We start from the raw sequence: 56296 nt of genomic DNA, 5'->3' as shown, positions 1-56296 counted from the left end.
GACGACGTAAGCGGGTTATTCCCGAAGCGCCTATCAGCCTGCTTTTTAGGTCTTTATTGGCCGGTAAACCGCAACCTTATACTCGAGCGGTTCACCTAACGATCAATAAGGATGTTCCATGCCTCAACGTCTCTTACTGGCGGCCTTGTTCCTGGCCGTCGCCGGTTGTGCCAGCCCTCCTCCTGCGTCCGTTCACACCCATGATCCCGCCAGCTCGACCCTGCAAGGCGATGCCTCGCGGCCGGCACAGGCGCAGTGGATTCGCACCGAGTTGTACTTTTCGGTGGGTTCAATTGATGGCAAGGAAGGTGCGGTGAGCACGGCGCGCTGGCGTGAGTTTCTTGATCAGGAAGTCACGTCGCGGTTTCCTGATGGTTTCAGTGTGTTCGATGCTTATGGGCAGTGGCGGGATAAGGGCGCGAAAGAACCTGAGCGTTTGAGCACCAAGGTGATTGTGATCTTGCATGAGAACAGCGCGAAGAATGTGGCCAACATCGAAGCGATTCGTCTGGCTTACAAGCGTATTACGGGGGACTTGTCGGTGCTGCGGTTGTCGCAGCCGGCGGAGGTGTCCTTCTAGAAGCCCCTCACCCTAGCCCTCCCGAAACGTCGGACCGCCCAAAGGGAGAGGGAACCGATCCGGGGATATTGAAGAAGTACGCCGACCTGAACGTGCTTCACTGAATCCATAATCGACTCAGTCTGTCAGGTCGATGTATCACGCAAGACACCTCGGTCGGCCCCCTCTCCCTCCGGGAGAGGGCTGGGGTGAGGGATCGCTTTTAAACGGCTCAACCCGGCCAATAGCACGGCACCAACCAGCAACACTCCAATCCCAAAAAACGCCCCAACCCCCACCACCGTCACGCTGGAATACAGCATGTACAGGCACAACCCGAAGAACAGCAACGGCAACAGCGGATACAACGGCACCTTGACCGGCCTCGCCACCTCGGGAAAACGCCCCCGCAGAATAATCAGCGCCACGCTGCTCAAACTCAAAAACAACCAATACACCGGAGTCAGGTACTCAACCATGGTGTTGAAACCGCTCTGGGTAAAACTGCCAAACAGCACCAGCAGCAACGCCACCGCACCTTCCGCCAGCAACGCTTTGCGCGGCACACCATGCCGATCGTCCCAAGCACCGAAACTGCGCAGTTGCGGCACGTCGCGCGCGGCAGCGTAGGTGGTACGCGCCCCGACCAGCAAGGTCGAGTTGATGGTCGCTATCGCGGCGATGCCGACCATCAGCAAAATCAGCATGACACCCGGCGCACCGAATGCGCGGTTCAATAACTCTACGGCCGGAGCATTGCTGGCAGCCAACCCTGCGAATCCCAGGCCCTCGACAAACGCCCAGTTCAACCCGAGATAGATCGCCATCAACACGCTCAGCGCACCGAGCATGGCAATGAAAATCCCCCGCCGGCCATCACGCACTTCTGCCGACAACGTCGCCGCGTCGCTCCAGCCGCCGAACGCCAGAAAGACAAAAATCATCGCCGCCGAGAAGCCGGCCATGCCAGTGTCTTGCGCAATGGGCGGGACACTCGGCGCAGGTGGTTCGATGCCTTGCCAGGCCAAAAAAACACCGGCACTGGCGATGCTCAAAAAGCCCAGCGCCAACAGCCCCACCAACAAGGTCTGGGTAATAAAACCAACGTGCTTGCCAGTGAGATTAAGCAGCACCAACGCGGCAATCACCGCCCCGGCAAACAGCCCCGAACCGTACTGTCCCAACGGCACCACCGCATCGACGTAATCGGCAAACATGAACGCCGACAACGCTATCCACCCGGTGTGCATCACCGAAAACCGCGACCAGGCGAACAAGAATCCCATACGCTCGCCATACGCCGTGCGCAGAAAATGATAGTCACCACCCGGGTGCGGAAACGCTGTGGCCATCTCGGCAAAACACAGCGCGCCGATCATTGATGCGACGCCACCCAGCACCCACACCAGATAGAAATATTGCGGTCCGACATTGAGCGCCACGGTCGGCGCGGTTTTCAGGATGTCGGTGGTGATCACCATGCCCAGCGTGATCAGCAACGCGTGAAAAACCGGCAGATGCCGCCCCGGCCCCGCGTCAGAAACCATAGGTAGCGCGGGCGTAGTAGTAGGCGCCGTTGGTGCCGATTGGCGAGAGCACGTCGTACGGCAGGTTGCCGCCGTAGTTGATCGCCGAACCGGAACGTTCCGGGTAGTTGTCGGTGAGGTTATTGCCGCCTACGGCAATGTTGAATTTCGGCGTAAATTTGTAAGCCACTTCGGCGTCCAGTTGCCACACCGCGCCATAGGTTTGCTCGGGCTGCGAGTCGCCGAAATCGAACACCCGGGTGGTCTCGCCCTGGCGCGTCAAGCGACCGAGCAAGCCCCAGTGTTCACTGGCCCAGTTGGCGGAAAAGATGAAGCGATCCTTCGGCGCAGCATCAGTCAGGGTGTTGGTTTCTTCAACGCCAACGAGGGCGTCGTTGCCGATGCCCAACGCCGTCAATTGCGACGGCGTGCCTTTGGTGCTGGTGACTTTGGTGTGGTTGTAGGTGTACGCGGTGGTCAGGCCCAATTGCCCTTCGTAGAACGGCTGATGGTAGTTGAGCACCAGTTCGGCGCCGTGGGTGCTGGTGTCGGCGGCGTTGGTGAAGAAGTTGACGTCGTGCACGCCAGCAACGCCGAAGTTGTCGTTGATGTAGTTTTCCAGGGCATCGCTGCCAATGCGTTGCGACAGGGTGATGCGGTCTTTGACGTCGATGCGGAACACGTCCAGGGATGCATCGAAGCGTTCATTCAACTGAAAGGTCAGGCCGAGGCTGAAGTTCTTCGAGGTTTCCGGATCGAGCTTCTCGGCGCCGAGTGCGCGGGCGATCGGGTCGTTGACCGAGAGCACGCGGATGTCGGTCAGCGTGCCGCCATCGCCGAAGTTGCTGGTGGTGTTCTGGAAGCCGCTTTGGGCCAGCGACGGCGCGCGGAAGTTGTTCGACACCGCACCGCGCAGGGCCCATTGCTCGGTGAGTTTGTAGCGACCACTGAGCTTGCCGGTCAGTTTGCTGCCGGCATCGTCGTAATGCTCCCAGCGGGTGGCGGCGTCGACGAAGAAGCGCTCGGTGAGATCGCCGGACAACTCGACGTAAGTACCGAACACGTTGCGATCCAGATCCGACTCTTCGCTCGGGCGCAGGCCATTGGCGCCGTCCGCTCCGGAGCCGATATACGAGGCCTCGTCACCGGCGTAGGTCAGGTAATTTTCGTAGCGGTATTCACCGCCCACCGCCAATACAAAGGAGCGCTCGCCGAGGCGCAGTTCGCGGCTGAAGTCGAGGTTGGTGGTGGTCTGGCGCAGCTCGTAATCGCCGGTGTCGAACTTCGTCGGCGAGTCTTCGCCGAGACTGACGTTAAGCGTGCGCCGGGTCGAGCCATCGAAGCGGTTGCGGCCGTGGGTAACGCTGCTGTCGAAGTCCCACTCGTCACCGAGCAGGCCTTTGAACCCGGCGGTGGCGGAGACGTCTTTGTTGTCACCGAGCGATTGCGGCAAGTAGCCGTTGGGGTAGAACTGCGGCTGTTCATACGGATAACGATAGAACTCAGCGCCGGTGGTATGGCGCTGGTTATAGGTGCCGAAGCTGTAGGCTTTGCCGCCGGCCAGCGGCAGTTCACTGTTGAACCAGAGGTTGACGTCACGCGCAACGCCGTCGCCCATCACATAGTTGCGCTGACCGGGGCTGTCGGCAAAACCGTCGAAACCGGAGCGGTTGGTCGGATTGCGATCTTTGTATTCGGTGCCGCCGCGGATAAACCCGCCCTCTTCGCCCAGGCGCGTGCCGATCTTCGCCGTGGTCACGCTGTTCTGGCCGTCGGTGGTGGTCTTGTCGATGGCGTCCTGATGGGTGTGATAGGCGCCATAACTGGTAGACACCTCGCCGCCTTCCGGCGCGTCATCCAGGATGATATTGATTACCCCGGCAATCGCGTCGGAGCCGTACTGCGCACCGGCGCCGTCGCGCAGCACTTCGATGCGTTTGATCGCGCTGAGCGGGATCGAGTTGAAATCCACGGGTGCGGTACCGCGCCCGATCTTCGACGAGTCGTTGACCACCGCTGACGTATGGCGACGCTTGCCGTTGACCAGTACCAGCACCTGATCCGGGCTCATGCCACGCAGTTGCGCCGCGCGCACGTGGTCGGCGCCACCGGAGTTGGATTGGCGCGGCAGGCTGAAGGATGGCAATAACGTCTGCAACGCCGCGCCCAGTTCACCATCAGCGGCGCCGGCGGATTTCAGGTCTTCGGCGGTGAGCACGTCGACCGGCACCGGAGAGTCGAGCACGGTGCGCGAAGTACCCCGGGTGCCGGTGACCAACACGGTGCCGAGTCGCGATTCGCTGTCGGCGCTGGCGGAAGTTTCTTCTGCGTTGGCCGGAAGTTGCCAGATGGCGGACACGACAGCAGCCGCCAATAATGAACGGGAACGGTGATGCATATAACAGCTCCTTGAATCGCAGTTAATACCCGGCCGTTACCGACAATAAAGTTCGGCAAGCAATGCGCGGCAATGTCTGCTGTAGTTTTGGATTTCTGGAAGGCAGTGAAGGCTTGTTTACGGTGAGTTGCAGTTTCCCCAGCGTGAGACGTTTCCCCTTGAAAGCCGATGCTAGACGAGCTGCCGCAACTCGTAAAAGAACCAATAACGCTTAGGTTAGATCGCTCTAAAGGATTGTTCTTAGTTCAGCAGAAGTGTTGCTGAGCCAACACTTCAACCAACTAAAAACAATTTTTAGACTGAAATACGGTTCCCTGTAGGAGTGAGCCTGCTCGCGATAGCGGTATATCAATAAGAAAGTTGTCAACTGACACACCGCTATCGCGAGCAGGCTCACTCCTACAGTTTTGATCTGCATCAGACGCTACTTAGTCGAAGGCTTTCTCCAGCCAGGCATCCTCTGCAATATCCAGTTCATCACCACTGAATCGCTGTTCGGCAAACGGATCGGCGTGCAGGTGAAAGCCGTTCTGCTCCCAGAACCCCGGCTGTTCCTGTTCAACAAATTCCAGCCCGCGCAGCCACTTTGCGCTCTTCCAGAAATACCGCCCCGCCACCACCAACCGTAGCGGCCAGCCATGTTGCGCGGTCAGCGGCTGGCCAGCGTAATGGGTGGCCAGCAGACTGTCGGAGTGCAACAGATCATCCAGTCGCAAGTTGGTCTGGTAATCGTGATCGGCATGGGCCATGACGAACGCCGATGTCGGCTGGAGATCGAACGCCTGCAACAAATCCTGCAGATGCACCCCACTCCACTCAGTGTCGAACTTCGACCAGCGTGTCACGCAATGGATGTCGCAGCGAAGTTGCCGTTGCGGCAGTGCCTGCAGGTCGGCGTAACGTAATTCGATCGGTTGTGCGAGCGTGCCGAACACCCGCAGCGACCAGTTGGCAAGGTCATATTCCGGTACTTCGCCTTCGTGGAGAATTGGGAATCGCTCCGTCAGCACTTGGCCTGGGGGTAGTCGATTGCCGTACGCCGGATCCGTCGTCGGTGAACGGCTTTTGCGTATGCGTGCAGCTTTGTTGTGCATAGTCGCTCCAATTTCAAGGGTGCCCCCAATCTCCTGTAGGCCTTCGCCTGCTCGCGATAGCGGTGGATCAGCCGGCAACATTGTTGGATTCAAATCCGCTATCGCGAGCAGGCGAAGGCCTACAGGGGATCGTTGTCGGTAGGAAGATCTAGTTGGCCACCGGAATCCACGACGCCCTTGCAACATTCGCGGTATCACCAAAACTCGGTAGCTTCTGCGCCAGATCACGCACGTTTTTCACGTCCAGATCCAGCAACTGTTGACGGGTAATCAGCGTCGGCGGCACCAACACCTGATGCCCCGGACTCTCCCCGGCAATCAACATCGCCAGACTGCGCACGCTGATAGCCCCCGCCACTTGCGGATTGACCGCCGCCGTCGCCGCCCAGGCGCTGTCCGGCTCTTTCATGATCTGAATATCGGCGGTGGAAATGTCGGCGCTATAGATCTTCACCTTGCTCGTCAGCCCAGCCTCGTCGACAGCGATTTTCGCGCCTTTGGCAAACTCATCGAACGGCGCAAAAATCACGCTGATGCCCGGGTTGGCGCGAAGCACGGCGCTGGCCTGATCCGCCACCGAGTTGGCAATCGGTGGATTCAGCGTGCCAAAGCGCGCCTTCTCGACGATCCCCGGATTGGCTTTCTTGACCTGACTCCAGATCTCGTCGCGGCGCTCCATCGGCGTAAATCCACTGATGTACACGTAGCCGGCATCGAACTTTGTGCCGTTGTCCTTGACGGCTTGATCCAGCGCCAGACGCGCCAGCGCATGGTGATCCTGCTCGACCTGGGTTACTTGCGGGGTGTTCAGATCGACATCGAAAGCGACGACTTTGATGCCTTTGGCGATAGCCCGGTCAATCGGCGCTTTCAGTGTTTCGGCCAGGCCGAGCTGAACGATGATGCCGTCGACGCCCAGATCAATCGCCTGATCGATCATCTCGCCTTGACTCGCCGCCTGCTGCCGGGCATCGAATACGCGCAGGTTGGCACCCAGCGCTTCGGTCTGTTTTTCCACGCCACGCAAGTACGCCTCGGGGAAGTCCCCAGAGAACAAATAACCGACCAATGCAATCTGCACCTGACCTTTGTCGAACGGCGCCGGCGCGCCGGGCAAGGCTTTGGCCTGAGCGCTCAGCGCCAAGGCCGAGAGCAACGCGCCGGCGAGGCAATGACGGGCAAATTGTTTGATTGAACCGTGCATACAACTTCCTTGAATGAAGCGGCTCAACGCGCCCGATGCGCGAGGCCGAACGTGAACATCAGGGCCAGCACCAACACCAGTCCCTTGACGAAATCCTGCGCGTAGTAAGGCGCGTTAAGCATGGTCAGACCATTGAGCAGCGCCGCCACCAGCAGCGCACCGATCAGAGTGCCAAAGGCATTGGGCTTCTTCGCGCCGAGTACGGCAAAACCGATCAGCGCCGCGCCGAGAGCATCCAGCACCAGGCCATTGCCCGAACTGACGTCGCCGCGACCCAGCCGCGCGGCCAGCAACAATCCCCCCAGCGATGCAAGTAGCGCCGAGAGCACGTAAGCCAACAACTTGAAGCGCTGCACCGGCGCACCGGCCAGTCGCGCCGCTTGCTCGTTGCCGCCAATGGCATAGAACAAACGACCAATGCGCGTGCGTTCGAGAAACAGCCACACGGCTAAAGCGACCACAGCGGTAATCAGCACCGGAATCGGCACCACCTCCCACAACCGCCCGCGCCCCAGCGCAAGAAACGCGGCACTGAACGTACCTTCGGTTTCCTCGCCACTGGGCAAGGTCATGCCCACTGCAATCGAGCGTCCGCCCGTGGGAATCAACTGCACGCCGATCACTAGGAACATGCTGCCCAGCGTCGCGAGAATGTCCGGCACCCGCAGTTTGACGATCAGCCAGCCGTTGAGCAGCCCGACCAGCGCGCCACCCGCCAGACTGATCAACACCGCCGGCACCGCACCCCAGCCGAGCACGACCATCACGTAACTGGCGATCATCAGGCTCATCGCCGCCACGGCGCCAATCGACAGATCGAGGCCGCCGACGGCCATGGTCAGCGTCACGCCCAACGCCAGCAGTGCGACAATCGACACCGATTGCAGGATGCTGAACAGGTTGCCGACGCGCAGGAATGCCGGCTCGGCAACACTGAAAAACACCACGATCAGCGCCAGCAGCCACAACAGGCCGTAGCGGATCAGCACATGCAGCAGACGTTCGGCGCGGGCCGGCTCGGTCGATAACAGTGAACTTGAATCAGGCACTCGCTCTGCTCCTTGGCGTGGCTTGAGGGGAATGTTCGGTGACGTCGCTGCCGGCCAGTGCCGCGACCAGATCAGCACGATTGAGGCCGGCGCGCGGGTACTCGGCGACCACGGCGTGATCGCGTACCAGGAGGATGCGGTCGGCAATTTCCAGGGCTTCATCGACATCGGCGCAAATCACCAGCGTCGCCCGGCCCTTGGCGCTGTCGCGCAGCAGTTGGCCGATGTCGCGGCGGGCGCGCACGTCGACGCCTTGAAAGGGTTCATCGAGGATCAACACCCGCCCTTCGCCGAGCAGCCAGCGGCCGAGTACGACTTTCTGTTGATTGCCACCCGACAGTGCGCTCATCGGCACATCGATGCCGGCAGTCTTGATCCCCAGCGTTGCTACTTGCGCGTTGACCGCTGCTGCTTCAGCGCGGTTGCGGATGAAACCGCCGCGGGTGAAGCGTTCAAGAAACGGCAAAGTCAGGGTGCGACGCAAAGAGAAATCAGCTACCAGCGACTGACTGGCGCGATCTTCGGCCGCGAAGAACACCCCGCTTTGAATGGCATGGCGCGGTGAGTCCGCACGCCAGTCCGCGCCATCCAGTTGCACCCTGCCCGAGGCCGCTTTACGCAGGCCGAACAACACCTCGGCGATTTCACTTTTACCGGCGCCCAACAGGCCGGTCAGCACCACGACTTCATTCTCGTGCAGGCTCAGATCGAACGCGGCGGAGCGCGACAGGATTTGCATGGCGCTGAGCTTCATCACCTCGCGCCCGGCCAAGCGCGGCTGGTAAACATGTTCGGCCAGCGCCTGTCCCAGCATGGCACTCACCGCTTCGGATAATTGCCGCGCCGTGAACTCGCCCGCGAACTGGCCATCACGCAGCACAATGGCGCGATCCGCTACGCGTTGCAGATCGGAGAGTCGATGGGAGATGTACAGAATCGCCACTCCACGACTGCGCAAGGTGTCGATCAAACCAAACAAGCGCTGCGCCTCGGCATCGGCAAGCGCCGCCGTCGGCTCATCCAGAATCAGCAGGCGCGGTTGCAACGCCAACGCGCGAGCGAGCACCACCAATTGCCGTTCGGCCTGACCGAGATGTTCGATCGGCTGCTCCAGCGGCAAGGTCAAACCCAGCCCGGCGGCGATGCTCGCGGCGCGTTCCAGCAGGCGTTTGCGATTGAGCCAGAAGTCCGCGTCCGGCTTGCACAGTTCATCGAGCAGGAGGTTCTCCGCGACGCTCAACCCCGGCGCAATGCCTTCATTGATCTGCTGATGCACCGCGACAATGCCGAAGCGCCGCGCCGACAGCGGTGAACTGAAATGCCGTGGCGCGCCTTCCAGCCAGATCTCGCCCGCGTCGGCGGTCTGGCTGCCCGCGAGAATCTTCACCAGGGTCGACTTGCCCGCGCCATTGGCACCGAGCAGCGCCACCACTTCGGCGGGATAGATGTCCAGGCTGACCGCATCCAGCGCCCGGCTCGCGCCAAATATTTTGCTCAACTCTCGTACACGAATCAGCGGCTCACGGGCCACAGCGACCGGCACACTCATACAATTCCTTAGCGGCGATGCGCCAGCGAACGAACCAACCGATCGCCCAGGCTTTGCACGCCCTGAACGAGGATCACCAACACCACCACCGTGGCGACCATCACTTCATTGTTGAAACGCTGATAGCCGTAACGGATCGCCAGATCACCGAGTCCACCGCCGCCGATTACCCCGGCCATCGAGGAAAAGCCGATCAGCATCACCAGCGTCAGGGTGATTCCGGCCAGCAACGCCGGCAGCGCTTCGGGCAACAGCACTTTGAAGATCACATGGCCGATGTCACCGCCCATGGCGAGGATGGCTTCGATGCGGCCCTTGTCGACTTCGTCGAGAGCGTTTTCGACAATACGCGCGAAGAACGGAAAGGCGCCGATGGTGATCGGCACCACGGCGGCGGTGCTGCCCAGCGTTGTGCCGACCACCAGCCGCGTCAGAGGGATCAGGGCAATCAGCATCACCACGAATGGCAGCGAACGGCCGAGGTTGACCACGCCACCCAGCACGGCATTCAAGCGTGGCATCGGCAGCAGCCCGTCGCGGCGACTGATAAACAGCAACACGCCCAGCGGCAAGCCGATCAGTAGCGTGAACAGCCCTGCGAGCAGGACCATATACAGGGTTTCACCGGTGGCGTTGAACACCAGTTGCAGGATTTCATCCCAATTGACTGTGCGGTTCATGAGTGCGCCGCCCTTACGCCGTATTGCTTGAGAAAACTCAGGCCCGGCTCAGCGTGGCCCAGTGGCAAGCCACAGGTCGGCCGCAGCGAAGCGCCCAGCTGTGATTGCGCATCGGCCAGCAGCCGTGGCACCGGCCCGGCTTCGACCAGACGCCCGTTGGCCATGAACGCGGCGTGATCGCAGATCGACTTGACCACCTCCAGCTCATGGGTGATCAACACGATGGTCACGCCCAATTGCCGATTGATGTCGCGCAGCAATTGCAGGATCGATTCGGTGGTTTCCGGGTCGAGCGCACTGGTGGCCTCGTCCGAGAGCAAGTACGCCGGCTCAGCGGCCAAAGCGCGGGCAATCCCGACGCGCTGTTTCTGGCCGCCGGACAATTGCGAGGGAAAGGCCTGCGCCTTGTCACTCAAACCGACCAGCTCAAGCAGTTCGCGCACCCGCACATGGCGCCACGGCTTGCCGACATTGGCAATCTCCAGCGGCACCGCGATGTTGTCGAAAACGGTGCGCGAATGCAGCAGGTTGAAGCCTTGGAAAATCATGCCGATGCGCTGGCGCTGCTGGCGCAGTTCGCTGACCGATAGCGTCGTCAGATCGATGCCATCGAGCAAAATGCGTCCGCTGTCCGGACGTTCGAGCAGGTTGAGGCAACGCAGCAGCGTCGACTTGCCCGCCCCGCTACGCCCGAGAATCCCGTAGACCGCACCGTCGGGAATGCTCAGCGAGACCTGATCGAGTGCCGGTTGCGCGGCCGAAGGATAAGTCTTGCTCAACTGCTCGACGGCGATCATGGCTTGCCGCCCGCCACTGGAATCACCGAACCGGCGAAGTTGTCACTGATGTATTTGGCGACCTCGGGCGACGTCAGGTCCTTGGCCAGTTGCGCGATACGCGGGTCGTGTTCGAGCTTCGGCGTGGTCACCAGAATGTTGGCGTAAGGATTGTGATCGGCTTTCTCCAGACCCAAAGCGTCCTTGGCCGGCACCAGCCCGGCGTCGAGCGCGTAGTTGCCGTTGATCACGGCCAGATCGACGTCATCCAGCGAGCGTGGAATTTGCGGCGATTCGATCTCCAGGATCTTCAGATGTTTCGGGTTTTCGGCGATGTCCTTGGACGTCGCCTGATCCACCGCCGGGTCGTTGAAGCCGGCTTTGAGCTTGATCAGGCCGTTGTCCTGCAACAGGTACAGCGCGCGGCTCAGGTTGGTGACATTGTTGGGCACGGCGACGGTGCCTTTTACCGGCACGTCGGCGAAGCTTTTGTGCCGGTGCGAATAAATGCCCAAGGGTTCGATATGCACCGTGGCGGCCACCGCGAGCTTTTCGCCGAGGGCCTTTTCCTGGGATTTCAGGTACGGCAGATGCTGAAAGTAATTGGCGTCGACATCGCCGTGTACCAACAGCTCGTTGGAGTTCACACCGTTGGGGATCTCGATGACTTTGAGATTGAGTTGCGGATCGATTTTCTGGATGTACGCCAGAATCTGCGCGTGAGGCACCGGGTCGGCAGCCACGCGCAGCGGCTCCAGCGCCTGCGCACCGAACGACGTCACCAGCGCGCCGAGCACGGCCAGGGTCAAACCTGCTTTCTTGATCATGTGCGGAGTCCTTGAGCGAGTGATGAGTCAGGCGGTTTTACGAACGGGCGGTGGCGGCAGTAGCGCATCGGCGTAGAAGCGCTGCGCGACGTCGGGATGCGAGCGCAAACGACCTTTGAGGTAGTTCCAGCCGACATCGCGAAACAGTGGGTTGAGCGGATCACTTGCTGGCCCGCGTGCCTCGCGCAACAGTGCGGTGGGCAGCGGATACAGCGGCACCACGGCATCCAGTTGCGCACCGAGGAAGAACGCGACAGACAGGCGTTCGCTGCCCTCGGGTGGCGAAACCACGCGATGCACCGTGGCCCGCAGATAACCGTTGCTGGCCAGTTCGAGCAGTTCGCCGATGTTCACCACCAGGGTGTTCTCACGCGGCAACGCATCGATCCAGCGCCCCTCTTCGATCTCGACCTGCAGACCGGCCTGCTGGTCTTGCAGGAGGAAGCTGAGGAAACCGGAATCCTTGTGCGCGCCGACGCCCTGGTGACTCGACTCGCTGGACTGGCCGGGATAGCGCATCAATTTGATGTGTTCGTTGGGTTTGTCGCCGTAGAGCTGATCAAACGCATCGGCGCGCAGCGAGAGTGCCTGAGCGAACGCACGCAGCAGGCGCAACGACATCCGCGTCATCGCCTCTTGCCATTCCAGCAGCAAAGGTTTCAGTTCCGGCAGTGCCGCCGGCCATTGGTTGGGGCCTTGCAGCCGCGCCCAGAACGGGCTGTCCGCGTCTAATGGCAACACCTCGCGCTCGGCGCCCAGATCGAACTGTTCACGCAGATCGGGCTGGCCACGGGTGATCTCCGAGGCGGCCCGGTTGTAACCGCGAAAGTGCGGTGAATTGATCATGCCGACGGCGTTTTTCTCGCTGTCGGGCAAAGCGAAAAACTGGCGGGCGTGGGCCTGCACCTGCTTGAGCAAGTCACTGTCGATGCCGTGACCGGTCAGGTAGAAGAAGCCGACGTCGCGGGCGGCGTGGCGCAAGTTTTCGAGAAATTCGTAGCGCTGTTGCGCCGTGCCTTCGAACAGCGACAGGTCCAGCGTCGGTAATGCGGTGATATCGAGGGTATGCGGCATGATTCACTCCCGTGTGAATCAAACCTGAAAAACCTGTGATCGATTCAGCGTGTGCCGTCATGGCAATCGGGGGTCTATCGGTTTGATGCGTTTTGATTCGTCGTTGCGACAAAACTAAACGATCTTAAAAATGCAGAGCCAATATCTTTTTCGCATTACCTTAGGCTTGATTTCCCCTCACCCCAGCCCTCTCCCGAGGGAGAGGGAGCCGACCGGGTTGTCTTGCGTTATACATCGACCTGAAAAACCGGGTTGGATTCGATAAAAAACGTTCAGGTCGGCGTAGCGCTCAAGATCACATCGGTCAGTCCCCTCTCCCTCCGGGAGAGGGTTAGGGTGAGGGGCACAGACGACTCGGTATCAAGCCTCCTGCAACGCACGCGGCCGCTGACTGCGTTGTTCAGCACTGGCATCCGGCGCCGGTTGCAACTGGAAGTCGAACTTCAGCTCGGCATAACGCCCCGACACCGCGTCCTCGCGGAACATCACCTCCCCGACCAAGCCTTCACGGGTCGCATAGGCGAAGTCATCCCACAGGTATTGATCACCCGACAGATTGATTTGCGTCGTCAGGTGCCGATGCCCCGGTGCGCTGATAAAGAAATGCACATGGGCCGGACGCTGGCCATGGCGGCCGAGCTGGTTCAGGCATTCCTGGGTCGGCCCTTGTGGGTCGCAGCCATAACCGGAGGGCATGATACTGCGAGCGCGGTAACGGCCTTCGGCGTCGGTAATGATGCGGCGGCGCAAGTTGTATTCGGACTGGCTCGGGTCGAAAAACGAGTAGGTGCCCTTGGTGTTGGCGTGCCACAGGTCAACGGTGGCACCGGCCAAGGGCTGGCCGTGCAGATCGAACACCCGGCCTTCGAGGTGCATAACGGTGGCGACGCCCTCTTCGCTGCCGTCATCCATGCGGCACTCGCCTTCACACAACGGCGCGCCGGCCACGTACAGCGGGCCTTCGATGGTACGCGGTGTGCCGCCGGTCAAGCCAATCTGTGCGTCCTTGGCGTCCTGCAACAGGTCGAGGAAATGCTCGATGCCAAGGCCTGCGACCAGCAATCCCGCCTCCGAACGAGCACCCAATCGGTTGAGATAGTCGACCGCTTTCCAGAACTCACCATCAGTGATTTCCAGGTCTTCGATGATCTTGGCGCTGTCCTGCAAGATGCGCAGGACGATGGTTTTCAGCCGGGATTTACCGTCGTCGTTGGCAAAACCGGCGGCTTCCTTGAAGAATTTCTGCAGCTCGGCGGTATGGGCAATTTTCACGGTCATGGTGGTTACCTCATCTTGTTGTTTTGTGGTTTACGCGAATCTTCAGAACAGACCACCTTCCCCTGTGGGAGCTGGCTTGCCAGCGATTGCGGTGTGTCATCCAGCATTGATGGCGGCTGGTGTATTGCTATCGCTGGCAAGCCAGCTCCCACAGTGTTCAGGGATGGATTCGAAACCCTGGATCAGCGATCGTCCGTATGGATCGACGACGGATGCCGGCAGAGGCCATCGACCTCAATGTCCATGTAGGGAAACAGCGGCAAGCGCATCAGCGTGTCGTGCAGGGCCTCGACGCTCGGCACATCAAACACGCTGTAATTGGCGTAATGCCCGGCGATGCGCCACAGGTGTCGCCATACGCCGTCGCGTTGCAGCCGTTGCGCCAGTTCCTTTTCGTCCGCCTTGAGCCGGGTGGCCAATGACGGGTCCATATCGGCGGGCAATTTCACGGTCATTTTTACGTGGAACAACATGCTGGTTCTCCTGATTCAGTGGCGGCGAAAGCGCGCCAGACGCTCTTCATCCAGCGTCAGGCCCAGGCCTGGAGTTCGCGGGATATGCAGGTGGAAATCGCGGTACTGCGGCGCTTCGCTGACGATGTCTTCGGTCAGCAGCAACGGGCCGAACAGTTCGGTGTCCCAGGTCAGCTGCTTGAGCGTGAGGAAGGCGTGCGCCGAGGCCAGCGTGCCGATGGAGCCTTCGAGCATGGTGCCGCCGTACAGCGCGATGCCGGCGGCCTCGGCGATCTGCGCGGTTCTGAGCACGGCTCGCGGGCCACCGTTCTTGGCAATTTTCAGGGCGAACACACTGGCGGCACCGTCAGCGGCGAGGCTGAAGGCATCCTCAACGCTTTCGATCGATTCGTCGGCCATGATCGGTGCCGGGCTGCGCTGATTCAGGCGAATCTGCCCGGAACGGTTGACCCGCGAGATCGGTTGTTCAATCAGGTCGATGCCGTTGTCACCCAGTACCTGACAGCCGCGAATCGCCTGGGATTCATCCCAGTACTGGTTAACGTCGACCCGCACACTGGCGCGTTCGCCCAAGGCTTTTTTGATCGCCACCACGTGTTTGAGATCCTGCTCCAGCGGGTTGGCACCGATCTTCAATTTGAAGATGCGATGGCGACGCGCTTCGAGCATCTGCTCGGCTTCGGCGATGTCGCGGGCGGTGTCGCCGCTGGCCAGGGTCCAGGCCACTTCGAGGCTGTCCCGTACGCGGCCGCCGAGCAGTTCGCTGACCGGCAGACCGAGGCGCTTGCCTTGGGCATCGAGCAGTGCACTTTCGATGCCGGACTTGGCGAAGGTGTTGCCCTTGGCGATCTTGTCGAGACGCTGCATCGCCGCGTTGATGTTATTGGCTTCCATACCGACCAAGGCCGGAGCCAAATGCGCGTCGATATTGGCTTTGATGCTTTCCGGGCTTTCATAACCGTAAGCGAGGCCGCCGATGGTGGTGGCTTCACCGATGCCTTCGATACCGTCGCTGCAACGCAGGCGCAGGATCACCAGAGTCTGCTTTTGCATCGTATGCATCGCCAGTTTGTGCGGGCGGATGGTCGGCAGGTCGACGATGATCGTCGTCAGGCTTTCAATCAGAATTTGCTGCATGTCTGTGTCCCTTGAATAGTGCTCAACCGAGATCGCCGCCACCGACCGGCAAGGTCACGCCGGTGATGTACGAGGCGTCGTCAGAGGCGAGAAAGAGGATCGCGCCGACCTGTTCGTCGAGGCTGCCGTAGCGTTTCATCAGGCTGCTGTCGAGGGTTTGCGCGACGATTTCCTGATACCAGGCCTGCTCCTGCGCCGACTGTTCGCTGGTGTTGCGCGGGATGCGTCGCGGCGGAGCTTCGGTGCCGCCCGGCGCGGTGGCGTTGACACGAATTCCGCGCTCGGCGTTCTCGAACGCCAGGCACGCAGTCAGGGCATTGATACCGCCCTTGGCAGCGCCGTACGGCACGCGGTTGACGCTGCGGGTGGCTATTGAGGAAACGTTGACGATGGCGCCGCGACCTTGCTTGAGCATGTACGGCAGCGCGGCGTGGCAACACCACAGCGTCGGGAACAGCGAGCGACGCACTTCGGCTTCAATCTGCTCGACTTCGTAGTGCTCGAACGGTTTGGCCCAGATCGTGCCACCGACGTTATTGATCAGGATGTCGAGACGGCCGAAGGTGTTGATGGCTTCGGCCATGACCCGCGCGCAATCGGCGTATTGCTCAAGGTCGGCGGTCAACGCGAGAACGCCCTCGCCTTGCAGTTCGTGCACCAGTTCGGAACGGTCGACGGCGATCACTTGCGCGCCTTCGTCCAGCAGGCGCTCGCAGACACGGCGGCCGATACCCTGAGCCGCGCCGGTGACCAGCGCGACCTTGTTGGAGAATCTGTTGTTCATGACAACCTCGAAAATAGGGGTCAGGCAGCCGCTGCGGCGAATTTTTCGTAGTAGAAATTCGCGGGAGTGATGCCCTGTTCACGAATGTATTGGCTGACCGCTTCAACCATCGGCGGCGGGCCGCACAGGTACACATCGACGTCACCTTCATTGAGATGGCGCGGCTCGATGTGCTGGGTGACGTAGCCCTTGAGCGGATGCGCACTCTGCGGATTGGCCACGCAGGCGCCGAAACTGAAGTTCGGGATGCGGGCGGCGAAGGCTTCGAGACGATCGAGTTCGACCAGATCGAAATCGTTGGTCACGCCGTAGATCAAATGCACGGGATGATCGCTGCCCTGCTCGGCGATCTTTTCCAGCATCGCGGTGAACGGTGCCAGGCCGGTGCCGCCCGCCAACAACAGCAGCGGCCGCTTGATCTCGCGCAGGTAGAAACTGCCCAACGGCCCGGCCAGGTTCATGCTGTCGCCGGCCTTGGCCAACCCGGTGAGAAAGCTGCTCATCAAACCGCCAGGCACGTTACGGATCAGGAAGCTGACTTCGCCGTCCTTCTGCAACGAGCTGAAGGAATAGGCGCGGGTCTGCTCGCTGCCGGGCACTTGCAGATTGACGTACTGGCCCGGCAAAAACGCCAGTTTGCTTAGCGCCTCGCCCTTGATCGACAAGGCAATGGTGCTCTCGGATAATTGCCGGACAGCGCTGATCGACGCCTGGAAGTTCGCCTGTTCGGTCTTGCACACCTGCGAGCCGGCCGGTACGCGGACGACGCAATCGCTGGCGGCGCGCATCTGGCAGGTCAGCACATAACCTTGCGCGAGTTCATCGGCGCTCAAGGCGTCTTCAATGAAGTTGTCGCCCATGTCGTAACGCCCGGCCTCGGCGAAACATTTGCAGGTGCCGCAGGCGCCGTCGCGGCAGTCCAGCGGAATGTTGATGCCTTGGCGATACGCCGCATCGGCGACAGTTTCATGGCCACCCGCCTCGATGAAACGAGTGACGCCGTCTTCAAAATTAAGCGCAATCTGGAAATTCATGGTGCACCTCGCCGTGTCGACTAGATGTGGTAGATGTCGATGACCTGACGGACGTAATCGTTTTTCAGCACGACTTTCTTGGCCTTGATCAGCGGCTGTTCGCCACGCAGATCGAGGGTGTAGAAACTGCTGCCGAAGTAGCTGTCGGTGACCTGATAGCGAAAGCTCAGGGTGTGCCAGTTGAAGCGCACCTGGCACTGGTCTGCGCTGTGCTCGACGATTTCGATGTTGCTCAGGTTGTGCGAGGTGCGGGTGTCGGGAATGGTCGCGCTGGAGCGCTCGGTCTTGATCCGGAAAATGCGGTCTTCGAGGCCGCCACGGTTGCCGTACCAGATCAGCGAGATTTCGCTTTGCGGGTCCTCGGTGAGGGTGTCGTTGTCGTCCCAGGCCGGCATCCAGAAGGTCGCATCGGCGGCGTACAGTTCCAGCCATTGATCCCACTGGCCGTCATCGAGATAGCGCGCTTCGCGGAAGAGAAAATCGCGCACGGAGTCGTAGAGGTTGCTCATCACACGGCCTCCACGGGGATCAACTGTGGCTCGGCGGCAGCGGCCTTGAGCATGGTTTCCTGCCAGTACTTGTGTTGCAGCACAAACAGGCCTTCGTCTTCGGTACGCATGCCGGAGAGCAATGGTTTAAGGTCGATTTCTTCGGCGGCGGCGTCGGCGCCTTCGACCCAATGGGTGGCGCCACGGGACATGTCGTTCCAGCCGCGACCCGCGCCATAACCGGCCTGGCACGAGCGGAACTCTTCCAGGTCATCCGGCGTGGCCATGCCGCTGACGTTGAAGAAGTCTTCGTACTGACGAATACGTTTGGCGCGCGCCTCGGCGCTCTCGCCTTTGGGGGCGATGCAGTAGATGGTGATTTCAGTCTTGTCGACCGAGATCGGCCGGGCGATGCGGATCTGTGAGCTGAACTGATCCATCAAGTACACGTTGGGGTACAGGCACAGGTTGCGCGAGTTTTCGATCATCCAGTCGGCGCGGGCCTGGCCGAAATCACGGGCGAGTTCATCGCGGCGCTCGTAGGCCGGGCGGTCTTCAGGGTTGGCCCAGCGGGTCCAGAGCAGCAGATGACCGTGGTCGAAGGAGTAGAAACCGCCGCCCTTCTTCGCCCAACTGCCGGCGCTCATCGTTTTGATCGCTTCACCCGCTTCGCGCTGTTGACGCTGGTTCTGGGTGGCGGCGTAGTTCCAGTGCACCGAGCTGACGTGGTAGCCATCGGCGCCATTTTCAGCGGTGAGTTTCCAGTTGCCTTCGTAGATATAGGAACTTGAACCGCGCAGCACTTCCAGGCCTTCAGGCGACTGATCGACGATCATATCGATGATTTTTGCCGATTCGCCCAGATGCTCAGCGAGGGGTTTCACATCGGCATTCAGGCTGCCGAACAGAAAGCCGCGATAGGACTCGAAACGCGCAACCTTGGTCAGGTCATGGGAGCCTTCGCAGTTGAAGCCTTGCGGGTAACCGGCCTCGCTCGGGTCTTTGACCTTGAGCAGTTTGCCGCTGTTATTGAACGTCCAGCCGTGAAACGGGCAAGTGTAGCTGGAGCGGTTGCCGGACTTGTGCCGACACAACATGGCGCCGCGATGGCTGCAGGCATTGAGGAACGCATTGAGTACACCGTCCTTGTTGCGCGCGATAAAGATCGGCTGGCGCCCCATGGTGGTGGTGAGAAAATCGTTGTTGTTGGGGATCTGGCTTTCATGGGCGAGGTAAATCCAGTTACCTTCGAAGATGTGCGCCATCTCCAGTTCAAACAGACGCGGATCGGTGAACATCTCCCGCTTGCAGCGGTAGGCGCCCTTCTCCTTGTCTTCTTCAAGCATGGCATTGAGGTAGTCGATTCCCAGGGACATGGCCGGGGCCTCCATTGTTATTGTTCAGGCCAGGTCAGATTAGGGAGGCGATGCACGGGGCAATAGCCGAATCCTGCAGATCGCTATCCGTTTTGTGCAGGATGGCGCGGCAGATGATTCAGCATGTTTCGCGAGGGTTTAGTGCGGAGTGTCAGTGGCGGCGTTTGAAGGTCTGCGACGGCAGTTCGCCGAATTGCTGGCGATAGCTTTCGGAGAAGCGGCCCAGGTGCAGAAAGCCATAATCCAGCGCCAGTTCAGTGAGATTGCGCACCGGGCAGCTTGGGTCGCTGAGGCAGGCGTGAATGCGTGCCAGCTTGCGTTGACGGATGTATTGCATCGGCGTGACGCCGAGTTGGCGTTCGAACAAAGCATACAGCGAGCGCGGGCTCATGCTCGCCTGCGCGGCCAGATGTTCAGCGGGCAGATCCTGTTTCAGATTGCGCTCGATGTAATCGACGATGCGCTCGAAGCTGACGTTCGGCGTGCTCAGGCACTCACGGCTGACATTGGTGTTCATCAGCGAAATCAGTTTGCTGCCGATGATCTGCGCGTAATGCTCCTGCACCCGCAGTAACGGATCGCTGGCCTCGGCTTCCTGACAGATCATCGCCAGCAGGTTGGTGAAGCCTTCCAGCTCCTCCAGCCGATAGTGATTGCGCAGGAAACGGATACCGCTGGAGGGGTGCTGCCAACGCTGCTCGTCGCACACCGATTCGAGCACGCTGACCGGCACCTTGAGGATGAATTTTTCGCAATCATCCGAGTACGTCAGATCGACCGGATCATCCGGATTGATCAACAGCAACTCGCCCGGCACCAGATGCTGCTCGTGTTTGTGCCCGCGCCACAGGCAATTGCCGCGCAGCAAAACTTGTAAGTGGTAAACGGTCTCCAGTGCCACGGACGTCACGCGCACGCTGCCGCCATAGCTGATGCGGGCCAGATCGAGGTCGGCGAGTTTGCGATGGTTGAGGCAGGCTTGCGGGTGGGCGGTTCTGGACAGGCCGATGAAGTGCTGGCCGACGTGCTGGTTGACGTAGTCGGAGACGGCATAAGGGTCAGCGTGACGAAACACGCTGCTGCGATCGCTCAGCAGATGGCTGTCCATGGGGCATTGCTCGTTGTTGTCGTTATTTTGGGATCACAGGGTTTCAGGCATCACGACTCACAGTACGCCGGAGTGTCGAGGTGGGCAATTGGACGAAGGTTTGGGTGCTCGATAATCGAACGTTTTTTTGTGGATTACGGGGTGGTTTGAACTAGGCCTACACTTGCCAAAGAAATGCCCTACACGCAAAAAAATCCGACACAGAAAAATCCTACTTATGACAGTTTTAAAAAAACAAAAAAAGCCCGTTCCAGTCGAAACTGAAACGGGCTTCTCCCACCTCAACGGCCCTTACTTCAGGTCGTCAAAGTGGTCTCGCAGGAACTCGTAAAAGCGAAAGGCTTTAAACAATCTCCATACAAGGCTCAGCGTACGCAGCAAAAGCTTCATACGTTTTGGCCTCCAGGGCTGGGGGCCAAACCTCCAGCAAACTTACCGGATCATACTTGCCTTCAGCCTGCACGTTAAAGCAGCTAGTGAGGCGGCCGGTTGAAATCCCTCCGAAACATCATTCCGGCACGGGTGCAAAACCGTGTCAAAGGGCATGAAACCGTTTGGTCACCAGCCTGGCCTCACCGCTGCTCGAACAAGTGAGCGCCCGCATCATAACCTTCATTCAGAGGCTTTCAGGAAAAGTAATTTTCTGTTTTGTTAACCATTATTTCTGCCAGCTTTTTATGAAAATGAAATAGCGCAAACAACCAGTTTCTTACGAACTTTAACCTTGCAAGGGGGCACAAAGACTCCTACCATGAGCGAACGTTAAAGCAGCTAGTGAAGCAAAAAACCTCGGTCGCAAATCAAGGTTTACAAAAGAACCGCCCCGCAAAGGCGGTTTTTTTTCGTCTGCCTTTTCACTGCACCCGCCGATGAAAATCAGATCACAGCGCCCGCGCCCACGTCTGACTCACCAGATTCTTGCCAAAGCTGTGAACCGCTTCTTCCTCCACCAGTTCAAACCCCGCCTGCTGATAAATCTTGCGCGCAGCCGTCAGGTTGCTGGTCGTCCACAAGGTCATTTTCTGGTAGCCAATCTGTCGGGCAAATCGCATGCACTCCTCGACCAGACGACTGCCAATGCCCAAGCCCCGCGCGCTGGCGTCGACGTAGAGCATGCGCAGTTTGGCGGTCGTTTCATCCTGGCGGACGATAAACACAGAGCCAATAACCTTGCCGTCCTTTTCCGCAATCCAGCAGCGCTCGCTTGTCGGGTCGTAATCACGCAGGTACTTGGCGACCACCTCGGCCACCAGTGTTTCGAACTCCGAATTCCAGCCGTATTCGCGGCTATACAGCGCGGCTTGCTGTTGCATCACCGTGCCCATGTCACCGGGCTGCGGATCGCGTAACACGTAGTTCGAATCCTTGTTGCCTTGCAGCAGTGTCTGGATCAGCGTCATGGCGCCGATCAGACGTTTTTGCTGCGGTTCAGGTAATCGCTCGAGCATGGTGACGATCTGTTCACGGGAAGCCTTTTCCAACGGGATCAGAATTTCACGGCCCAGCTCGGTAAGGTGCAATTGCGCGGCGCGGGCGTCGGTCGGCGACGGGACTTTCTGGATCAGGCCACGCTTCTCGAAACCACTGATGATGCGACTCATGTAGCCGGCGTCCAGCCCAAGCATCTGGCGTAGATCGGCGCTGGTCAGGTCGCCACGCGAGGCCAGCTCATACAAAATGCGCAGCTCAGTCAGCGAGTAGTCGCTTTGCAGCAAATGCTCCTGCAATACGCCGATCTGATGGGTGTAAAAACGATTGAAGCCGCGCACAACATCGGCTTGCTCGAGGAGATGGCTGCTGGACATGGCAAACACTCAGATAATTGCTTAAAGCAACTATATATTTGCCAAAAGCAACCATGTCAACAGAAAGCTATCGGCATTTGGCCAACACCACCTGACAGGTGTCCGGCGTGCCCCCGGAGCGCCCGGCATAACGGATGCAGTTGTTCAACGATTTCTGCCGGGCCATGTTCAGGCTGGAGCCCCAGGCCAGACCGCCCTCGCCGACCGTCGGCAAGGCTTTGGCGTAGCAGGCATCGCCAACCCCCGAGGGTGGATAGTGTTTTCGGCTGGAGCAGCCTGCGCCAAGCGTCAGGCTAAGCCCGATCAGGGTGAGCATGCCCCAGAGCGAGCATCGGTTAATCATCGCATTCCACCTGCCGGCAAAGGGGTCGTGACCTGCAGAGTCTAGTCCCCTCACCTGCACAAATCTTCTAAACGTCGATGATCATTGCGCGGTATTTTATGGGGCCGCACCTTTCAATGGCGAACTCTGGAGCCTCCGTGGATAAACGCAACTGGATCGAGCTGTCCCAGGATGTCGACACCGGGATTGAATCGATTCGCGCTCACTTTGAGGGCCATGCCTACGATCCGCACTGGCATGACAGTTTCCTCGTCGGCGTCACCGAGCAAGGTGTGCAGCAGTTCAATTGCCGCCGCATGCGCCATCGCAGTACGCCAGGCAACGTGTTCTTGCTGGAGCCGGGGGAAATCCACGATGGGCAAGCGCCTACCGAGGAGGGTTTTACCTATTCGATGCTCTACCTCGATCCGCATTGGCTTGAGCGTGAAATGCACGCGCTGTTCGAAGATGCACCGTCCGACAGCCAGCCCGGTTTTGCCGATACGCTGAGTCAGGACCCGCGTCTGGCCACAGCGATCAGTCACGCTTTTCATGCGTTGCATGACGGCGATCTGCGCATTGTCCGCCAGACCGCCATCGATGGCTTGCTCGGCTCGCTCACGCGCCATCTCGCGTGGCGCAAACGCCAGGATTTCGATCCTCGCCTGCCGTTGGTGGCGCAACTGGCGCGGGATTATCTGCACGCGCACACCTATGAAGATATCGGTCTCGATGATCTGGCTCGTGTCTGCGGTGTGGATCGCTTTCGTTTGAGTCGTGCATTCAAAACAACCTTTGGCCTGGCCCCACACGCGTACCTGATCCAGTTGCGTCTGGCCAAGGCGCGTCAGTTGCTGGCTCGGGGGGAAACGCCGGCGCAGGTCGCCAGCGTGCTCGGTTTTGCCGACCAGAGTCATCTCGGTCGCTGGTTCCGTCGCGCCTACCAACTCACCCCCGCCGACTACCGCAAGCGCTGCTCAAACCTTCCAGACTGACGTACACCGACTGGCGATCATGGCTTCCTGTGTTTACTTCCAAGGAATCCGCCCATGGCGTCATTATTGCCCTTCCTGCTATTCGCTTTCGTTGCCTCGATTACGCCGGGGCCGACCAACATTCTGGTGTTGAGCCACAGTTCGCGCCAAGGCTTGCTTGCCACGCTGCCGATCATTTTTGGCGCCTGCGCGGCGGCAGCGCTGATTGTGTTGGTGGTCGGCCTCGGTGCCGGCGAAACCTTGCTGCGTTACCCGCGTGTGCAGCAAGCCATGGCCTGGGGCGGTGTGCTCTGGTTGAGCTGGCTGGCGTGGCAGATCTTTCGCAGCGCGCCGCCATCGCTGGACCCGGCTGAGACGCAGGCCGAAAGTTTCAGCGTGCTGGGCGCGGCCATGCTGCAACTGGTCAATCCCAAGGTTTGGATGATGGCCGTGGCGGTGGTCAGCGTATTTGTCGGCGGTGATGACAAGACCTTGCGGCTGCTGGTGCTGTCGCTGGCGTTTTTGCTGGTGTCATTGCCGTGCATGACGTCGTGGGCGTTGCTGGGTGTGGGCAGTGCGCGATTGATGGGATCGCCAAAGGCATTCAAGCGGATGAACGCAGTACTCGCGTTATTGTTACTGCTCTCGGCCTGGCTGACCGTCCTGAAATAACTCCACTGTAGGAGCTGCCGAAGGCTGCGATCTGTTGATCTTGATCTAAAAAAACAGAATCAAAAGATCGCAGCCTTCGGCAGCTCCTACATTGCTTCTCAGTGCCACTTCATCAGGGTGAGGTGGCCTGCCGATACTCACGCGGAGTAAACCCGGTCGAGGCCTTGAACTGGCGGGTGAAAGCGCTGTGATCGGTGTAGCCGCATTGCAGCGCCACGTCGGTAATTGGCAGGTCGGTATGCAACAACCGGTGCGCGTGTTCGAGCCGCACTTTCTGGATCATCTGCCGTGGTGTCAGGTGAAATACCCGTTTGCAATAACGCTCCAGTTGCGCCACAGAGATACCGGCGATGCGGGTCAATTCACCGAGGGTGACGCGGCGATTGAAATTCGCGCGAATATGCTCATCGACCGCCGCCAGCCGCTCGAATGCCGGGTGCGTTTCGCTGGCGGATTGCAGATCCACCGAGATTCCCGCCAGACCAATAATCACGCCGTCACGGTTGTACAGCGGCTGCTTGTGCGTCAGGCACCAGCCCGGTTCGCGACTGCCGTACAGATGCAGTTCCAGCTGATCCTCCAGCACAAAACCCTCCTCCAGCACTTTGCGATCCTGCTCGGTGTAACCCGGTCCGAGTTGTGCCGGGAACACCTGCGCACTGGTTTTGCCGAGCAACGGGCGCAAATCCTTCAAGCCACAGCGTTGCACCAGCGTGCGGTTGGCGAGCACGTAACGGGCCTGCACATCCTTGATGAAAATCGCCGCATTGGGGATCACATCGAGCATCGGCAACAACAGCGCCGCGCCGGCCAAGAGTTCCTCCAGTGTCTGCGGACGCTGGCCATTCATGCCTTGGGCCAGGATCGAAAACGCCTGCTGCATCAGAGATTCCCCTCGTAACGTGGATCGACCAAGTCCCCGCCATGCGGCGTTCGCGTGCAGATTGCAGCATCGTTCAAGGCGTGTCGAGGGCCGTGTTTCATCGGTGCCATTGTGCTGATTTCGTCATCGAACCCGCGGCAAAACATCAATCGCCACACCGTTGATGAGTTCAAAGTCTGGCCGTCCGAGTGACACAACTGCCTATCCAATAACTCACAAGAAGGCGATGCCATGTCAGGCCAAGGCAAGTTCAAAAAACAGCTTTCACTGATCGACCTCACATTTATCGGGCTGGGGGCGATCTTCGGTTCCGGCTGGTTGTTCGCGGCCAGTCATGTGTCCGCGATTGCCGGGCCGGCGGGGATTTTTTCCTGGCTGCTGGGCGGCTTCGCCGTGTTGTTGCTGGGCATCGTCTACTGTGAACTCGGCGCTGCACTGCCGCGTGCCGGTGGCGTGGTGCGTTATCCGGTGTACTCCCACGGGCCGTTGCTCGGCTACTTGATGGGTTTTATCACCCTGATTGCGTTTTCCAGTCTGGTGGCGATCGAAGTGGTTGCTTCGCGCCAATACGCGGCGGCGTGGTTTCCCGGCCTGACCAAGGCTGGCACTGGCGATCCGACGATTCTGGGCTGGATGGTGCAGTTAGGTCTGCTCTGCATTTTCTTCCTGCTCAACTACCGCAGCGTGAAGACCTTCGCCAAGGCCAATAATCTGGTCAGCGTATTCAAATTCATCGTGCCGTTGCTGGTGATCGGTGTGCTGTTCACCTTCTTCAAACCCGCCAACTTCGAGGTGCAAGGCTTCGCCCCGTTCGGCCTGTCGGGTGTGGAAATGGCGGTGTCGGCGGGCGGCGTGATTTTCGCTTACCTGGGGCTGACGCCAATCATCTCCGTGGCCAGTGAAGTGAAGAATCCGCAGCGCACTATTCCCATCGCGCTGATCCTCTCGGTGCTGCTGTCGACGTTGATTTATGTGCTGCTGCAAATGGCCTTTCTTGGCAGCATCCCGACCGAAATGCTCGCCAATGGCTGGGCCGGGATCAGCAAAGAGTTTTCCCTGCCGTACCGCGACATTGCACTGGCACTGGGTGTGGGTTGGCTGGCTTATCTGGTGGTCGCCGACGCAGTGATCTCGCCGAGCGGCTGCGGCAACATCTACATGAACGCCACCCCGCGCGTGATCTACGGTTGGGCGCAGACCGGCACCTTCTTCAAGGTCTTCACCCACATCGACGAAAAATCCGGCATCCCACGTCCGGCGCTGTGGCTGACCTTCGCCCTGTCGGTGTTCTGGACCCTGCCGTTTCCGTCGTGGGAGGCGCTGATCAACGTGGTCTCCGCTGCGCTGGTGTTGAGCTACGCCGTGGCCCCCGTGTCCGTGGCCGCGCTGCGCCGCAATGCGCCAGACATGCCACGGCCGTTCCGGGTCAAGTGCATGGGCGTGCTCGGGCCGGTGTCGTTCATCATCGCCGCGCTGATTGTCTACTGGTCGGGCTGGAACACCGTATCGTGGCTGCTTGGCCTGCAGATTCTGATGTTCGTCGTCTATCTCTTGTGCGGCCGTTTCGTGCCGACCGCCCACCTCAATCTGGCCCGCCAGGTGCGTAGTTCAGCGTGGCTGATCGCCTTCTACGCGGTGACCATCGTGCTGTCGAAACTCGGCACCTTTGGTGGCCTCGGCATCCTCGCTCATCCGTTCGACACGATCGTCGTCGCCGCATGCGCCACCGGCATTTATTACTGGGGCGCCGCGACCGGTGTGCCGGCGCATCTGCTGCGTCTGGAAGACGATGATGAGGAAAGCGAAATCGCCGCCCCCGACTCGACCGTGGCTGCGCGCCCTGCCGGCGCCTACTGAAATCACCTAAAGGAATCTATTCATGAAACGAGTACACGTCATTGATTCCCACACCGGCGGTGAGCCCACGCGTCTGGTGATGACAGGCTTCCCCGACCTGCCCGGCAACAGCATGGTGGAAAAACGCGATGCGCTGCGCACTCAGCATGACCAATGGCGCCGCGCCTGCCTGCTGGAGCCTCGTGGCAACGATGTGCTGGTCGGCGCGCTGTATTGCGAGCCGGTCTCGCCGGACGCCACGTGCGGGGTGATTTTCTTCAACAACGCCGGTTATCTGGGCATGTGCGGCCACGGCACCATCGGCCTGATCAATTCGTTGCAGTACTTGGGAAAAATCCAACCGGGCATCCACAAAATCGACACGCCAGTCGGCCCGGTCAGCGCCACGTTGCATGAGGACGGCTCGGTGACATTGGGCAACGTGCCCGCCTACCGCCATCGCAAACAGGTGCCGGTGGACGTGCCGGGATTCGGTCAGGTATTGGGCGACATCGCCTATGGCGGCAACTGGTTTTTCCTCGTCTCCGAGCACGGCCAGACATTGACGATGGACAACGTCGAACACCTCACGGCGTACACCTGGGCAATGCTCAAGGCCCTCGAAGATCAGGGCATTTACGGCGAGGACGGCGCCGTCATCGATCACATCGAACTGTTTGCAGACGACGCCGTTGCCGACAGCCGCAACTTCGTCATGTGCCCTGGCAAAGCCTACGACCGCTCTCCGTGCGGCACCGGCACTAGCGCCAAACTCGCCTGCCTCGCGGCCGACGACAAACTGCAACCCGGCGCCACCTGGGTGCAGGCAAGTATCACCGGCAGCCAGTTCGAAGGCCGCTTCGAATGGGACGGCGAGCGAGTGCGCCCGTTCATCACCGGCCGCGCTTACATGACCGCCGACAGCACCTTGCTGATCGACGAAGCAGACCCGTTCGCGTGGGGCATCTGAGCCACCGCGCAGACTTTTCACCTCAATTTGAACGATGTGCCAAGGAGTTAAAACAATGAGCGACAACATCTTCACCGGTTGCATGCCGGCCCTGATGACCCCGTGCACCGCCCAGCGCAAACCGGACTTCGACGCCTTGGTGGCCAAGGGTCGCGAACTGATCGATATCGGCATGAGCGCCGTGGTCTATTGCGGTTCCATGGGCGACTGGCCGCTGCTCACCGAGGCCGAGCGTCAAGAAGGCGTGGCGCGTCTGGTCGCGGCGGGCATCCCGACGATCGTGGGCACCGGCGCGGTGAATTCCCGTGAAGCGGTCTCCCATGCGGCGCACGCGGCGAAAGTCGGCGCGCAGGGTTTGATGGTGATTCCGCGTGTGCTGTCCCGTGGCGCTTCGGTCACGGCGCAAAAAGCCCATTTCGCCGCCATCCTGCAAGCCGCGCCGAATCTGCCGGCGGTGATCTACAACAGCCCTTACTACGGCTTCGCCACCCGCGCCGACCTGTTCTTCGAACTGCGCCGCGAGTACCCGAACCTGATCGGTTTCAAAGAATTCGGCGGTGGCGCCGACCTGCGTTACGCCGCTGAAAACATCACATCCAAGGACGATGACGTGACCTTGATGGTCGGCGTCGACACGCAAGTGGTGCACGGTTTTGTCAACTGCAACGCCACCGGCGCCATTACCGGCATCGGCAACGCCCTGCCCCGCGAAGTGCTGCAACTGGTGGCGCTGAGCAAGCAAGCGGCCAAGGGCGACGCCAAGGCCCGTCGTCAGGCCCGGGAACTGGAATCGGCGCTGGCGGTACTGTCGTCGTTCGATGAAGGCTGCGACCTGGTGCTGTATTACAAACACCTCATGGTGCTCAACGGCGACAAGGAATACACCCTGCACTTCAACGAAACCGATGCGTTGAGCGATTCGCAGCGGCGGTATGCCGAGAAGCAGTATTCGCTGTTCCGTCACTGGTACGAGAACTGGTCGGCGGAACAGAACTTCGCCTGACACCTCAGCCTCACCTGCCGCGATGCGTTTTGCTACGCGGCAGGCATTTCCCTTTTATCAGGAAGACACCATGACTTTGACGGGCCACATGCTGATCGGGCAGCACACGATTGCCGGCAATCGCAGCGCCATTTGCGGGATCAATCCGGCCACCGATGAAGCGCTGCAACCAGCGTATGCCGGTGGCTCGGCCGGGCATGTCGAACAAGCCTGCGCGTTGGCTTGGGCCGCATTCGATGTTTATCGCGAGACAACCCTGAATGTCCGCGCCGAGTTCCTTGAAAGCATTGCCGGGGAAATCGAAGCCCTCGGCGATGAGCTGATCGACCGTGCCCACGCGGAAACCGGCCTGCCGCACGCGCGACTGCTGGGCGAACGCGGGCGTACTTGCCAGCAATTAAGAATGTTCGCCCGCACGGTGCGAGCCGGTGAATGGCTGGATGTGCGTGTCGATAGCGCGCTGCCGCAACGTCAACCGCTGCCGCGCGCCGATCTGCGTCAACGGCAGATTGCGCTGGGACCGGTCGCGGTGTTTGGCGCAAGCAACTTTCCGCTGGCGTTCTCAGTGGCGGGCGGTGATACCGCATCGGCACTGGCCGCCGGTTGTCCGGTGATCGTCAAGGCGCACAGTGCGCATCCCGGCACCAGCGAACTGGTCGGCCGCGCGGTGGCCCGGGCGGTAAAAGCCTGTGGCTTGCCGGACGGCGTGTTTTCCTTGTTGTACGGCTCCGGCCGCGAAGTGGGCATTGCGCTGGTCACAGATCCACGGATCAAAGCGGTGGGTTTCACCGGTTCGCGCAGCGGCGGTCTGGCGTTGATTCAAGCAGCGCAGGCCAGACCAGAACCGATTCCGGTGTACGCGGAAATGAGTTCGATCAATCCGGTGCTGTTGTTTCCAGCGGCGCTGGACAATCGCACGCAAGCTTTGGCTGAAGGATTCGTGGCTTCGCTGACATTGGGCGCTGGCCAGTTCTGCACCAATCCGGGATTAGTGATCGCGTTGAAAGGACCGGCGCTGGACAAATTTATCGCCGCCACCGCCGAGACCATTCAGCGCAGCCCGGCGCAGACGATGCTGACACCGGGCATCTTCAGCGCCTACGAGGCTGCCGTGAATGCGCTTGCCGAAAGTGCCGATACGCGCATCGCCGGCGTTGGCCAGCCCGGCAGCGGCCCAAACCAGTGTCAGGCCCATGTATACGTGACCGAGGCCGCCGACTTTCTCGCCGATCACCGCCTGCAAGCCGAAGCGTTCGGTGCGGCGGCGCTGATCGTGCAATGCGAAAGTGAAGCTGAAATCCGTCAGGTCACCGAGCTTCTGGAAGGCCAGTTGACCGCCACGTTGCACCTGGATGACCAAGACCTGGAACAGGCGCGTGCATTGCTGCCGACGCTGGAGCGCAAGGCCGGTCGCTTGCTGGTCAACGGCTGGCCCACCGGGGTCGAGGTGTGTGACGCTATGGTTCACGGCGGGCCGTTCCCGGCCACATCCGACTCGCGCACGACATCCGTCGGTACCGCGGCGATCCTGCGTTTCCTGCGCCCGGTCTGCTATCAGGACTTCCCGGACAGCTTGTTGCCTGACGCATTGAAACAAGGCAATCCATTGCAATTACGGCGGCTGCTCGATGGCCACAGGGAAGTGCAGCGCCATGGTGAATAATGTCTCCCACGACATCGCCGTGGTCGGCGCTGGCATCATCGGCGTCGCCTGCGCGCTGCGTCTGGCTCGCCAGGGTTTGCGCGTGGTGGTCATCGATCAGCAGCAACCCGGCCACGGCGCCTCATTCGGCAACGCCGGGCATCTGGCGACCGAGCAGGTGTTTCCGATTGCCGACGCGTCCATCCTCAAGCGCCTGCCAGCCATGCTGATGGACCCGATGGGGCCGTTGCGGCTGGACTGGAAATACCTGCCACGCGCCCTGCCATGGTTCACCCGGTTGCTGCTGAATCTGCGGCCGGCGCCTTTTCAGACCACCGTAGCAGGCTTGCGCGCGCTCAATGAAAGCAGTCTGGAGGCCTGGCAGCGCTTGCTCGCCGACATTCAGCGGCCCGACCTGTTGAAGATCGATGGCTCGTTACTGGTGTTCGAACGTCCCGAATCGCGTCAGGCAATCCAGGCATTGCAGAGCCGATTGCTCCAGCAGCAAGTGCCGGTCGACTACTGGCAGGCCGGCGCCATACGCGAAACCGCGCCGCAACTCAGCGAACAGATTCAGGGCGGTTTGTTCTTCCCGCGCACCGGGCATTTCATCGACCCCTACCGCGTGGTGTGCGAACTGGTCGAGACGGCCAAGGCCAGTGGCGTGAGTTTTGTCCAGCAACAGGTTCAGGGCGGCCATGTACAAGAGCATGGTGTTGCGCTGATCACCGGCAATGGCGCTCTGACTGCAAGCCGCGTGCTGATTGCCTGCGGTGCACATTCGGCGAAACTCACCGCCGCCCTCACCGGCGAAAAAGTACCGCTGGACACCGAGCGCGGTTATCACCTGATGCTGCCGCAGGAACATGATCGACTGCCCTTCCCCGTCACCTCGCTGGAACGCAAGTTCATCATGACGCCGATGTCCGAAGGCTTGCGCCTGGCCGGCACCGTCGAGTTCGCCGGTCTGGAGAAGCCACCGAGCATGGAACGCGCATGGCAGTTGCATCGGTTGAGTCAGGGCTTGTTTCGCCAGGATCTGAGTGCTGAAGCAGCGACGCCGTGGATGGGCTTGCGACCCTCGTTGCCGGATTCGTTGCCGGTGATTGATCAGGTCTGTGGGGGCAAGGTGTTGCTTGCGTTTGGGCACCAGCATCTGGGGCTGACACAGGCGGCGGTGACGGCGGAGATGGTGGTGCGGATGACGCGTGCAGATGCAATCCCGGCAACGGCTTTGCCAAGTGGCACGCCCTATCGACTGGCACGTTTCTGACGGCCACAGAACAGCAAGATCGACGGTGAGCGTGCTTAGCCGGCAGCCACCGTTTTTTCTGAACATCACGAGCGCCTGATAGGAATAGGCAAGGCTCCAAGACAAACCGGCATAGGTGAGCGCTTGGGTGATGGCTACCATGACGTCACACCCGAGTCATTGGAGACCGTCATGAAACCAAGCAAAACCCTGTTCATCACCGGCGTCAGCAGCGGTTTCGGCCATGCACTGGCCAAGGAAGCCATTGCCAACGGCCACCGCGTGATCGGTACTGTGCGCAATGAATCCGACCTGAAAAACTTCCAGGCGCTGTCCCCGGACAACGCTTACGGGGTGCTGCTGGACGTCACTGATTTTGAGCGGATCGACAGCGTCGTTGCGCAAGTGGAAGCCACTCACGGTCCCGTCGAGGTGCTGATCAACAACGCCGGTTACGGTCACGAAGGTATTTTTGAAGAATCTCCGCTGGAGGACATGCGCCGTCAGTTCGACGTCAATGTGTTCGGCGCGGTCGCCATGACCAAGGCCTTCCTGCCCTACTTCCGCCAGCGTCGCGCCGGCCGCATCCTCAACATCACCTCCATGGGCGGCACCATCACGATGCCCGGCATCGCCTATTACTGCGGCAGCAAATTTGCGCTTGAAGGGATCTCCGATACCCTGAGCAAAGAGCTGCGGCCCTTCAATGTCTTCGTCACGGCGGTGGCACCTGGCTCGTTTCGCACCGACTGGGCCGGCCGTTCGATGCAACGCACCGCGCGCAGCATTGCCGACTACGACGCCAGTTTCGACCCGATCCGCCAAGCCCGGGAAGCAAAAAGCGGCAAGCAGCTCGGCGACCCGCAAAAGGCTGCGCAAGCGATGCTGCAGATCATCGATTGCCCGGAGCCTCCCGCCCATTTGTTACTCGGCAGTGATGCGTTGGGGCTGGTGCGTGACCGCCTGCAACAGGCGCTCGACGAGATTGATCAATGGCAAGCGCTGAGTTGCTCCACCGATCACTGAGAGAGAAAACAATGACGCCGGCCGATGGCAGCACCGCGCGCATGGTGCAACTGATGGAAGTCCTCGCACCGGTCGAGGGCTACAACCTCAGCGTACTCGATGATGTGCGCTTCCTGCGCTCGAATCGCCCACTGACCCGCACACCAGTGTTGTACGACCCCGGCATTGTCATCCTCTGCCAAGGTCGCAAGCGCGGTTATCTGGGTGAGGACACCTACGTCTATGACGCGCAGCATTATCTGGTGGTGTCCGTGCCCATCCCCTTCACCATGGAGACCGACGCCACGGCAGCCGAGCCGATGCTCGCGATTTACATGCAACTGGACTTTCAGTTGGCCAGCGAGTTGATGTTGCAAGTCGATGAGGTGCATGGCGTCAGCGATGCTGAGCCGAAGGGCATGTATGCCTCGCCGATGGACGACGCGCTGCGCACCACGACCTTGCGTTTTCTCGAGGCGATGAGCGTCGCCAGTGAAGCGCAAATTCTCGGGCCGGCGCTGGTGCGTGAGATCTATTACCGCATTCTCACGGGCGAGCAAGGTGGATCAATGCGTGCCGCGCTGCATCGTCGCGGGCATTTCGGCAAGGTGAGCCGGGCGATCCGCAAGATTCACAGCTGTTATCAGCAGCGCCTCGACGTTGAGCAATTGGCCCGCGAAGCGAGCATGAGCGTACCGAGTTTTCACCTGCACTTTCGCAGCGTGACCGATACCTCGCCGATGCAATACCTGAAGTCGACACGCCTGCATCAGGCGCGGCTGCTGATGCTGCGCCAAGCCATGAGCGCATCGGCAGCAGCGTTTGACGTGGGTTATGAAAGCGCCTCGCAATTCAGTCGCGAGTTCAAACGGTTTTTCGGCCGGACACCCCAAGCGGAGGTTGAATGGATGAAGGCGACGTACTCATTGCCGCCGCCGACAACGCCTTCCGAGTTTGTTTCGTCGCACTAGACCGGTCACTTCGCGGGATGAAGCGCCGCGCCGTGGTGCATCGCCAGATGCCCGGTCTTGTCACTTTTGACTTCGTACTGCGGCTCGTCCTTTGAAGCAGGCCGATGGCGGCCCATGAACTCGACATCCCGGGTGTGCACCTTGACAACCTTGCCGCGAATATCCCCGGCCTCGCTGTTCCAGTGAACCGCGTCGCCGACCTTGAATGGCGTGCTCATGGTCTGTCCCCACACTGATTCAATCCGGTCATTGCGACCCAGGATGCTCGCTCGACACCGAGTTGTTGGCCGCCACATCCGACATGTCTTCATCGACCGGCGACTCTTCATCGGCGGGCAACGGAACCTCGGCCGGGTTGCGTTTCGGATCATGCCCCGTCTCATTGTCCGTCGTGCGTGTCACGTCTTGCTGTGACCGGTTGCCCGGTGCATTTTCATCGATGTCCATGCTTGTTTCTCCGTTCTTGTACGCGGGATATCCGCGCTTAAACGTGAGAGGCAACCGCACAGCGCAAGTGCCGGGCACTGGACGAACGGTGCTCTAACGAAAAAGCCTGCCGTTCAGGGCAGGCTCTCGCTTGGCGATTAAAATAACCGTGCCGGGCCAGCCGAAGGCTAATCGTAAAACGCCTCAACCAACACCCGACTGCCGACAAAAAAACTGTCCGCCACCAACCGCAACGGCTGCACATCCAGGTCACTGGCCTTGTCGCCAATCAACTGCTGAAAATGCCGATAAACCGCCGCGTACTCACCCTCCTCCGACACAGCCTGGCGCACACCGTCAATGCTCAACAACGCGCCGCCGTTATCCAGGCGCAACACACCTTCGGCGCAGCGAACCTCAATACTCCACAGCTCATCGTGCCCATGGTCAAAATCAAACTCCGCACGCACATCGAGGCGGCGGGCGTCAGACATTTGGATCGACGCGGCAATCGGCGACTGGCAGTTGCTTGGCACGCGAAGTTCAGCGGACTCGACAAACAGCGGCAGCGCCAGCAGATGAGTAACGATCGACAAGGCGTTGATGCCCGGATCGAATACGCCGAGGCCGCCGGGTTGCCAGATCCAGGCCTGACCGGGGTGCCATTTGCGCACGTCTTCTTTCCAGTCGATCTGCACGCTTTGCAGGGTGCGCGAGGCGAGCCAGTCGCGGGCGGCTTCGATGCCGGGTGCGTAGCGTGAATGCCAGGCAAACAAAGCACTGACGCCCTGCCCGGCAGCCTGATCGACCAAGGCCAGCGCTTCGCCCAACGTGGCGCACGGTGGTTTTTCCACCAGCACATGTTTGCCGGCAGTCAGCGCCTCTTGCACCAATGCAAAGCGACCTTGTGGCGGCGTGCAGAAGGCGATCGCGTCCACCGGCGGACCGTTTTCCAGCAACTCACTCAACGATTGGAAGTTCTCAACGCCCGCGCAGGGCTTGCCTTGAGTGGCGACGGAGACCAGCTGGAAGGCGGGATTGGCGAGGATTGCCGGGACGTGTTGATCCTGGGCAATCTTGCCGTAGCCCACCAGACCGAGACGGATTGGTTGCATCAATGACTCCTGTTTTGATTTTGTTGTCGTCAGTGAACCGGGAGATTACCTGCAAACGCCACGAGCGTCTGTCCGCGCAATGTCACAACAACGCACAGGATCAGGCAAGGATTGCACAGGAATGCGCTAGTGCCCGCAGCGCGGGAACAGAAACAATGCCTTACGACAAACCGATCGAGGATGTTCCCATGCTTGTACAAGCCTACGGTGCCCACGCGGGCGACAAACCCCTTGAGCCAATGCAGATCAACCGCCGCGCGCCGGCCGCCCATGATGTGCAGATCGATATCGCCTTTTGTGGCATCTGCCATTCGGATCTGCACCAGGTGCGCGCGGAATGGGCCGGCACGCAATTCCCGTGCGTACCGGGGCACGAAATCGTCGGTCGCGTTTCGGCCGTCGGCGCGCATGTCGCGGACTACAAGGTCGGTGATCTGGTCGGCGTCGGTTGCATCGTCGACAGCTGCAAACATTGCGATGACTGCGAAACCGGGCTGGAAAACTATTGCGACGGCATGATCGGCACCTACAACTTCCCGACCCCGGACGCACCGGGCTGGACGCTGGGCGGTTATTCGCAAAACATCGTCGTGCATGAACGCTACGTCCTGCGTATTCGCCATCCCGAAGCGCAACTGGCTGCCGTCGCGCCGCTGCTGTGTGCCGGCATCACCACTTACTCGCCGCTGCGCCACTGGAACGCCGGTCCCGGCAAAAAAGTCGGTGTAGTTGGCATTGGTGGCCTCGGCCACATGGGCATCAAACTGGCCCACGCCTTGGGCGCCCACGTGGTGGCGTTCACCACCTCTGAATCCAAACGCGAAGCGGCGAAAGCGCTGGGCGCCGATGAAGTGGTGGTGTCGCGCAATGCCGAAAAAATGGCCGCCCACGCCAAGAGTTTCGACCTGATCCTCAACACCGTCGCCGCGCCGCACGATCTCGATGCATTCCTCGTGCTGCTCAAGCGTGATGGTGCGTTGACGCTGGTCGGTGCGCCAGCCACTTCGCACCCGTCGCCGAACGTGTTCAACCTGATCATGAAACGCCGCACGATTGCCGGCTCGATGATCGGCGGCATCCCTGAAACCCAGGAAATGCTGGATTTCTGCGCCGAGCACGGCATCGTCTCCGACATCGAACTGATCCGCGCCGACCAGATCAACGACGCCTACGAGCGCATGCTCAAGGGTGACGTGAAGTATCGTTTCGTGATCGACAACGCGACGTTGGCGGGCTAAGCCTCAGCGCCCATTGGCCGTTCAGCGCGGCCAGTGGGCCATTGAATTCCGTCGCCGGGATTTGACAGGCCCGGCGTTGCTCGCCAGAGTCGCACCCCTTTGCCTGCCATCAAGGGGTTGCCGTTGAACGAACAGACATTGTCCATGCGCCTTGAGCGCGTGGCTGCCCACGTACCTGCCGGTGCCCGGCTGGCGGATATCGGCTCGGATCACGGCTATCTGCCGGTGGCGCTGATGCGCCGAGGCTTGATCACTGCGGCGGTGGCTGGCGAGGTTGCGGCGACGCCGTTCCACGCGGCCGAACGCACTGTGCGCGAAAACGATTTGCAGCAGCACATCTGTGTGCGCAGGGCCGATGGTCTGGCAGCAATTAAACCTGACGACGGCATCACCGCCATCACGATCTGCGGCATGGGCGGTGAAACCATCCGCGACATCCTCGACAGCGGCAAGGCCCACCTCAATGGCCAGGAACGTCTGATCCTGCAACCCAACGGTGGCGAAGAACCGCTGCGCCAGTGGCTGATGGAAAACGGCTACCGCATCCTCAGCGAAGAGCTTCTGCGGGAAAACCGCTTCGACTACGAAATCATCGTGGCCGAACGCGCTGAACCGGTGACCTATACCGACCAGGAACTGTACTTCGGCCCCTTGCAGATGCAGGCCCGTAGCCCCGAGTTTTTGCGCAAATGGCAGCACAAACTTCACCATAAGCAGAAGACGCTCAGCCAGCTCGCCCATGCGCAACAAAGCCTGCCAGAACAAAAGCTGCAAGACCTCAAACAACAGACACGCTGGATTACCGAGCTGCTGGCCTGAGCGCCAGCGTTTCGCACTGAGACAGCGCGTGCACAGGATGACTGCTCGCGCGCCCTAATTTGATACACCACATCACAAATGATGTACCTCAAACCCCATTTATCAACTCCCGCCCTCCTCTTAAAGTCCTCTCCAACAGCCGCCCATCACTCCGACGGGCCAGCGACTGGAGATACCCCAAATGCCTTTCATCAGCGTACGCATCACCCGTGACGGCGTGACCCGGGAACAGAAAGCCCAGGTCATCAAGGAGATCACCGAAACGATGCAGCGGGTGCTGCACAAGGACCCGAAGCTCACCCACATCGTGATCGAGGAAGTCGACACCGATAACTGGGGTTATGCCGGCATCACCACCACCGAATATCGCCAACAGTTGGCGGACTCGCAGTCATGAGCCGGGCAGTGAAAATCGATTTCGTCTCGGATGTCGTTTGCCCCTGGTGCGCATTGGGCGCCACCGCTCTGGAGCAAGCGATCCGGAATCTGGCGGGCGAAGTCGATGTGGAACTGACCTACAAACCGTTCGAACTGAACCCCGACATGCCCGCCGAAGGTGAACACGCCATCGAGCACATGATGCGCAAATACGGGCGCAGCGCTGAGCAAGTGGCGGATCGCAACGCGATGATCATCGAACGCGGCGAGCAGATCGGTTTTCACTTCGACCTGGAAAAACGCAGCCATTTCCACAACACCTTCGATGCTCATCGACTGCTGTTCTGGGCTGCCACACAAGGACGTCAGCGTGAGTTGAAGCAAGCCTTGCTCAAGGCCTACTTCACTGACGGCAAGAACCCGAATGACCACACCACGCTGGTGAATCTGGCAGGCGCAGTCGGACTCGACAGCCAGCGTGCGCAAGAGGTTCTGGCCAACGCTGAGTTCAGCCAGGTCGTGCGCGAACTTGAACAGTTTTACCAGCAACGCGGCATCGATTCGGTTCCGGTCATGGTCCTTGATGACAAACAGGTCATCCCCGGCTCCCAGTCAATCGCTTATTACGAGCAAGCGCTACGTCAGGCAGCGCAGGTTGCGGCTCACGCCTGACCTCCGAAATCCGTTTATTCAAATCATCCAGATTGCATGAGGAAACATCATGAACACGTCCAAGAAAGTTGTAGTGATCACAGGCGCCTCGCAAGGCATTGGCGCAGGCCTGGTCAAGGGTTTCCGTGAGCGCGGCTATCAGGTGGTCGCGACCTCCCGTTCGATCAAACCGTCCACTGACGCGGATGTTCTCGCCGTCGCCGGTGACATCGCCGACCCGCAGACTGCCGAGCGCGTGATTCGCGAAGCTGTCGCACGTTTCGGGCGCATCGACACGCTGGTCAATAACGCCGGGATATTCGTCGCCAAGCCTTTCACCGAATACAGCAAGGAAGACTACGCACAAGTGGTGGCGACCAACATGAGCGGCTTCTTCCACATCTCGCAACTGGCCATTGCCGAAATGGAGAAAAACGCCAGCGGCCACATCGTCAGTGTCACCACCAGTCTGGTCGACCACGCGATTGACGGCGTGCCGTCGGTGCTCGCTTCGTTGACCAAGGGTGGCATCAATGCCGCGACCAAGTCGCTGGCCATCGAGTACGCGAAGCGTGGTATTCGGGTCAACGCGGTATCGCCGGGCATCATCAAAACACCGATGCACGGTGAAGAGACTCACGCCGCCCTCGGCAGCCTGCACCCGGTCGGCCATATGGGTGAGATCGATGACATCGTGCAAGCGATCCTTTATCTGGACAGTGCGAACTTCGTCACCGGCGAAATCCTCCATGTCGACGGTGGTCAGAGCGCTGGCCATTGATACCTCCCCGCAGCACCGCCGGTGTGTACCGGCGGTGCCGCTTCATGAGATAAGCCTGAGAATGAACCGTCAGTTGACCCTCGGTGTACTCACATGAAGCGCCACTTTGATGACTTGCAATTGGGCAGTATCGAACTCTTCTGCCTCGCCGCTGAAGCCGGCAGTTTCACCGCCGCCGCCCAGCTTGCGGGTGTGACGCCGGCAGCGGTGAGCCGGTCGATTTTGCGTCTGGAACAGCGCTTGGGTTCGCGCCTGTTTGCCCGAACCACACGCAGCATTCGCTTGACCGAAGCGGGCAGAAACTTTTTCGTCCAGTGCAGCCAGGCGCTGACGCAACTGGTCGAAGCGCAACAAGAAGTCATGGGCGCACAGACCTCACCGTCCGGTCAGTTGCGCATCAGTCTTCCCACCACTTACGGGCATCACCGCATCCTGCCGCTGCTTCCCAAATTCCGTGCGCTCTATCCCGACGTGACTGTCGACATCCACTTGGGCAACCGCAATATCGACTTCGTCGGCGAAGGCTACGATCTGGCGATCCGCGTCCGCGCGCAACCGGATTCGACCATGGTCGCGCGACTGCTGGAGGATGCAAAACTGGTGGTGGTCGCCTCCCCTGACTACCTGAAAAAGGCTGGCACACCGAAGACCCTGGAAGACCTGGTGCAACACGAATGCATTCAGTTCGAACTGCCGAGCAGCGGACGGCGGATATCCTGGCTGTTCCAGGAAAATGGCCACGATCGTGAAGTGTTTTCCGACGGTGGCTATTCCTGCTCTGATGATGTGCTCGGCGGTGTTACCCTGGCCAAACACGGTGCCGGGGTTTTCCAGACGTACAAGTTCATTGTCGAAAAGGAATTAGTGGACGGCAGCTTGGTCGAGGTTCTTCAGCCGTACGCCGGGCGCTCGCGACCTTACACCCTGCTCTACCCGCACGGCCGGTATGTGCCGCAACGGGTCAGGGCGTTTGTCGACTTTCTGTTGCAGTTTCGTGATGAGTGGGCGGGTGACGCTGATTGAATCGGCGCAACACAAAAGCCTGCTTTTCATGGCAGGCTTTTGTGTGGTCGCGCAGGCTTACTTCTGCTGTGCGGTCAGCGCCGAGTAGCTGTTCATCAGGTTGCGGTAGTTAGGGATCCGCTGCGACAGCAAGTTACCCAGCCCTTCAATATCGTTGCGCCAGTCGCGGTGCAGCTCACACGCCACCGAGAACCAGTTCATCATTTGCGCGCCGGCCTGAGTCATGCGGCTCCATGCAGCCTGCTGCACAGTGGTGTTGAAGGTGCCGGAGGCGTCAGTCACCACAAACACCTCAAACCCTTCCGCCAGCGCCGACAAGGTCGGGAACGCTACACACACGTCAGTGACCACACCAGCAATGATGATTTGCTTGCGACCGGTAGCTTTGATCGCCTTCACAAAATCTTCGTTGTCCCACGCGTTGATCTGACCAGGACGAGCGATGTACGGCGCATCCGGGAACATCTCTTTCAACTCTGGCACCAACGGGCCGTTCGGGCCTTGTTCGAAACTGGTGGTGAGGATGGTTGGCAGTTCGAAGAACTTGGCCAGATCGGCCAGGGCCAGCACGTTGTTTTTGAACTCGTTCGGCGAGAAGTCCTGCACCAGAGAAATCAGGCCGGTCTGGTGATCAACCAGCAGCACGATGGCGTCGTCTTTGTTCAGGCGGTTGTAGGTTGGAGTGGTCATGGTCTGCTTCCCTTTTGAGTTTTTGAATTTGTTGTTGCGTTCAAGTTGGGTACAGATTACTGACGCACAGGGACGGGATAAATCGGCTGAAAAGCGTTTCACCGTCAACTCAAAAGGGACAATTTTCCGGCTGCCGGTGAGTCTGAAAAACTGACACCACTGACAAACCTGCGCGGAGCAGTCACGAGGTCATTTATCAGCTGCAGGTCCCCGCGCCGTGCTGTCACGCCGCGTCAACGCGAACGGCAATACCACATGCCGTTGCGGCAACGGCTGTTTCTCGATCAGCGCAATCAGCATTTCCACGGCTTTCTCGCCGAACATTTCGGCGGGCTGGGCAATGGTTGTCAGCGGTGGATCGCAGTACGCAGCCATTGGAATATCGTCGAATCCGGCGAGAGAAATATCCTCCGGCACGCGCAGCCCCTGCTCTTTGATTCGCTTGAGCGCGCCGATGGCCATTTCGTCATTTTCACAAAACAGCGCGCTCGGTCGGCTGTCGAGCGCGAGCAGTTTGCCGGCACCCGAATAGCCCGCGTCGAGCGTGAAATCGCCGTGACAGATAAGCGTGTGATCGAGCGCGAGACCGGCATCGCGCAGGGCCGCTTCATACCCCGCCAGACGATCACGCGTGAGCGGGCTGCCTTTGGGTCCTTTGATCAGTCCGATGCGCTGATGCCCCATCGCGATCAGGTACTCGGTCATGGCTTTGGCCGCCGCAACGTTATCCAGACTGATCGTTGGATGCCGTCCGTGCCGGATGACTTCGCAGGCATTGACGATCGGGGTCAGCACTGGCTCGGCGGCGGATTCATCGAATGGATCATAGGCACGCAACTGAATGACGCCATCGGCTTGATGGGCGTACACCAGATGGGCGAACTGTCGCTCAAGCGATTCCTGGCCCTGGGTGTCGCACAACAGCAACCGGTATCCGGCGGCCTGCGCGGCTTTTTGTGCGCCGCTGATCACTCTGGCGAAAAAGGTGTTGGCAATGATCGGGACCAGAATCACCAGGTTTCCCGTTCTGCGCGAGCGAAACTGTACCGCCATCAAATTCGGTCGATAGCCGGTTTGCTGGACGGCGGCCATGACCCGTTCGCGGGTATCGGGCAGCACCCGCTCGGGGGATTTCAATGTTCTCGACACCGTTGCCACCGAGACACCCGCCAGCCGTGCCACTTCGCGGATATTGGACAAGACTGCCTCGCTCTTTCAATCAAATCGGCCGTCGAGCTTACCGCACAGCGTCACACGCCGAAACGTTGGCATTCGTCAGACACGGTTTGACACTCGCTGATTTCAGGCCTAGATTTCGCCGACGATGTAACCGGTTACATCATCAATGTTCCGCATGTATCCACTGAGACAATTGCCATGATTGCTGCAGGTCGAAAAATAAGAATGGGTTTCGTCGGCGGTGGTGAAGGCGCCTTCATTGCCCAGGCACACCGGCAAGCCGCCGGCCTCGATGGACGCTTCGAACTGGTCTGCGGTGCGTTCAGCCGCGACGCACACAACAATCAACGCAGTGGCGAGGCCTTGGGCCTTCCCGCACAACGCTGCTATGACGCTTGGCAAGACATGCTGGCCGCCGAACACGCACTGCCGGCCGATCAGCGCATGGAACTGCTGGTGATCGTCACGCCCAATCACCTGCACGCCCCTATCGCCAGTGCAGCACTGAGTGCGGGTTTCCATGTGTTCAGTGAAAAGCCTGCAGCGCTCAATCTGGCGCAAGTGCAGGACTTGGCCCGCGTGGTCAACAACAGCCAGCGAATTTACGCCCTGGCGCACACTTACCTGGGGTATGCGATGGTCTGGCAGGCACGCGAGATGGTCGCCAACGGTGAAATCGGGCGCCTGCGCAAAGTCCTCGTCGAATACCCGCAAGGCTGGCTCAGCAGCGATGTGGCTGGCCAAGGCAACAAACAGGCGGGCTGGCGCGACAATCCTGAACAGTCCGGTATTGGTGGCTGCATCGGTGACATCGGCACGCACGCGTTTTCCCTCGCGGAGTTTGTCGCCGGTCAATCCATCCAGTTCATCAGCGCGATGCTCGGGTCACATTTGAGCAGTCGCCAACTGGATGACGACGCCTCGATGCTGTTCAAAATGGCCGACGGCGCCAGCGGCGTATTGATCGCCAGCCAAGTGTGCGCGGGCGAAGAGAATCCGCTGAAGATTCGCCTGTATGGCGACAAGGGCGGGCTGGAATGGCGTCAGGAAGAGCCGGCCAGTCTGATCCATCGACCCTTGAATGAACCGATGCGCGTGCTGCGCTCAGGCCTTGGTCAACCTTGGCTGTGCGCAAACGCCACGCGGCGCATGCGCTTGCCCGCCGGACACCCGGAAGGCTACCTCGAGGCGATGGCCAATCTCTATGGCGACCTCGCGCAAGCCATTTTCCAGGGTGCGAGCGGCCCTGACGCACCCGGCGTTCCAGGCATTGCCACCGGGCTGCGCGGTATGGCCTTTATCGAGACTGCCATCGCCAACCATCGTGGAGAAGCCAAATGGACTCAAATACCCGACCTTGCCAATGGAGCACCCGCCAATGAGCGTTGATCAACAGCCCCCGATCGGGATGCGCGGCCCAGGCATCTTTCTCGCCCAATTCATCGCCGACGAAGCGCCTTTCGATACCTTGGCCAACATCGCGCAATGGGCCGCGTCTCAAGGCTACAAAGCCATTCAATTGCCGACCCTCGGCACGCGCTTCATCGACCTGGAACGCGCCGCCGAGAGTCAGGATTACTGCGACGAACTCATCGCCATATGCGCCAAGGCTGGCGTGGTGATCAGCGAGCTGTCGACACACCTGCAAGGCCAACTGGTCGCGGTCCATCCGGCGTTCGACGCTCTCTTTGACGACTTTGCCCCGGCTGCGCTACGTGGCCAGCCGCAAGCACGCACCGAATGGGCGATCAACCAGTTGAAACTGGCGGCGCGCGCCAGTCAGCGCTTGGGGCTGACCGCCCACGCGACCTTTTCCGGCGCCCTGCTCTGGCCGTACGTCTACCCGTGGCCGCAACGTCCTGCCGGTCTGGTGGAACAGGGCTTTGCCGAGTTGGCGAAACGCTGGTTGCCGATCCTCGAGTGCTTCGATGAGGCCGGTGTCGACCTCTGTTACGAGATCCACCCCGGCGAAGACCTGCACGATGGCGCCTCTTTCGAGCGATTCCTCGAAGCGGTGAATCATCATCCGCGCGCGGCAATTCTGTATGACCCGAGCCATCTGTTGCTGCAGCAAATGGACTACCTGGGCTTCATCGATCGCTACCACGCGCGCATCCGCATGTTCCACGTCAAGGACGCGGAGTTCCACGCCAGCGCTAGGTCCGGTGTATACGGCGGCTATCAGGGTTGGGTTGATCGTCCGGGTCGGTTTCGTTCACTGGGCGATGGCCAGATCGACTTCAAAGCGATCTTCAGCAAACTGACCCAATACGACTTCAACGGTTGGGCCGTGCTGGAGTGGGAATGCTGCCTGAAAGACGCGGCACAAGGCGCTGCCGAAGGGGCGACCTTCATCGAGCGACACATGATCACCCGAACCCGCAAGGCATTCGACGATTTCGCCAGTGTGAGCGCTGACGAGCAATCCAACCGGCGTCTGCTGGGCCTTGGCGAACGCTGATTACCACGCTGTTACCGACATAAAAATAATACGGTGATTGAAATGAACGTAATGAATGCGCGACTCAGCGTCATGATGTTTCTGCAGTTTTTTATCTGGGGTGGCTGGTTTGTCACCCTCGGCACCTTTCTCACCACGACACTGGCAGCAAGCGGCGGCCAGGTGGGTATGGCTTTTTCCACGCAGTCGTGGGGCGCGATCATTGCGCCGTTTTTCGTTGGTCTGATTGCTGATCGTTTTTTCAATGCCGAACGCATCTTGGCGGTGTTGCACCTGCTGGGTGCGGTGCTGCTCTTTCAGCTTTATCGCGCGCCTGATTTCAGTGCGTTTTATCCCTACGTACTGGCCTACATGCTGGTCTACATGCCAACGCTGGCCCTGGTCAACGCGGTAGCCTTCCGACAGATCAAAGACCCGGCCCGGGAGTTTTCCCGCATCCGCGTATGGGGCACCATTGGCTGGATCATCGCTGGCATCGTGATCAGTTTCGGCTTTGCCTGGGACGCTCAACAGACGATTGCTGCAGGCGGTTTGCGCAACACGTTCCTGATGTCTGCCGTGGCTTCGCTGGTGTTGGGCCTCTACAGTTTCAGCCTGCCGAACACGGCGCCGCTGAAGTCGACGGGCGATTCGCCAGGCATCAAGCAGATGCTGGGTGTGGACGCATTGGGCTTGCTCAAGGATCGCAGCTATCTGGTGTTCTTTCTTGCATCCATCCTGATCTGCATTCCTCTGGCGTTCTATTACCAGAATGCCAATCCGTTTCTGGCCGAAATCGGTGTCACCAATCCCACCGCGAAGATGGCTCTGGGTCAGGTCTCCGAAGTGCTGTTCATGCTTCTGCTACCCCTGTTCATCCAGCGTTTCGGCATCAAGATTGCCTTACTGGTCGGGATGCTGGCCTGGGCCTTGCGCTATGTGTTGTTCGCCTACGGTAACAATGGTGACCAAGCGTTCATGCTGCTGATCGGTATTGCACTGCACGGCGTGTGTTATGACTTTTTCTTCGTCTGTGGGCAGATCTACACTGATGCCAAAGCGCCCGAGCGCTTCCGCAGCTCGGCTCAGGGTCTGATCACCTTGGCCACTTACGGTGTGGGCATGCTGATCGGATTCTGGGTGGCGGGTCAGATCACTGACCACTTCACCGCGCAAAACGGCCACGACTGGAGAAGTATATGGCTGTTCCCGGCAGGATTTTCGGTGGTGGTTCTGCTGTGTTTCGCACTGGCGTTCAAAGGCCGTGTCGGCGAAAAGGAGGGGATGCCGTCGACCGTCTAAAAACGCCGTTCTGATAGGTGCAGCGGCAGAAAACACAAAAAGCCTGCTTTTCAGGGCAGGCTTTTCGTTTGCATTACGCGACTTACTTCTGCTGTGCGGTCAGCGCCGAGTAGCTGTTCATCAGGTTGCGGTAGTTGGGAATCCGCTGCGACAGCAGATTGCCCAAGCCTTCAATGTCGTTGCGCCAGTCGCGGTGCAGCTCACAGGCCACCGAGAACCAGTTCATCATCTGTGCACCGGCCTGGGTCATGCGACTCCACGCCGCTTGTTGCACGGTGGTGTTGAAGGTGCCGGAAGCGTCGGTGACCACAAACACCTCAAACCCTTCTGCCAGCGCCGACAAGGTCGGGAACGCTACGCAGACATCCGTGACCACACCGGCAATGATGATCTGCTTGCGGCCGGAGGCCTTGATCGCTTTGACGAAGTCTTCGTTGTCCCAGGCGTTGATCTGACCTGGGCGAGCGATGTACGGCGCATCCGGGAACATCTCTTTCAATTCCGGCACCAGCGGGCCGTTCGGGCCTTGTTCGAAACTGGTGGTGAGGATGGTCGGCAGTTCGAAGAACTTGGCCAGATCGGCCAGGGCCAGCACGTTATTCTTGAATTCGTTGGGCGAGAAGTCCTGCACCAGGGAAATCAGGCCGGTCTGGTGGTCGACCAGCAGCACGATAGCGTCGTCTTTGTTCAGGCGGTTGTAGGTTGGAGTGGTCATGGTCTGCGTCCCTTTTGAGTTTTTGAAGTTGTTGTTGCGTTCAAGTTGGGTACAGATTACTGACGCACAGGGACGGGATAAATCGGCTGAAAAGCGTTTCACCGTCAACTCAAAAAGGACAATACCTATCAACCAGGCACTTCTGCATTGTCGGCAGAAACCGACAATGACGCGCTCATTTCAGCGTGACACACCGCGAGTATTTCATCGGCCAATGCTGAATCATCCGGGCAGGCCCGCGACAGGATGATCGCGCCAACCGCACGCGCCAGCATGTCGATCATTTTCACTCGCCCCTCACCAGATGCCGCGTCGGGCCCTGTCGGGTACTTGTCGCCGAGCGTCTGCAGCGTGCGTTCGATCCCATCGGCAAACGCCGTTTTCACATCGTCAGACTGACGCGCTGCGTCGCCGCATAAAGCGGCCATGGTGCAACCGCTGCCCCGCCCGTCCCGATGCTCTCTCGACACATAGGCGTCGATGAAGCCCTGAACATCGACCATTTCGGCACTGGCCAACGAGCGCGCAAGGCTGTTGGCCGAGGCTTCGGACATCAGGTCGGCCTTCGAGCCAAAGTGTTTGTAGAAACCGCCGTGGGTGAATCCGGCCGCCGCCATGAGATCCGCGACGCCGACACCGTCAAAACCTCGCTCACGAAACAGCACCGAGGCGGTCTCGACGATGTGCTCGCGGTTTGCCTGCGCCTGGGCTTTGGTGACTCTCACGTGCAATACCTCCGCTGAAAAATCATGCGCCGATGATACATAGATGTCGGCCATAATCAAAATCGTTGACAGTTTAGATTTCGATCATCATCCTAATTACAGACATTATCGCTGCTCATTCACAGGCACGGATCAAACCCCATGACCGATCAAAATCTGTTCACGCCGTACACGCTTGGCTCCCTGACACTGGCGAATCGAATTGTTCTCGCGCCGCTGACCCGCAATCGAGCGGGCGAAGGCTTTGTGCCCAGTGAGTTCGCAGCCACCTATTACAGCCAGCGCGCCTCCGCTGGCCTGCTGATTTCTGAAGCGACGCAGATCTCCCGACAAGGCCAGGGCTATCAGGACACCCCGGGGATTTACACACAGGCGCAGATCGATGGCTGGCGCAAGGTGACCGCTGCGGTGCACGAAAAAGGCGCGAAGATCTTTCTGCAACTGTGGCATGTCGGTCGTGTTTCACACGTTGATCTTCAAGAAAACGGCGCCGCACCTGTAGCGCCCTCCGCGATACGCCCGGCGACCAAAGTGTTCGTCAACAACCGCTTTGAAGACGTTTCCGCGCCGCGAGCACTGGACATCAGCGAACTCCCGGGGATCGTCAACGATTTCCGCCAGGCAGCGGTCAACGCTATCGCCGCTGGGTTTGATGGTGTGGAAATCCACGGCGCCAACGGCTATTTGCTCGATCAATTCATCAAGGATGGCGCCAACGTGCGCACCGATGCCTACGGCGGCTCAATTGAAAATCGTGCGCGCTTGTTGCTGGAAGTCACGGCAGCAGTCGTCGCCGAGATTGGCGCAGATCGCACCGGTATTCGCCTCTCGCCGGTGTCGCCGGCCAACGGTGTTTCGAGCAGCGATCCGCAAGGGCAATTCGATTACATCGTCGAGCAACTCGACGCGCTGGGCATCGTTTATCTGCACGTGGTCGAAGGCGCAACCGGCGGGCCGCGCGATGTCGCGCCGTTCGATTTCGGCGCTCTGCGCCAGCGTTTCAAAAACACCTACATCGCCAACAACGGCTACGACCTCGACCTCGCGAACGCGCGGATTGCCGAGGACCACACCGATCTGATCGCCTTCGGTCGCCCGTTCATTGGCAATCCCGATCTGGTCGAGCGCCTGGCGGCCGGTGCGCCGTTGGCCGGTTTCAACCCAGCCACCCTGTATGGCGGCGGCGCGGAAGGCTACATCGACTACCCGACCCTGGCTGAATGGAGCGCTTCTGCCCAGTAAGCCGAGCCCCAGCGCATTTACTGCCTCTCCTTAATCGTTTTTTTGAAAAGAGATGACCCTATGAACGCCCACCCTACTGTTCTTATCACTGGCGCCTCGACCGGCATCGGCGCGGTTTACGCCGAACGTTTCGCCCAACGCGGGCATGATCTGGTGCTGGTCGCCCGCGATCTTCAGCGCCTGGAAACACTCGCCGCGAAGTTGCGCAGCGAACACAGCGTTGCCATTGATGTGCTGCAGGCCGACCTGACCCAACTCAGCGATCTGCACACCGTCGAAACGCGCCTGCGCGACGATGCGCGCATTGGCATCCTCGTCAATAACGCGGGCGCTGCGCAGTCCGGCAACTTCATCGAGCAGAGCACCGACAAAGTGGCCAATCTGGTCGCCCTCAACACCACAGCACTGGTGCGGCTCGCCAGTGCCATCGCTCCCCGTCTGGCGAAGGCCGGTGACGGCGCGATTATCAACATCGGCTCGGTGGTCGGTCTGGCCCCGGAGTTCGGCATGTCGGTGTACGGCGCGACCAAGGCGTTTGTGCTGTTCCTGTCTCAGGGGCTGAGCCTGGAACTGTCGCCACTGGGCGTCTACGTGCAAGCCGTGCTGCCGGCCGCGACGCGTACCGAGATCTGGGATCGCGCGGGCATCGACATCAACACCTTGAGCGAGATCATGGAAGTCAGCGATCTGGTCGATGCGCGCTGGTCGGTTTCGATCGTCGCGAGCCGGTGACCATTCCGCCGCTGCATGAAGGTGAGCGCTGGGATGCCTTGCAGACCGCGCGGCAAGGCCTGTTGGCGCAGATTCGCCAGTCGGCGGTCGCCCAGCGCTATCTGGCGTGAGTGCAATGGCGCAGACGCTTTTCGTCAACGCCGCCAACCAATCGATTTTGGTTGGCGGCACGGCCTTCGCCTATCGAGACCTCGGGCCGAAATCGGCGGTGCCGCTGATCCTGCTCAATCATTGGGGAGCAGTACTCGACGACTTCGACCCGCGAATCGTCGATGGTCTGGCGCGAAACCGGCGCGTGATCGCCATTGACTATCGCGGTGTCGGTGGCTCAAGCGGCACCGCGCCCCTGACCGTCGCGCAGATGGCCGATGATGTCATCAGCCTGATCGCTGCGCTGGAATTCACCAGCGTCGATCTGCTGGGTTTTTCCCTTGGCGGATTCGTTGCTCAGGACATCGCGCTCAAAGACCCAACCTTGGTGCGGCGCCTGATTCTGACCGGCACCGGACCGGCTGGCGGAGTCGGTATCGCCAGGGTCGGAACGGTTTCCTGGCCACTGATGTTCAAGGGCTTGCTGACCCTGCGCGATCCCAAGTTCCATCTGTTTTTCACCACAACCGCCAACGGACGGCGGGCCGCGACAGACTTTCTGCAACGTTTGAAAGAACGCCGCAAAGATCGCGACAAGCGCCCGACACCCAGCGCTTTTCTACGGCAGTTGAAAGCCATCAAGGCATGGGGAAAACAGACACCGCAGAACCTTGGCGGCCTGCAAATTCCGACGCTGGTGGTCAACGGCGACAACGACATCATGGTGCCCACGGTCAACTCAATTGACCTGATGAACCGTATTCCCTACGCGCAATTGATCATTTATGAAGACGCCGGACACGGCGCGATTTTCCAGAACTACGCTGACTTTGTCAGCAAGGCGCAGGCGTTTCTCGACAGCTGAGCCAATCTGCTCAGGCAACCCAGCCCTCCCCCAGAACCGTGAGAGCCGTCCCCACCATGAAAGCTTATTTTATCGATCGCTACGGCAAGCAGAACGGGCGCATTGGCGATGTCTCCGAGCCTGTATCCGGCGCCCATGACGTGCTGATTGAAGTGCATGCTGCCAGCGTCAACGTACTCGATTCAAAGATTCGCAGCGGCGAATTCAAACTGATTCTGCCGTACTCATTGCCCTTGGTGCTGGGCAACGATTGTGCCGGCGTGGTGATTGAGGTTGGCGCAGCGGTCAAGGGTTTCAAGCCCGGCGACGCGGTGTATGCGCGCGTGCCCGAACAGCGAATCGGCACGTTCGCCGAGCGAATCGCCGTCGACCAAAACGCCGTGGCGTTAAAGCCCGCCAACCTCAGCATGGAACAAGCCGCCGGCATTCCTTTGGTTGCTCTGACAGCCTGGCAAGCGCTGGTCGACATCGCCCGTTTGCAAAAGGGTCAGAAGGTCTTGATTCACGCCGGTTCCGGCGGTGTCGGAACAATCGCCATTCAACTGGCCAAGCACCTCGGCGCTGTTGTCGCGACCACCACCAGCACCGCGAATGTCGAATGGGTTAAAGCGTTGGGCGCAGACGTGGTGATTGATTACAAACAGCAGCGCTTCGAGGAGGAACTGCGCGACTACGACGTGGTGCTGAACAGCCTCGGCTCCGACGTTCTGGAAAACTCGCTCAAGGTACTCAAACCGGGTGGTCAGCTGATTTCCATATCAGGCCCGCCAACTGCCGAGTTCGCCAAGGCGCAAGGCCTGGCCTGGCCGCTGCGGCAAGTCATGCGCTTGTTGAGCCTGAGTATTCGGCGCAAGGCGCGCAAGCAGGATGCCCGTTACAGCTTCCTGTTCATGCGGGCGAGCGGTACACAACTGCAGGAAATCACCACGCTGATTGAAGCCGGTGAAATAAGGCCCGTGCTTGACCGCACCTTCGCCTTCGAGTCAGCGGGCCAAGCCCTGACTTACGTCGAACAGGGCCGTGCGAAAGGCAAGGTAATCGTGCAGATCAAATAGTTGCCTGCCTGTAATCATCTGGCGAAAGACCCATGGATAACGTTGCCTGCGACACCGAAAAGCCCCCCGCCGACGAACCGCAAGACACGGAGAACAAACACTCACCTGAATCTGCGAACCACGAGACGCCCGACCCCAAGCAGCACAACGCGATACTTGGAGTTGCTCCGATCGTATGGCGGCCCTTGATGCTTGAGCCCTAAGTGTTCAACGCGCATGAGTTTGCTGGAAAAACACCGGAAGGTAGTGTCACTGGCTAAGTGGCGAGGGCCGAAACAGCTGCCCTCACCCTAGCCCTCTCCCCCAGGAGAGGGAACCGATTGGGGGATATTGGCGATGAACGCCGACGTGCAATAGCGCCTGTGAATCCAATATCGCCAAGCATTGCGGATGAACCCATCATCGACGCGATGCATAGGCTCCCTCTCCCCCAAGGAGAGGGAACCGATTGGGGAATATTGGCGATGAGCGCCGACGTGCAATAACGGCTGTGAATCCAATACCACCAAGCATTGCGGATGAACCCGTAATCGACGCGATCTGTCAGGTCGATGCATAGCGCAAGACACCTCGGTCGGCTCCCTCTCCCCCGGGAGAGGGCTGGGGTGAGGGGCAGCCGTTGCAGCGTCGAACTCGGCTTACAAGGTGTAGGAAATCCCAACCTGCACCGTTCGCGGCGCGCCCGGATAGGCGTAGACATTACCAAACGCGCCCTCTTCATAATCCCGGTCAAACAGATTCTTCACGTCAAGATTGAGCCGCACCTTCTCGTTGACCTTATAAAAGCCGAGCAAATCGACAACCGTGTAGCTGTCCATCGAGAACGCAGTATTGGCGGTTTGCCCGGCGCGTTCGTCGACGTACTTGAGTCCGGTACCCAGGCCCAGGCCTTTAAGCGTGCCGTCCTGAAATTCGTAGACGTTGAGCAGGCTGAAGCTGTTTTGCGGAATGTTCATCAGTCGCGTGCCCGAACGGATCACATTGTCTTTGGTCACTTCGGCATCCACGTAGGCGTAGCCGCCGATGACGCGCCATTCAGGAGTCAGGTTGCCGGCGACGTTCAGGTCGAAACCACGGCTGCGTACTTCCCCGGCCGCCACACTGAAGGTCGAGTCCACCGGGTCGGTAGTCAGCACGTTGCGCTTTTCGATCTGATAGATCGCCGCGTCGACGCTCAACTGATGATCCAGCGCTTCCCACTTGACGCCCATTTCGTAGGACTTGCCTTTCTCCGGTGCAAAGCCTCCGCCCACGCGGCTCGCGCCGGTATTGGGCTTGAACGAGCGCGCGGTGTCGGCATAGACCGCCAGCGTCTCAGTCAGATCGTAGGTGACGCCGAGGCGCGGGGTCACCGCGTTGTCGCTGGCCTGCCAGTTTTTACCGCCTGGTACGTAGGTTTCATAGTCGTGTTCGAAACGCTCAAAACGCGCCCCGGCCAGCACCTTCAGACGCTCGGTCAACGCCACCTGATCCTGGACGAACGCCGCGTAGGTCTTGAGGTTTTCCTTGTCGTGGGTCGGGGTGCGGGTCAATGCCGGGCGCGGCTGACCGTAAACCGGATCGAAGATGTCGATCGGGTAGGCGCCGACCGCGCCGCTGGAGCGTTGAATGATCGACTTGTAGTCGTAATCTTCATACTCGATGCCGGTCAGCAAGGTGTGCTGCAAGCCGCCGGTACTGAAATGCCCGGTCAGATTGAGCTGGGTGTCCTTGTCGGTCCACTCCAGTTTGCGGTAGTTGAAATTGCGCCCCAGGGTTCGACCGTCATCAGCAATGCCGTTGGCTTCGATCGCATTGCCCTCAAGCGAGCCGTCGAGCCACTGAAAACCACCGCCCAGCGTCCAGTCATCATTGAGCAGATGTTCGAATCGCAGCTGCGCCATGTTGTTGTCGTTGTGCAATTTGCCGGCGTCTTTCTCGCCGAAAAACGTGTCGCGCGAGGCGGTGCCGATCTGTTTGGCGTAACGCGTCACGCCGCGATCCAGTGGATGATTATTGCGCATGAAATCACCCTCGAAAATCACTCGCGTGGTATCGCTGGCCTGCCAGGTCAGCACTGGCGTGACGCCGTAGCGCTCGGTCTCGACGTGATCGCGAAAGGTATCGCCGCCCTCGCCCACCACGTTCAATCGATAGGCCAGGCGCCCCTCTTCATCCAGTGGGCCGGAGGCGTCCAGCGTGCCGCGCTTCATGCCTTGATCATTCAACTGACTGCCCAAGGTGACTGTGCGCTCGGCCAACGGCTGCTTGGAAACAACGTTGAAGGTGCCGCCGGGATCGCCACGACCGTAGAGCATCGTCGCCGGCCCGCGCAGCACTTCCAGACGCTCGATGGTGTTGGCGTCGGGCATGTTCGGGTAGCCGCGATTGATCGGGAAACCGTTGCGGTAGAACTCGCCGGTGGTGAAGCCGCGCACGGTGAATGTGGTCAATCCCTGCCCGCCGAAATTGTTTGCCCGGCCAACGCCGCCGGCGTAATCCAGTGCGTCTTGCAGGCGCGTGGCGCCGAGGTCTTCGACCGCATCCTTGGTCACTACGCTGATCGATTGCGGAGTTTCATGGATTGAGGTGTCGGTGCGCGTGGCACTGGCGGAACGTGTAGCGCGATAACCCTGCACCGGGCCGTCGGCCCGTTCGTAATCCGCTGTACCGACCACGTCGGTCGCCTCCAGCTCTAGCGCTGAGGATGTTGAATCGGCCTGTTCGGCCCACGAGGAAGAAGACAACGCCTGCAGCACGCAAATTGAAAGCAGAGTACGACGCATGAAATGAAAACCTTACGAATAGGCCAGAACGAAGGGTAAAACCGCCAGAACAGCGGCGCGGATGGTATACCAGAGATCGTGTAATTGAAACTTATTCTTATTTGTCATGTTGGTCAGGATTCATGAGCCGAACTCATGACTCCATCCTGGCAAGGCGCATTATCAGATGCGGTTCAATGGCCTAGGCTCGTAGGCGATATGGCCTGCAAACACTGGCGCTGAGGCGCCCGGTGTTGTCCGCCAGCCCGCCTGAAGAGGAACTCAGCGATGAAATTCGACACACCGGCCGGCACTAATCCGATCGATCAATTGAACGTCATCGGCCAGCCCGCCGACCGCATCGATGGCAAGTTGAAAACCACCGGGACCGCGCCCTACGCGTATGAACAACATGCCGCAGTGCCCAACCCCGCCTATGGCTATGTGGTCGGCGCCGGGATCGGCAAGGGACGAATTGCCTCGATCGACTCGACGCAGGCGAGCAACAGTTCCGGGGTGATCGCGATCGTCACCTACGAGAATGCCGGGCCGTTGGCCAAGGGCGAGTTCTATGTCGCGCGCGCATTGGCCGGCCCGCAGGTGGACCACTATCACCAAGCCGTCGCGATTGTCGTCGCGCAGACATTTGAAGAGGCCCGCGCGGCTGCCAATCTGCTCGAGATCAGCTATGTGGCCGAACCCGGCGCGTTCGATCTGGCTGCCGCCAAGGATTCGGCGACCCCACCCCCACCCGCCGGTTTCGGCCCACCGCCGCAGACGCAGATCGGAGATTTCGAAGGCGCCTTCAACGCCGCACCGATCCAGATCGACCAGCACTACAGCACGCCGGATCAGGCGCACGCGATGATGGAACCCCACGCCACCATCGCCCAGTGGAACGGCAATTCGCTGACGTTGTGGACGTCGATACAGCAGATCAACTGGGGCGTGCGCGATCTGGCCAAGACACTCGGCATGCGCAAAGAAGATATTCGTTTGATATCGCCCTACATCGGCGGCGGTTTCGGCGGCAAAGGCACGATCCTGTGTGACGCGGTGTTGGCGTCGCTGGCGGCACGCCACGCCGGGCGCCCGGTGAAAGTCGCGCTGCCACGTCCGCTGATGTTCAACAATTTGACCCATCGCCCCGCGACGCTTCAGCGCATTCGCATCGGTGCCAGCCGCGAGGGTTTGATCGCTGCCATCGGCCATGAGAGTTGGTCAGGCAACCTGCCCGGGGGCCGGGCCGAAGCCGCGACGGCCTCGACGCGTTTGCTCTACGCTGGCGCCAACCGCATGACCCGCTTGAATCTTGCCGTGCTGGACCTGGCTGAAGGCTCGGCCATGCGCGCGCCGGGGGAAGCACCGGGAATGATGGCGCTGGAAATTGCCATGGATGAACTGGCGGAAAAACTGGCTATCGACCCATTGCAGTTGCGCCTGCTCAACGACACCCAGGTCGACCCCGAACAGCCATCGCGTCCGTTCTCGACACGGCAACTCGTCGAGTGTTTAAAAACCGGCGCCGAGCAATTCGGCTGGCACCAGCGCAACGCAAGCGCCGGCCAACGTCTGGAGAATGGCTGGCTGATCGGCATCGGTCTGGCGTCTGCCATACGTGGCGCGCCAACCACCGCATCGGCGGCCCGTGTGCGTCTTGATCGGCACGGCACAATCACTGTCGAAACCGACATGACTGATATCGGCACCGGCAGCTACACGATCATTGCGCAGACCGCCGCCGAGATGATGGGTGTGGAACTGGACCGGGTCGAAGTGCACCTTGGCGACTCGCGCTTTCCGGAGTCGTCGGGATCGGGCGGGCAATGGGGGGCGGCGTCGTCAACCGCCGGGGTCTATGCCGCTTGCGTCAAGTTGCGCGAAGCCGCTGCCCGCGCCGTCGGACTTGATCCGCAAACGGCCGAATTTGCCCACGGCGAGGTGCACGATGGTACGCGGCATTTTCCTTTGGCTCACGCGGCGGCCGCAGGCGATCTCGTTGGCGAAGACCGCATGGAATTCGGCGATCTGGCCCAGCGCTTTGCCCAGCAGACCTTTGGCGCACATTTCGCCGAAGTCGCGGTCAACGCGGCGACCGGCGAGATTCGTCTGCGCCGCCAATTGGCGGTCTGCGCAGCGGGGCGGATTCTCAATCCGAAGACCGCGCGCAGCCAAATCATCGGCGGCATGACCATGGGCGCCGGGGCCGCACTGATGGAAGAACTGCAGGTCGACAAGCGCCTTGGTTTTTTCGTCAACCATGACCTCGCCGGTTACGAAGTACCGGTGCACGCCGATATTCCCCATCAGCAGGTGATTTTCCTCGATGAGGTTGAT

General features: G+C 60.0%; 53 protein-coding genes and 1 pseudogene (2 of these 54 cut by a window edge). 25 read left to right on the top strand and 29 right to left on the bottom strand.

Annotated features, from left to right (window positions below):
- On the top strand, positions 1 to 10 hold the final stretch of the coding sequence (locus ACM6IN_RS10800; RefSeq protein ID WP_414915975.1) for a DUF3772 domain-containing protein. It extends 2375 nt beyond the left edge of the window; only the last 10 of its 2385 coding nucleotides appear in the window; the start codon falls outside the window, past its left edge; its stop codon occupies positions 8 to 10.
- 108 nt (positions 11 to 118) lie between these two features.
- On the top strand, positions 119 to 580 hold the full coding sequence (locus ACM6IN_RS10795) for a DUF3574 domain-containing protein (RefSeq protein ID WP_038365753.1): 462 nt from the start codon (positions 119 to 121) through the stop codon (positions 578 to 580).
- 125 nt (positions 581 to 705) lie between these two features.
- On the opposite strand, the gene ACM6IN_RS10790 is transcribed toward ACM6IN_RS10795, so the two are convergent.
- From ACM6IN_RS10790 to ACM6IN_RS10695, 20 genes are all read right to left on the bottom strand, one after another.
- Positions 706 to 2106 carry an APC family permease gene (locus ACM6IN_RS10790; RefSeq protein ID WP_414915974.1) on the bottom strand — a complete coding sequence of 467 codons (1401 nt, stop codon included), beginning with the start codon at positions 2104 to 2106 and terminating at the stop codon, positions 706 to 708.
- Positions 2096 to 4483 carry a TonB-dependent receptor plug domain-containing protein gene (locus ACM6IN_RS10785; protein ID WP_007916091.1) on the bottom strand — a complete coding sequence of 796 codons (2388 nt, stop codon included), beginning with the start codon at positions 4481 to 4483 and terminating at the stop codon, positions 2096 to 2098. The genes ACM6IN_RS10790 and ACM6IN_RS10785 overlap by 11 nt, the downstream gene beginning before the upstream one ends.
- Positions 4484 to 4911: 428 nt before the next feature.
- On the bottom strand, positions 4912 to 5577 hold the full coding sequence (locus tag ACM6IN_RS10780) for a sulfite oxidase-like oxidoreductase (RefSeq protein WP_095111921.1): 666 nt from the start codon (positions 5575 to 5577) through the stop codon (positions 4912 to 4914).
- Positions 5578 to 5725: 148 nt separating this feature from the next.
- A complete protein-coding gene (locus tag ACM6IN_RS10775) occupies positions 5726 to 6781 on the bottom strand; it encodes a substrate-binding domain-containing protein (RefSeq protein WP_414915973.1) in 1056 nt (351 codons plus the stop codon).
- Positions 6782 to 6804: 23 nt separating this feature from the next.
- A complete protein-coding gene (locus tag ACM6IN_RS10770) occupies positions 6805 to 7830 on the bottom strand; it encodes an ABC transporter permease (protein WP_007916088.1) in 1026 nt (341 codons plus the stop codon).
- Positions 7823 to 9379 (bottom strand): sugar ABC transporter ATP-binding protein, encoded by a 1557-nt coding sequence (locus ACM6IN_RS10765; RefSeq protein WP_414915972.1) that lies wholly within the window; start codon positions 9377 to 9379, stop codon positions 7823 to 7825. Before ACM6IN_RS10765 ends, ACM6IN_RS10770 begins: the two co-directional genes overlap by 8 nt.
- An 8-nt stretch (positions 9380 to 9387) precedes the next feature.
- Complete coding sequence (locus tag ACM6IN_RS10760; RefSeq protein WP_007950374.1) at positions 9388 to 10059, bottom strand: methionine ABC transporter permease; 672 nt, start codon at positions 10057 to 10059, stop codon at positions 9388 to 9390.
- Positions 10056 to 10856 carry a methionine ABC transporter ATP-binding protein gene (locus tag ACM6IN_RS10755; protein ID WP_095111919.1) on the bottom strand — a complete coding sequence of 267 codons (801 nt, stop codon included), beginning with the start codon at positions 10854 to 10856 and terminating at the stop codon, positions 10056 to 10058. Before ACM6IN_RS10755 ends, ACM6IN_RS10760 begins: the two co-directional genes overlap by 4 nt.
- A complete protein-coding gene (locus ACM6IN_RS10750) occupies positions 10853 to 11662 on the bottom strand; it encodes a MetQ/NlpA family ABC transporter substrate-binding protein (protein ID WP_414915971.1) in 810 nt (269 codons plus the stop codon). Before ACM6IN_RS10750 ends, ACM6IN_RS10755 begins: the two co-directional genes overlap by 4 nt.
- A gap of 27 nt (positions 11663 to 11689) precedes the next feature.
- Positions 11690 to 12736: an isopenicillin N synthase family dioxygenase gene (locus ACM6IN_RS10745; RefSeq protein ID WP_414915970.1), complete on the bottom strand. Its 1047-nt coding sequence runs from the start codon at positions 12734 to 12736 to the stop codon at positions 11690 to 11692.
- Positions 12737 to 13096: 360 nt separating this feature from the next.
- On the bottom strand, positions 13097 to 14014 hold the full coding sequence (gene catA, locus ACM6IN_RS10740) for a catechol 1,2-dioxygenase (protein ID WP_414915969.1): 918 nt from the start codon (positions 14012 to 14014) through the stop codon (positions 13097 to 13099).
- Positions 14015 to 14196: 182 nt separating this feature from the next.
- Positions 14197 to 14487: a muconolactone Delta-isomerase gene (gene catC / locus ACM6IN_RS10735; RefSeq protein WP_095111915.1), complete on the bottom strand. Its 291-nt coding sequence runs from the start codon at positions 14485 to 14487 to the stop codon at positions 14197 to 14199.
- A 15-nt stretch (positions 14488 to 14502) separates the two neighbouring features.
- Complete coding sequence (locus ACM6IN_RS10730; RefSeq protein ID WP_095111914.1) at positions 14503 to 15624, bottom strand: muconate cycloisomerase family protein; 1122 nt, start codon at positions 15622 to 15624, stop codon at positions 14503 to 14505.
- Between the two features lie 22 nt (positions 15625 to 15646).
- On the bottom strand, positions 15647 to 16408 hold the full coding sequence (locus tag ACM6IN_RS10725) for a 1,6-dihydroxycyclohexa-2,4-diene-1-carboxylate dehydrogenase (RefSeq protein WP_414915968.1): 762 nt from the start codon (positions 16406 to 16408) through the stop codon (positions 15647 to 15649).
- A 20-nt stretch (positions 16409 to 16428) separates the two neighbouring features.
- The gene (gene benC, locus ACM6IN_RS10720; protein ID WP_414915967.1) at positions 16429 to 17442 is read right to left on the bottom strand and encodes a benzoate 1,2-dioxygenase electron transfer component BenC; all 1014 of its coding nucleotides are present in this window, start codon (positions 17440 to 17442) and stop codon (positions 16429 to 16431) included.
- A 20-nt stretch (positions 17443 to 17462) separates the two neighbouring features.
- Entirely contained in the window at positions 17463 to 17951 is a 489-nt protein-coding gene (gene benB, locus ACM6IN_RS10715; protein ID WP_414915966.1) for a benzoate 1,2-dioxygenase small subunit, read from the bottom strand.
- Positions 17951 to 19306, bottom strand: coding sequence for a benzoate 1,2-dioxygenase large subunit (gene benA, locus ACM6IN_RS10710; protein WP_007916066.1), 1356 nt, complete (start codon positions 19304 to 19306; stop codon positions 17951 to 17953). Before benA ends, benB begins: the two co-directional genes overlap by 1 nt.
- 151 nt (positions 19307 to 19457) lie before the next feature.
- Positions 19458 to 20414 carry an AraC family transcriptional regulator gene (locus ACM6IN_RS10705; protein WP_414915965.1) on the bottom strand — a complete coding sequence of 319 codons (957 nt, stop codon included), beginning with the start codon at positions 20412 to 20414 and terminating at the stop codon, positions 19458 to 19460.
- A gap of 881 nt (positions 20415 to 21295) precedes the next feature.
- Positions 21296 to 22219 (bottom strand): bifunctional helix-turn-helix transcriptional regulator/GNAT family N-acetyltransferase, encoded by a 924-nt coding sequence (locus ACM6IN_RS10700; protein WP_414915964.1) that lies wholly within the window; start codon positions 22217 to 22219, stop codon positions 21296 to 21298.
- Positions 22220 to 22286: 67 nt separating this feature from the next.
- Positions 22287 to 22562 carry a hypothetical protein gene (locus ACM6IN_RS10695; protein ID WP_095111907.1) on the bottom strand — a complete coding sequence of 92 codons (276 nt, stop codon included), beginning with the start codon at positions 22560 to 22562 and terminating at the stop codon, positions 22287 to 22289.
- Positions 22563 to 22699: 137 nt separating this feature from the next.
- Between ACM6IN_RS10695 and ACM6IN_RS10690 the strand changes: the two genes are divergently transcribed.
- Entirely contained in the window at positions 22700 to 23536 is an 837-nt protein-coding gene (locus ACM6IN_RS10690; RefSeq protein WP_414915963.1) for an AraC family transcriptional regulator, read from the top strand.
- 54 nt (positions 23537 to 23590) lie between these two features.
- Positions 23591 to 24187 carry a LysE family translocator gene (locus tag ACM6IN_RS10685; protein ID WP_414915962.1) on the top strand — a complete coding sequence of 199 codons (597 nt, stop codon included), beginning with the start codon at positions 23591 to 23593 and terminating at the stop codon, positions 24185 to 24187.
- Between the two features lie 112 nt (positions 24188 to 24299).
- On the opposite strand, the gene ACM6IN_RS10680 is transcribed toward ACM6IN_RS10685, so the two are convergent.
- Positions 24300 to 25070: an AraC family transcriptional regulator gene (locus ACM6IN_RS10680; protein WP_093430807.1), complete on the bottom strand. Its 771-nt coding sequence runs from the start codon at positions 25068 to 25070 to the stop codon at positions 24300 to 24302.
- A 231-nt stretch (positions 25071 to 25301) separates the two neighbouring features.
- Between ACM6IN_RS10680 and ACM6IN_RS10675 the strand changes: the two genes are divergently transcribed.
- The 7 genes from ACM6IN_RS10675 (at position 25302) to ACM6IN_RS10645 (ending at position 33749) form a co-directional block, all read left to right on the top strand.
- Positions 25302 to 26927, top strand: coding sequence for an APC family permease (locus ACM6IN_RS10675; RefSeq protein WP_414915961.1), 1626 nt, complete (start codon positions 25302 to 25304; stop codon positions 26925 to 26927).
- 22 nt (positions 26928 to 26949) lie between these two features.
- The gene (locus ACM6IN_RS10670) at positions 26950 to 27876 is read left to right on the top strand and encodes a 4-hydroxyproline epimerase (protein ID WP_095111904.1); all 927 of its coding nucleotides are present in this window, start codon (positions 26950 to 26952) and stop codon (positions 27874 to 27876) included.
- A 55-nt stretch (positions 27877 to 27931) separates the two neighbouring features.
- Positions 27932 to 28879, top strand: coding sequence for a dihydrodipicolinate synthase family protein (locus ACM6IN_RS10665; protein WP_007916052.1), 948 nt, complete (start codon positions 27932 to 27934; stop codon positions 28877 to 28879).
- Between the two features lie 70 nt (positions 28880 to 28949).
- Positions 28950 to 30542: an aldehyde dehydrogenase (NADP(+)) gene (locus ACM6IN_RS10660; protein WP_414915960.1), complete on the top strand. Its 1593-nt coding sequence runs from the start codon at positions 28950 to 28952 to the stop codon at positions 30540 to 30542.
- Positions 30532 to 31794, top strand: a complete 1263-nt coding sequence (locus ACM6IN_RS10655) for an NAD(P)/FAD-dependent oxidoreductase (RefSeq protein WP_414915959.1) — start codon at positions 30532 to 30534, stop codon at positions 31792 to 31794. Before ACM6IN_RS10660 ends, ACM6IN_RS10655 begins: the two co-directional genes overlap by 11 nt.
- Before the next feature lie 171 nt (positions 31795 to 31965).
- Positions 31966 to 32799 (top strand): oxidoreductase, encoded by an 834-nt coding sequence (locus tag ACM6IN_RS10650; protein WP_414915958.1) that lies wholly within the window; start codon positions 31966 to 31968, stop codon positions 32797 to 32799.
- An 11-nt stretch (positions 32800 to 32810) separates the two neighbouring features.
- Positions 32811 to 33749, top strand: a complete 939-nt coding sequence (locus ACM6IN_RS10645; RefSeq protein WP_414915957.1) for an AraC family transcriptional regulator N-terminal domain-containing protein — start codon at positions 32811 to 32813, stop codon at positions 33747 to 33749.
- Between the two features lie 5 nt (positions 33750 to 33754).
- Here the strand turns inward: ACM6IN_RS10645 and ACM6IN_RS10640 are convergent, their stop codons facing one another.
- The 3 genes from ACM6IN_RS10640 to ACM6IN_RS10630 all read right to left on the bottom strand — a co-directional run bounded on the left by ACM6IN_RS10640 (position 33755) and on the right by ACM6IN_RS10630 (position 35290).
- Positions 33755 to 33967: a DUF2945 domain-containing protein gene (locus ACM6IN_RS10640; protein ID WP_414915956.1), complete on the bottom strand. Its 213-nt coding sequence runs from the start codon at positions 33965 to 33967 to the stop codon at positions 33755 to 33757.
- Positions 33968 to 33995: 28 nt separating this feature from the next.
- Complete coding sequence (locus ACM6IN_RS10635; RefSeq protein ID WP_414915955.1) at positions 33996 to 34196, bottom strand: hypothetical protein; 201 nt, start codon at positions 34194 to 34196, stop codon at positions 33996 to 33998.
- 167 nt (positions 34197 to 34363) lie between these two features.
- Positions 34364 to 35290 (bottom strand): Gfo/Idh/MocA family protein, encoded by a 927-nt coding sequence (locus ACM6IN_RS10630; RefSeq protein ID WP_095111898.1) that lies wholly within the window; start codon positions 35288 to 35290, stop codon positions 34364 to 34366.
- A gap of 188 nt (positions 35291 to 35478) precedes the next feature.
- On the opposite strand from ACM6IN_RS10630, the gene ACM6IN_RS10625 reads away from it, so the two are divergent.
- From ACM6IN_RS10625 to ACM6IN_RS10600, 6 genes are all read left to right on the top strand, one after another.
- Positions 35479 to 36528 carry an NAD(P)-dependent alcohol dehydrogenase gene (locus ACM6IN_RS10625; protein ID WP_414915954.1) on the top strand — a complete coding sequence of 350 codons (1050 nt, stop codon included), beginning with the start codon at positions 35479 to 35481 and terminating at the stop codon, positions 36526 to 36528.
- A 123-nt stretch (positions 36529 to 36651) separates the two neighbouring features.
- A complete protein-coding gene (locus ACM6IN_RS10620) occupies positions 36652 to 37347 on the top strand; it encodes a tRNA (adenine(22)-N(1))-methyltransferase (RefSeq protein ID WP_338010059.1) in 696 nt (231 codons plus the stop codon).
- A gap of 181 nt (positions 37348 to 37528) precedes the next feature.
- The gene (locus ACM6IN_RS10615; RefSeq protein ID WP_016987787.1) at positions 37529 to 37744 is read left to right on the top strand and encodes a tautomerase family protein; all 216 of its coding nucleotides are present in this window, start codon (positions 37529 to 37531) and stop codon (positions 37742 to 37744) included.
- Positions 37741 to 38397 carry a DsbA family oxidoreductase gene (locus tag ACM6IN_RS10610; protein ID WP_414915953.1) on the top strand — a complete coding sequence of 219 codons (657 nt, stop codon included), beginning with the start codon at positions 37741 to 37743 and terminating at the stop codon, positions 38395 to 38397. Before ACM6IN_RS10615 ends, ACM6IN_RS10610 begins: the two co-directional genes overlap by 4 nt.
- Before the next feature lie 49 nt (positions 38398 to 38446).
- On the top strand, positions 38447 to 39157 hold the full coding sequence (locus ACM6IN_RS10605) for an SDR family NAD(P)-dependent oxidoreductase (RefSeq protein ID WP_414915952.1): 711 nt from the start codon (positions 38447 to 38449) through the stop codon (positions 39155 to 39157).
- Between the two features lie 93 nt (positions 39158 to 39250).
- A complete protein-coding gene (locus ACM6IN_RS10600; protein ID WP_414915951.1) occupies positions 39251 to 40180 on the top strand; it encodes a LysR family transcriptional regulator in 930 nt (309 codons plus the stop codon).
- A 57-nt stretch (positions 40181 to 40237) separates the two neighbouring features.
- On the opposite strand, the gene ycaC (ACM6IN_RS10595) is transcribed toward ACM6IN_RS10600, so the two are convergent.
- Positions 40238 to 40870, bottom strand: coding sequence for an isochorismate family cysteine hydrolase YcaC (gene ycaC, locus ACM6IN_RS10595; RefSeq protein WP_007915995.1), 633 nt, complete (start codon positions 40868 to 40870; stop codon positions 40238 to 40240).
- 189 nt (positions 40871 to 41059) lie between these two features.
- Positions 41060 to 42070: a LacI family DNA-binding transcriptional regulator gene (locus ACM6IN_RS10590; protein WP_414915950.1), complete on the bottom strand. Its 1011-nt coding sequence runs from the start codon at positions 42068 to 42070 to the stop codon at positions 41060 to 41062.
- A 204-nt stretch (positions 42071 to 42274) separates the two neighbouring features.
- Here ACM6IN_RS10590 and ACM6IN_RS10585 point away from each other — a divergent pair, with 204 nt between their 5' ends.
- The 3 genes from ACM6IN_RS10585 to ACM6IN_RS10575 are packed head-to-tail and all read left to right on the top strand — an operon-like array spanning position 42275 to position 45791.
- Positions 42275 to 43438, top strand: coding sequence for a Gfo/Idh/MocA family protein (locus ACM6IN_RS10585; RefSeq protein ID WP_414915949.1), 1164 nt, complete (start codon positions 42275 to 42277; stop codon positions 43436 to 43438).
- The gene (locus ACM6IN_RS10580) at positions 43428 to 44510 is read left to right on the top strand and encodes a sugar phosphate isomerase/epimerase family protein (protein WP_414915948.1); all 1083 of its coding nucleotides are present in this window, start codon (positions 43428 to 43430) and stop codon (positions 44508 to 44510) included. Before ACM6IN_RS10585 ends, ACM6IN_RS10580 begins: the two co-directional genes overlap by 11 nt.
- A 42-nt stretch (positions 44511 to 44552) precedes the next feature.
- Positions 44553 to 45791, top strand: a complete 1239-nt coding sequence (locus ACM6IN_RS10575) for a nucleoside permease (protein ID WP_414915947.1) — start codon at positions 44553 to 44555, stop codon at positions 45789 to 45791.
- An 82-nt stretch (positions 45792 to 45873) separates the two neighbouring features.
- Here the strand turns inward: ACM6IN_RS10575 and ycaC (ACM6IN_RS10570) are convergent, their stop codons facing one another.
- Together ycaC (ACM6IN_RS10570) and ACM6IN_RS10565 are read right to left on the bottom strand one after the other, a co-directional pair.
- On the bottom strand, positions 45874 to 46506 hold the full coding sequence (gene ycaC, locus ACM6IN_RS10570) for an isochorismate family cysteine hydrolase YcaC (protein WP_414915946.1): 633 nt from the start codon (positions 46504 to 46506) through the stop codon (positions 45874 to 45876).
- Positions 46507 to 46634: 128 nt separating this feature from the next.
- On the bottom strand, positions 46635 to 47231 hold the full coding sequence (locus tag ACM6IN_RS10565) for a TetR family transcriptional regulator (protein ID WP_414916088.1): 597 nt from the start codon (positions 47229 to 47231) through the stop codon (positions 46635 to 46637).
- Between the two features lie 141 nt (positions 47232 to 47372).
- Between ACM6IN_RS10565 and ACM6IN_RS10560 the strand changes: the two genes are divergently transcribed.
- The 4 genes and pseudogenes from ACM6IN_RS10560 to ACM6IN_RS10545 all read left to right on the top strand — a co-directional run bounded on the left by ACM6IN_RS10560 (position 47373) and on the right by ACM6IN_RS10545 (position 51215).
- A complete protein-coding gene (locus tag ACM6IN_RS10560; protein WP_414915945.1) occupies positions 47373 to 48473 on the top strand; it encodes an alkene reductase in 1101 nt (366 codons plus the stop codon).
- Positions 48474 to 48533: 60 nt separating this feature from the next.
- A pseudogene (locus ACM6IN_RS10555) lies at positions 48534 to 49315 on the top strand (SDR family NAD(P)-dependent oxidoreductase).
- A gap of 5 nt (positions 49316 to 49320) precedes the next feature.
- Positions 49321 to 50160: an alpha/beta fold hydrolase gene (locus ACM6IN_RS10550; RefSeq protein ID WP_414915944.1), complete on the top strand. Its 840-nt coding sequence runs from the start codon at positions 49321 to 49323 to the stop codon at positions 50158 to 50160.
- 56 nt (positions 50161 to 50216) lie between these two features.
- Positions 50217 to 51215 carry an NADP-dependent oxidoreductase gene (locus tag ACM6IN_RS10545; protein WP_414915943.1) on the top strand — a complete coding sequence of 333 codons (999 nt, stop codon included), beginning with the start codon at positions 50217 to 50219 and terminating at the stop codon, positions 51213 to 51215.
- 638 nt (positions 51216 to 51853) lie between these two features.
- Here ACM6IN_RS10545 and ACM6IN_RS10540 read toward each other — a convergent pair.
- Positions 51854 to 53980, bottom strand: a complete 2127-nt coding sequence (locus ACM6IN_RS10540) for a TonB-dependent siderophore receptor (RefSeq protein ID WP_095111879.1) — start codon at positions 53978 to 53980, stop codon at positions 51854 to 51856.
- A 267-nt stretch (positions 53981 to 54247) separates the two neighbouring features.
- On the opposite strand from ACM6IN_RS10540, the gene paoC reads away from it, so the two are divergent.
- On the top strand, positions 54248 to 56296 hold the 5' portion of the coding sequence (gene paoC / locus ACM6IN_RS10535) for an aldehyde oxidoreductase molybdenum-binding subunit PaoC (protein WP_414915942.1). It continues 162 nt past the right edge of the window; only the first 2049 of its 2211 coding nucleotides appear in the window; it begins with the start codon at positions 54248 to 54250; its stop codon lies off the right edge, out of view.

It is taken from the genome of Pseudomonas sp. IT-P395, from assembly GCF_949767675.1.
GTDB lineage: Bacteria > Pseudomonadota > Gammaproteobacteria > Pseudomonadales > Pseudomonadaceae > Aquipseudomonas.
This window is presented reverse-complemented; position numbering and strand designations above follow the sequence as displayed.

Excerpts from the sequence above, each read along its gene's own strand:
- ACM6IN_RS10795 (WP_038365753.1), top strand. The coding sequence starts at position 119 with ATGCCTCAACGTCTCTTACTGGCGGCCTTGTTCCTGGCCGTCGCCGGT.
- ACM6IN_RS10790 (WP_414915974.1), bottom strand. The coding sequence starts at position 2,106 with ATGGTTTCTGACGCGGGGCCGGGGCGGCATCTGCCGGTTTTTCACGCG.
- ACM6IN_RS10785 (WP_007916091.1), bottom strand. The coding sequence starts at position 4,483 with ATGCATCACCGTTCCCGTTCATTATTGGCGGCTGCTGTCGTGTCCGCC.
- ACM6IN_RS10780 (WP_095111921.1), bottom strand. The coding sequence starts at position 5,577 with ATGCACAACAAAGCTGCACGCATACGCAAAAGCCGTTCACCGACGACG.
- ACM6IN_RS10775 (WP_414915973.1), bottom strand. The coding sequence starts at position 6,781 with ATGCACGGTTCAATCAAACAATTTGCCCGTCATTGCCTCGCCGGCGCG.
- ACM6IN_RS10765 (WP_414915972.1), bottom strand. The coding sequence starts at position 9,379 with ATGAGTGTGCCGGTCGCTGTGGCCCGTGAGCCGCTGATTCGTGTACGA.
- ACM6IN_RS10760 (WP_007950374.1), bottom strand. The coding sequence starts at position 10,059 with ATGAACCGCACAGTCAATTGGGATGAAATCCTGCAACTGGTGTTCAAC.
- ACM6IN_RS10755 (WP_095111919.1), bottom strand. The coding sequence starts at position 10,856 with ATGATCGCCGTCGAGCAGTTGAGCAAGACTTATCCTTCGGCCGCGCAA.
- ACM6IN_RS10750 (WP_414915971.1), bottom strand. The coding sequence starts at position 11,662 with ATGATCAAGAAAGCAGGTTTGACCCTGGCCGTGCTCGGCGCGCTGGTG.
- ACM6IN_RS10745 (WP_414915970.1), bottom strand. The coding sequence starts at position 12,736 with ATGCCGCATACCCTCGATATCACCGCATTACCGACGCTGGACCTGTCG.
- catA (WP_414915969.1), bottom strand. The coding sequence starts at position 14,014 with ATGACCGTGAAAATTGCCCATACCGCCGAGCTGCAGAAATTCTTCAAG.
- catC (WP_095111915.1), bottom strand. The coding sequence starts at position 14,487 with ATGTTGTTCCACGTAAAAATGACCGTGAAATTGCCCGCCGATATGGAC.
- ACM6IN_RS10730 (WP_095111914.1), bottom strand. The coding sequence starts at position 15,624 with ATGCAGCAAATTCTGATTGAAAGCCTGACGACGATCATCGTCGACCTG.
- ACM6IN_RS10725 (WP_414915968.1), bottom strand. The coding sequence starts at position 16,408 with ATGAACAACAGATTCTCCAACAAGGTCGCGCTGGTCACCGGCGCGGCT.
- benC (WP_414915967.1), bottom strand. The coding sequence starts at position 17,442 with ATGAATTTCCAGATTGCGCTTAATTTTGAAGACGGCGTCACTCGTTTC.
- benB (WP_414915966.1), bottom strand. The coding sequence starts at position 17,951 with ATGAGCAACCTCTACGACTCCGTGCGCGATTTTCTCTTCCGCGAAGCG.
- benA (WP_007916066.1), bottom strand. The coding sequence starts at position 19,306 with ATGTCCCTGGGAATCGACTACCTCAATGCCATGCTTGAAGAAGACAAG.
- ACM6IN_RS10705 (WP_414915965.1), bottom strand. The coding sequence starts at position 20,414 with ATGGACAGCCATCTGCTGAGCGATCGCAGCAGCGTGTTTCGTCACGCT.
- ACM6IN_RS10700 (WP_414915964.1), bottom strand. The coding sequence starts at position 22,219 with ATGTCCAGCAGCCATCTCCTCGAGCAAGCCGATGTTGTGCGCGGCTTC.
- ACM6IN_RS10695 (WP_095111907.1), bottom strand. The coding sequence starts at position 22,562 with ATGATTAACCGATGCTCGCTCTGGGGCATGCTCACCCTGATCGGGCTT.
- ACM6IN_RS10685 (WP_414915962.1), top strand. The coding sequence starts at position 23,591 with ATGGCGTCATTATTGCCCTTCCTGCTATTCGCTTTCGTTGCCTCGATT.
- ACM6IN_RS10680 (WP_093430807.1), bottom strand. The coding sequence starts at position 25,070 with ATGCAGCAGGCGTTTTCGATCCTGGCCCAAGGCATGAATGGCCAGCGT.
- ACM6IN_RS10675 (WP_414915961.1), top strand. The coding sequence starts at position 25,302 with ATGTCAGGCCAAGGCAAGTTCAAAAAACAGCTTTCACTGATCGACCTC.
- ACM6IN_RS10670 (WP_095111904.1), top strand. The coding sequence starts at position 26,950 with ATGAAACGAGTACACGTCATTGATTCCCACACCGGCGGTGAGCCCACG.
- ACM6IN_RS10665 (WP_007916052.1), top strand. The coding sequence starts at position 27,932 with ATGAGCGACAACATCTTCACCGGTTGCATGCCGGCCCTGATGACCCCG.
- ACM6IN_RS10660 (WP_414915960.1), top strand. The coding sequence starts at position 28,950 with ATGACTTTGACGGGCCACATGCTGATCGGGCAGCACACGATTGCCGGC.
- ACM6IN_RS10655 (WP_414915959.1), top strand. The coding sequence starts at position 30,532 with ATGGTGAATAATGTCTCCCACGACATCGCCGTGGTCGGCGCTGGCATC.
- ACM6IN_RS10650 (WP_414915958.1), top strand. The coding sequence starts at position 31,966 with ATGAAACCAAGCAAAACCCTGTTCATCACCGGCGTCAGCAGCGGTTTC.
- ACM6IN_RS10645 (WP_414915957.1), top strand. The coding sequence starts at position 32,811 with ATGACGCCGGCCGATGGCAGCACCGCGCGCATGGTGCAACTGATGGAA.
- ACM6IN_RS10640 (WP_414915956.1), bottom strand. The coding sequence starts at position 33,967 with ATGAGCACGCCATTCAAGGTCGGCGACGCGGTTCACTGGAACAGCGAG.
- ACM6IN_RS10635 (WP_414915955.1), bottom strand. The coding sequence starts at position 34,196 with ATGGACATCGATGAAAATGCACCGGGCAACCGGTCACAGCAAGACGTG.
- ACM6IN_RS10630 (WP_095111898.1), bottom strand. The coding sequence starts at position 35,290 with ATGCAACCAATCCGTCTCGGTCTGGTGGGCTACGGCAAGATTGCCCAG.
- ACM6IN_RS10625 (WP_414915954.1), top strand. The coding sequence starts at position 35,479 with ATGCTTGTACAAGCCTACGGTGCCCACGCGGGCGACAAACCCCTTGAG.
- ACM6IN_RS10615 (WP_016987787.1), top strand. The coding sequence starts at position 37,529 with ATGCCTTTCATCAGCGTACGCATCACCCGTGACGGCGTGACCCGGGAA.
- ACM6IN_RS10610 (WP_414915953.1), top strand. The coding sequence starts at position 37,741 with ATGAGCCGGGCAGTGAAAATCGATTTCGTCTCGGATGTCGTTTGCCCC.
- ACM6IN_RS10605 (WP_414915952.1), top strand. The coding sequence starts at position 38,447 with ATGAACACGTCCAAGAAAGTTGTAGTGATCACAGGCGCCTCGCAAGGC.
- ACM6IN_RS10600 (WP_414915951.1), top strand. The coding sequence starts at position 39,251 with ATGAAGCGCCACTTTGATGACTTGCAATTGGGCAGTATCGAACTCTTC.
- ycaC (WP_007915995.1), bottom strand. The coding sequence starts at position 40,870 with ATGACCACTCCAACCTACAACCGCCTGAACAAAGACGACGCCATCGTG.
- ACM6IN_RS10585 (WP_414915949.1), top strand. The coding sequence starts at position 42,275 with ATGGGTTTCGTCGGCGGTGGTGAAGGCGCCTTCATTGCCCAGGCACAC.
- ACM6IN_RS10580 (WP_414915948.1), top strand. The coding sequence starts at position 43,428 with ATGAGCGTTGATCAACAGCCCCCGATCGGGATGCGCGGCCCAGGCATC.
- ACM6IN_RS10575 (WP_414915947.1), top strand. The coding sequence starts at position 44,553 with ATGAACGTAATGAATGCGCGACTCAGCGTCATGATGTTTCTGCAGTTT.
- ycaC (WP_414915946.1), bottom strand. The coding sequence starts at position 46,506 with ATGACCACTCCAACCTACAACCGCCTGAACAAAGACGACGCTATCGTG.
- ACM6IN_RS10560 (WP_414915945.1), top strand. The coding sequence starts at position 47,373 with ATGACCGATCAAAATCTGTTCACGCCGTACACGCTTGGCTCCCTGACA.
- ACM6IN_RS10550 (WP_414915944.1), top strand. The coding sequence starts at position 49,321 with ATGGCGCAGACGCTTTTCGTCAACGCCGCCAACCAATCGATTTTGGTT.
- ACM6IN_RS10545 (WP_414915943.1), top strand. The coding sequence starts at position 50,217 with ATGAAAGCTTATTTTATCGATCGCTACGGCAAGCAGAACGGGCGCATT.
- ACM6IN_RS10540 (WP_095111879.1), bottom strand. The coding sequence starts at position 53,980 with ATGCGTCGTACTCTGCTTTCAATTTGCGTGCTGCAGGCGTTGTCTTCT.